The following is a 57,671-nucleotide window of genomic DNA, read 5'->3' on the forward strand; positions in this document are numbered from 1 at the left end:
ACCCGCGAGCATCATAAAGACAATCGCCCCTGGGTAACCGAAGCTCCAGTGCAGTTCCGGCATGAACTCAAAGTTCATCCCGTAGCTGGAAGCCACCAGCGTCGGCGGCAGGAACACCACAGAGACCACCGAGAAGATCTTGATGATGCGGTTCTGCTCGATATTGATAAAGCCCATCGCCGCCTGCATCAGGAAGTTAACTTTCTGGAACAGTGATTCGTTGTGCGGCAGCAGGGATTCGATATCGCGCAGAATCTCGCGCGCCTGTTCCAGCTGACTCCCCGGCAAACGCGCTTTACGCACCAGGAAGTTCAGTGCGCGCTGGGTATCCATCAGACACAGGCGAACCTTCCAGCCGATATCTTCCAGTTCCGCCAGCGTCGAAAGCGCTTCGTCATATTCATCACCCTGACGCCCTTCCATGATCACACGGCTGAGTTTTTCCAGGTCGCTGTAGATATTTTCGATCTCATCCGCCAACTGTTCAATTTTAGTTTCGAACAGGTCGAGCAGCAGCTCGTAAGCGTTGCCATCCACCATCGCCTGATTACGCGCACGCATGCGGTACAGGCGAAATGCCGGCAGCTCGCGCTCGCGCAGAGTAAACAGGCGACCTTCGCGAATGGTAAATGCGACGGTTGAGTTACCCGCGTGATCGTCGGCATCTTCATAGAAGAAGAAGGAGTGAATGTGCAGACCGTCTTCGTCTTCAAAAAAACGCGCAGATGCTTCGATGTCTTCCAGTTCAGGGCGCGTAGCCAGATTCTGGCCCAAGTCCTTTTGCACACGGTTTCGTTCTTCGTCATCCGGCTCGACTAAATCGACCCAAACCGAACTGGCCAGGTGCTCGATCTCGTCTGCCTCAAGGCGAGTTAAACGATTGTTTTCCAGTTGAAATGCGCTCAGCATGACCGGGACTCCCAATGCAAAAAATTATCGGACAGTTCGGAGGGCACACAGAAACAAATTGGGTTTCAGACCATTAAACAGCCTGACTCAGCGCGACGGGAAAAAACAGAAGGTCGCTGACAACCGCGAAGGCTATCAGCAAAAAGGGATAGCCTTAGGAGTTGATCCTGGATGACAGGATAATGAGCCAGTATCTACTGGGTGTGTCCAAGGCGAATGTCCTCTTAGCGTAATCGTGCGCGCATGTTACGCCAGCAAAATTTTGACGTCAACACGCAACAGATGGCGAAAAAGTAATAATTTCCCCTTATACAAAAAGGTTAGCAGAGGGGAATTATTTATCTATGATTTCAGAATATTAACCGACAGATAGCGGGATGGCGGCTTCGCCTTGTCCGGCCTGGAAATCAAAATGTTACCCGGTCTGTAGGCCGGATAAGACGCGCCAGCGTCGCCATCCGGCAAAGCCAAACCGATCAAACCGTTTCCAGTCTGGCGTAGGCTGCCACCAGCCATTTGATCCCTTGCCCCTGGAACGCGACCTGCAAACGACTGTGCTCACCGCTTCCTTCCAGATTGACGATGGTGCCCTCACCAAACTTAGCGTGGCGCACGCGCTGGCCGAGCTTGTAGCCGGTATCATTTTCCGCCATTGGCGTGCCCATCCGCTGATGGCTCACCGGACGACTAACCGTGGCGCGCAGGCGAACCTCTTCAACGCACGCTTCCGGCAGTTCGCCGATAAAGCGCGACGGACGGTGGTAAACCTCTTTGCCGTACAGACGACGCGTTTCGGCGTAGGTCAGCGTCAGCTTTTGCATCGCGCGAGTCACGCCTACGTAAGCCAGGCGGCGCTCTTCTTCGAGGCGCCCACCTTCGTCCAGCGACATCTGGCTGGGGAACATGCCTTCTTCCATACCCACGATAAATACCTGGGGGAACTCCAGACCTTTCGCCGAGTGCAGCGTCATCAGTTGTACCGCATCCTGCCAGGTATCCGCCTGCCCTTCGCCTGCTTCCAGCGCGGCGTGTGACAGGAACGCCTGTAGCGGCATTAAGTCTTCGTCTTCTTCGTTGTAGCTGAACTGGCGCGTTGCCGTCACCAGTTCGTCTAAGTTTTCGATACGCGTCTGACCCTTCTCGCCTTTTTCCTGCTCGTACATCATGCGCAGGCCGGAGTCTTTAATCACCCGGTCAGTCTGCACGTGCAGCGGCATATCGGCGGTCTCCTGCGCCAGCGCATCGATCAGCTCCATAAAGCGCTGTAAGGCGCTGGCGGCGCGACCCGCGAGGGCTTTTTCCTGCAATAGCTCACGACAGGCCTGCCACAACGTAAGCTGGCGGTCACGGGAGGTCTGACGCACGACATCTAATGTACGATCGCCAATCCCGCGGGTTGGCGTATTCACCACGCGTTCGAATGCAGCGTCGTCATTACGGTTAGCGATAAGGCGCAGGTAGGAGAGCGCATCTTTGATTTCCTGGCGTTCGAAGAAGCGCATCCCACCATAGATACGGTACGGCATGCTGGCTTGTAACAACGCCTCTTCCAGCACGCGCGACTGGGCGTTGCTGCGATACAGAATGGCACACTGTTCCAGCGCACCGCCGTTGTCCTGCCAGGTTTTGATACGATTGACCACAAAACGCGCTTCATCGAGTTCGTTGAACGCGCAGTACAGTGAAATTGGTTCGCCGTCGACGCCATCGGTCCACAGCTTTTTACCCAAACGCCCGTTGTTGTTTTCAATCAGGGCGTTGGCCGCGCTGAGGATGTTGTTGGTCGAGCGGTAGTTCTGCTCCAGGCGAATGGTTTCTGCGCCCGGGAAATCCGTGAGGAAGCGCTGGATGTTTTCCACCTGCGCCCCGCGCCAGCCGTAGATCGACTGGTCATCATCGCCAACGATCATCACTTTGCCGGTATCGCCCGCCAGCAGGCGGATCCAGGCGTACTGAATGTTGTTGGTATCCTGGAATTCGTCCACCAGGATATTGGTAAAGCGTTCGCGGTAGTGCTGCAGGATATGCGGCTTGTTGAGCCACAGTTCATGGGCGCGCAGCAACAGCTCGGCGAAATCCACCAGCCCCGCGCGGTCACACGCTTCCTGATAGGCCTGATACACCTTTTGCCAGGTTTGCTCAACCGGGTTGCCATAGCTCTGCAGATGGTGCGGGCGCAGCCCTTCGTCTTTCTGACTATTGATAAACCACATCGCCTGACGCGGCGGCCACTGCTTCTCATCAAGATTCATCGCCTTGATCAAACGCTTGAGCAAACGCAATTGGTCTTCGCTGTCGAGGATCTGGAAATCCTGCGGCAGGTTCGCATCCATATGGTGCGCGCGCAGCAGACGGTGCGCCAGGCCGTGGAATGTACCCACCCACATACCGCCCTGGCTGGTTCCCATGATCTGGCCAATACGGTGGCGCATTTCCGCCGCCGCTTTGTTGGTAAAGGTCACCGCCATAATGGAGTATGGCGAGTTGTTCTCTACCGTCAGTAACCAGGCGATACGGTGCACCAGCACGCGAGTTTTACCACTCCCCGCGCCGGCCAAAACCAGCATGTTGCTGCGTGGCGCGGCCACCGCTTCACGCTGTTTATCATTAAGGCTGTCGAGCAGGTAAGAAACGTCCATTGGCACCGCCGCGTAAAAGTAGGTAAGGCGGATAAGCGTAGCGCCATCCGCCAAAAAGCTGGGTATATATACAGAGTTCTGCTGGTGATTATATCAGCGAGGTCAGAGATGCCAACTGTGAAATTTCGATATGCGGCAGCAAACGGCTGTCTGCGGTTTGCATCAGGTCGGCATTTTCCGGTTTGATCCAGCAGGCCTGCATACCGCAACGGATGGCCCCCGCCACGTCTGTCGTCAGGTCATCGCCCACATGCAGAATCTCAGCCACGGGCATTTTCAGTTTATCTGCCGCCAGCGCGTACATGTCGCTGAACGGTTTTGATCGCCCGTCGGGACCGGCGCGCAGCACAAACTCAAAGTAATCGCCCAGGCCGAACAGTTCTGGCTGTGCGTTACCGTTGGTGATCGCCACCAGCGGCCATTTGCGGGCCAGCGCCTTCAGCGTGTCATGCGTCGCCTGCGGGACGTCAATGCGGCTACGCCATTTGGCGAAATTCATCATCGCCGCATTCGCCCCCATTCTGGCTTCTGCTTCTGACAATCCCGCCTCCAGCATAGCGCGCTCTACGGCGCGGTGACGCCATTGGGTAACGTCGTGGTAGATTTCCGGCTCGGCGTCGCGAACGGCCTGACGTAAGCGCTGTAGGTCGCTATTTTGCAGCGAATTCAACGCCGGATGGTAATTCTGTACAAACGCGAGCGCTTCCTGCTCGGTGCGTGTGATAACGGGACGGTTATCGTAAAGGGTGTCATCAAGGTCAAAGGTGAGCGCAGAAATGCGCCCCAGAGGCCGGTAAAAACGCATTATTTCCCCCGTTTGGCGCGTGGATGCGCCGCATCGTACACTGAAGCCAGGTGTTGAAAATCAAGATGGGTATAGATTTGGGTAGTGGAGAGATTAGCATGCCCCAATAACTCCTGTACCCCGCGCAGATCGCCGCTCGACTCCAGCATATGCGTCGCAAAAGAGTGGCGCAATTTGTGGGGATGTACGTGGCTATTCAGCCCCTGTTTGATCCCCCACTCCGCAAAGCGTTTTTGTACATTACGCGCAGAAATGCGTTTGCCCAGTTTTGACAGGAATAACGCATCGTCATCGCAGCCAAATAGCCCCCGCAGGTCCAGCCAGTGCTCAATCCACGCCACTGCATTGCGGCCAATTGGCAGGCGACGTTCTTTACTGCCCTTCCCCATCACCCATACTTCGCCGGTGTCGAGATCGAGATGTTTAATATCCAGCCCAACCAGTTCAGACAAACGCAGCCCTGCGCCGTACATCACTTCTAACATTGCCCGGTCGCGCACGGCGAGGGGATCGTTGAGGTCGATATCCAGCAGACGGTTAACATCGTCGACATCGATATTTTTAGGTAGATGACGCGGTGCTTTCGGTGCGGAAACACTTTTTGCCGGATTGGCTTTCAGCTCGCCCTGATTAACCAGCCAGTCAAAGAAACTGCGCAATGCGGAGAGACGCAGCGCCAGGCTCGCCGGCCCTAGCCCTTTACGACGGCTGCGCACGGCAAAACTGCGTACCATCGAAGCGTCACATTGTTGCCAGCTTTGCAGACCGGTCTCTCCGGCTAACGCAATGATGGCATCAAGCTGACGCTGATAATTCAGCAATGTGATCGGGCTAAGCTGGCGCTCAACGCCCAGATAGCGTAAAAAGCGCGCCACATCCTGAGAAAGGGGTGAATCGGTCATACGCGTTCAATCCAGCGCTCCAGCAGCTCCGGCAACATCAGCGAGATTTCCTGCAGTAATTGCGTACCTTGCCCCTGCTGGTAATGATTAACGTCGCGACTGCTGAACAGCATCACGCCCAGGGATCCATCTTGCCCCAACATCGACATCGCCACCGAGCCTATCGCTTTCGCTTCGGGCATCATGACCAGAAGTTCCGGGCCATTGAGCGGCCCAAGATAGTGCTGTGACTGGCCCAGACGCTGAATACGCAGCGGTTCAAAAGCCTGACGGCTTAATGCCAGATGAGTGAATTTTGATGGCGCACCAAGTCGCCAGCGATCCGGGAACAGACGAACCGTCGCCCCAGCCAGCCCTAACTCACGCGCCCAGCGATGAAATCGCATCAGCATGTCGTCAAGACTGCTGGCCGATACCAGCCGGGCTTGCAGATTTAACAGACGATAGAACAGGCTTTCATTGGCGTTGGCTTGTTCCATCAACAACGCCATATTCTCTTCCAGCACGTTAATATGATTACGTGCCCGCGCCATATGCCATTCCACTAAAGAGACCGTGCCCCGCACCGGGTGTGGAACACGCATCGCTTCAACTGCCTGGGCATTACGGATAAAAAACTCAGGATTACGTTGCAGGTAATCGACGACCGCCCGGTCGTCCAGCTCCATGAGCGTTTCCTGTAGTTCTTCCCCTGGTTGCTTCATAAGTGAATAAATCCGTCGTAGACATGTGCCGCCGGGCCAGTCATATACAGCGGATGACCCGGACCTTTCCAGGCGATATCAAGTCGACCGCCCGGTAATTCCACCCTCACTTCTTCTGCCAGCAGGCCCTGCTGGATACCAACCGCAACAGCGGCGCACGCACCGCTGCCGCAGGCCTGCGTTTCACCCGCGCCGCGCTCATAGACGCGCAGCCGGATATGCTCGCGCTTTACCACCTGCATAAATCCGATATTGGCGCGTTCAGGAAAGCGTTCGTGACTTTCCAGAACCGGCCCCAACGTTTCTACCGTGGCCGTATCAACATCATCAACCTGAATTACGCAGTGCGGGTTCCCCATTGAAACCACGCCGCACAATACTGTCTGTTCAGACACGCGCATAATATAGGTCTTCTCTGCTTTGTTGGCGCGAAACGGAACCTGCGCGGGTTCAAAATTGGGTTCACCCATATTCACCCGTACCAGCTCGTCGTCGGTTACGGTTAATACCATACGACCATTAGCGGTACTGACGCGAATATCACGCTTATTGGTCAGCCCTTTCAGGCGAACAAAGCGGGCAAAACAGCGGGCGCCATTGCCACACTGTGACACTTCACTACCGTCGGCATTAAAAATACGGTAGTGGAAATCCAGCTCCGGATCATACGGAGGTTCAACCACCAGCAGTTGATCAAATCCAACGCCGAGATGCCTGTCGGACAAGCGGCGGATCAGCTCTGGTGAGAAAAAGACATTCTGCGTTACCGCGTCGACGACCATAAAATCGTTGCCAAGGCCATGCATTTTAGAGAATTGCATCATTCACTCCGTTCACGCGGGTACAGAAATATACATCTATTCCTGCCGTCAGTAATTCACCTGGGAAGGCCCGTCACTAATCCCACGATCGTTTTTCTCTGGCGTGGTGGATTGCGATTGCGGCTGAACGCTCTTGGTCGGAGGCGGCGCGGTTTTATCTGCTGGCGGGAAATAGAGCGGGCCTTTTAGCCCACAGCCCGTCAGGCTGAACAGAGTAAAAATGACAGCGAGTGGCTTTAACACGTTTTTCATTATCGATTGCCTGTAAAGTTCATGCTTTCTGTTTTCTATCATCGCAGGAGAAGGCGTAAAAGCAAGAGTTAGCCTGTAATCTGCAACGCGTTTTGTTTCAGGTTATACTGCCGTCATCACGAAAAACAGGATAAGAAAATGAACGACAGTGAATTTCATCGCCTTGCTGACACCCTGTGGATGACCATTGAAGAGCGTCTGGATGACTGGGACGGCGACAGCGATATCGATTGTGAGATCAACGGCGGCGTGCTGACCATCAGCTTCGAAAACGGCAGCAAAATTATTATTAACCGTCAGGAGCCGCTGCATCAGGTGTGGCTGGCGACCAAACAGGGCGGCTACCACTTTGACCTGAAAGGCGACGAGTGGATCTGCGATCGTAGCGGCGAAACGTTCTGGGATCTGCTAGAACAGGCGGCAACACAGCAGGCGGGTGAAGAGGTGAGCTTCCGTTAAGTTTTATTGCCGGATACGCTTCGCTTATCCGGCATCATGCTCACGAGAAATACTGCTGCAACAGCGGAGTGTCGTTTTCCTGACTGACGGGCGGCACGGCGCTAATCGGCTGGGTACGGAACGGGATCACCTGCGCGCGCCCGTCGGTTTTCACAATCTGATAGAACTGCGGCAGGTTAAAGTTGATGAAGCTGGAGCCGTAGGTAAAGCGATCGTGCGACGACGAGTAGAAACGGCTGACATCGCGTACCAACTCCTCTTTGCTGCCTTCGCAGTGGTGATACACCTCAGCCCGATTACTCTCATCCAGAATGTAGATATTAAAGCCCTGCTCATCACCCGTTTCTTCGAAAAAGAACTGAATGATCCCTTCGCTGGCAAAACCGTCAACCACTGACGGAAGTTTCACATGATTGGTCTCAACCTGAACGGAAAGCCCGTGCAGTTTGTTATGTGAAATCGCGCCATAAAATTCAATCGCGTTTTCCAGCTTCTGTACCGAGACATTCAGGCGCTCGAAGAACAGACCCCACGTCTGACCAGAAACGCGCAGCGCTTTGAAGCGTCCGGTTTCCTGACGGGTACTGGAGAGGCGCAACTCGATGCACTCAGACACTAGTTGCTGCACGCGGGTGCGAATTAAACCGCGCAGATGCTGGCTATAGCAGAAGACCTCGACGCTATCCGGCGGCGCGGCATCCTGGTGCATTTTGCCGAGAATCGTTTTTAACGCTTCAATCATCGCCTGCTCACCGTTGAAGTGCAGCGTACGCACTTCATTCCACGAGTTGCGGTACAGCAGGTCGACGCTACCCACCAGGCAATTTTGTTCTTCACCAAAGCTGAAGACGTCCAGCTTACGGAAATCAAAATGTACCACCTGATTGCGAAATGCTGCCGTCGGGTCATATTCAAGGTTAACGATAATCGCCAGGTGGCGAATCTCGCACGGGCTATAGAGCGCCTTCGGCGTTGGCGCTGGCAATCGCAGCGGGAAGTGGTGCGACACGTCGGCGACCATTTCTTGCAGCTTCGGCAAATCAACAATGCCGTTGCCCTTAATAAATAAATGCGTACGCGAGGTCAGCAGGCCGTTGAACCAGGCCCACGCCACCAGTTTATTGAGGTAGCGGTTATATTCCAGCGGCTGATGGCTGATGATCGAGTCCATGTTAGGCGCGCGGTTATAGAGATACCAACCCGAACGGTTGGCACGGCCCGGCGGCACATGGATAAAGGTCAGATTCGGTTCCGAGAGATCCGGAGATATCTGCGGGTTCACCAGCGTTACTTTACCTGGCAATGCTTCAAACGCGGCATACAGCTTACGGGTCAGCACGCCGATATCCTGCGGGCTGGCGCTCACGCTGAGGTTATTTCGGCGGGCAAAACGGATCAGATTACGATAGCTCTGCATCATCGCATCGAGCAGTTCATTATGCGCTTCGCGTACCTGGTCAATCTTCCAGTTAGCGCGGTTATCCAGCATGGTCAGACGGGCGTCATCCCAGCCCCACTCTTTCACTAACTGACTTAATACTTCACGACGCCAGCCCACGCAGGCGCGCTCGCGGCTCAGTTTCTCACACACTTTTAAGTAGAAACATCGACGCACTAAATCCAGACGAGTCGGGTCTTCGATCGCCGTGAGGTACTCGGTAACGCGCTCCAGCATCATGCAGTAAGGGTCGAGACCAAAAGAGACGATCTCACCATCGTGCAGGCGCTGTTTAATATCTTTCGCCAACAGGCGTGGATTGGGGTATTCCCAGGAATAAGCTTCCAGCAGCAGCGTTTTCAATACCGCTTTGTACGGGGAGTCGATACTCTTGTACAACTGCCAGAGGCTGGCGCCAAAGTACTCTTCGGCGGAGAGCGAACTGAGTCCGCCGAGATCCAGCCATTCGTTTGGCGTTAACACACCCTGTGCGTAAAGCGTCATGACGTAATCGTCGTAATGCTCTTCTTCGTCGCCCGGCACCATATTCCACAGAATACGTTTACCCGCGAGACGCACAGCGGTGCGATAGAATTCATCAAGCAACAGGATATGCTGCGTCGAGCCACAGTCTTCACCACCCAAACTGCCGCTTTCATTGTGGCGGAAACGGTTTTCATCAATCAGGAAGAAGCTGACTTCCACGCCCAGCGAGGCGGCCCAGCTTTCCAGCAGGCTACATTTACGCTGCAGCAGCTGGCGCTCTTCGCTATCCAGCCAGGATTGATGGCAGACCCAAATATCAAGGTCAGAGGAACAGCTTTGCCCTACCGAAGAGGTGCTGCCCATTGAGTAAACGCCGGTGATAGGCAGTTCGCCCTTGGGAGGATCCTGCGGTGACATACCGCGGTACAGTTCCAGTTCGTTCAGGTAGTGGCGTTGGGTTTCATCAGGCGTGTAAAGGCATATGCCTTTGGGAACGTTACCATCAAGGTAACCCGGCATCAGCGGATGGTGGTAGTGCAATAATGTCGGCAGCAGACTGTATACCTGCTGGAAGGCAGGTCCCATGGCAGCAAGCGCGCGATCCACACGCAGTTGATTTATGGCATCCAGTCTCTGTTTCAGAGTCTCAATATAGAGGTACAAGACGTATCGCCTGATGTTGCTATCCGTCATGTTGTCGATTGCTGCGGCACAAGCGCTCACAATAATCGTCATCAATTCGGATAAACCGTATGTCAAAAATAACCGTTACCTGTTTTTTCGCCCATATTTTTTTATGCTGTACAGCCGAAAAAATGGTCTAAAACGTGATCAATTTAACACCTTGCTCATTGACCGTAAAGAAAGATGCGCTACATACAAGTGTAGCACCGTTCGTTACGTGTAAATTCCTTCATACGGTCGGGAGGTTTCTCGTCATTATTCACTGCCAGTGATGATGCAGCGCCTTTTCCTCTCACTCACGTTTGAGCGTAACGCTGACATCCCTTTGATAAGGATGTTAGGATGGTCAATGATTGATAATGACGGTAACAAGCATGTTAGACAATGTTTTGAGAATTGCCACACGCCAAAGCCCCCTTGCGCTCTGGCAGGCACATTATGTCAAAGACGCCTTAATGGCAAACCACCCCGGTCTGATCGTGGAACTGGTTCCGATGGTAACCCGTGGCGATGTGATCCTTGATACCCCGCTGGCGAAAGTCGGGGGGAAAGGGTTGTTTGTTAAAGAGCTGGAAGTCGCGCTGCTGGAAAAACGCGCCGATATCGCCGTGCATTCTATGAAGGATGTGCCGGTTGAATTCCCTGACGGTCTTGGACTGGTCACCATTTGCGAGCGAGAGGATCCGCGTGATGCTTTCGTCTCAAATAAGTACAACACGCTGGATGAACTCCCGGCAGGCAGTATCGTCGGGACATCCAGTTTGCGTCGCCAGTGCCAGTTGGCAAAGCGTCGCCCGGATCTCGTCATCCGTTCACTGCGCGGTAACGTAGGTACGCGTCTGAGCAAACTGGATAACGGCGATTATGACGCCATTATTCTGGCGGTCGCCGGATTAAAACGTTTAGGTCTTGAGTCGCGAGTCCGCACCGCTCTGCCGCCGGAAGTCTCCCTACCCGCTGTCGGGCAAGGCGCAGTTGGCATAGAATGTCGACTGGATGATATGCGCACTCAGGCGCTGTTAGCGCCGCTCAACCATGAAGAGACGGCGCTGCGCGTCAAAGCCGAACGCGCCATGAATACCCGCCTGGAAGGGGGATGTCAGGTCCCTATCGGCAGTTATGCAGAACTCATTAACGGTGAGATTTGGCTGCGGGCGCTGGTCGGCGCGCCTGACGGTTCGCAGATGGTATGCGGAGAACGTCGCGGCGCCGCGCAGGATGCTGAACAGATGGGCATCTCTCTGGCTGAAGAGCTGCTGGAGAACGGCGCGCGCGTCATTCTGGCTGAAGTTTACAACGGAGAAGCCCCCGCATGAGTATTCTGGTCACCCGCCCGTCTCCCGCAGGGGAAGAGTTAGTGAGCCGTCTGCGCACACTGGGGCAGGTGGCCTGGAGCTTTCCGCTCATCGAGTTTTCACCCGGTCGGGAACTGGCAACGCTTGCTTCCCGACTGTCGGCGCTGACGGAAAACGATCTGGTCTTCGCCCTCTCGCAGCACGCCGTCACCTTTGCAGATGCCGAGCTTCAGCAACAAGGGAAAAGCTGGCCCTCCCTTCCGCGTTATTTTGCCATTGGTCGCACAACGGCGCTGGCGCTGCATACCGTTAGCGGTTTCAATATTCACTACCCTCTGGATCGGGAAATTAGCGAAGTCTTGCTACAATTACCTGAATTACAAAATATTGCGGGAAAACGCGCGCTTATATTACGCGGCAATGGTGGCCGTGAGCTGATAGGTGAAACCCTGACAGCACGCGGAGCTGATGTCGATTTTTGTGAATGTTATCAACGCAGTGCAAAATATTACGATGGTGCAGAAGAAGCGATGCGCTGGCAATCTCGTGGTGTGACCACGGTGGTTGTCACCAGCGGAGAGATGCTACAACAGCTCTGGTCGCTCATTCCGCAGTGGTATCGTGAGCACTGGTTACTACGCTGTCGGCTGCTGGTCGTCAGTGAGCGTCTGGCGCACCTCGCCCGGGAACTGGGCTGGCAAGATATTAAGGTCGCTGATAACGCCGACAACGATGCGCTACTACGCGCATTACAATAACTCTCATAATGGGATGCCATAATGACGGAACAAGAAAAATCCTCCACCGTGGTTGAAGAGACCAGGGAGGCCGTGGAAACCACGTCACAGCCAGTCAATACTGAAAAAAAGAGTAAGAACAGCACTGCGCTGATTCTGAGCGCTGTGGCGATTGCTATTGCGCTGGCTGCAGGCGTTGGGCTGTACGGTTGGGGGAAACAGCAGGCAACAACGCAGACAGCAACCAGCGATGCGCTGGCGAACCAGCTTACAGCGTTGCAAAAAGCGCAAGAAAGCCAAAAAGCTGAGCTGGAAGACATTATTAAACAGCAGACAACGCAGCTGGATGAAGCCGCTCGCCAGCAAGCCGCGCTGGTCAAACAGCTTGACGAAGTCCAGCAAAAAGTCGCCACTATCTCCGGCAGCGATGCCGGGACGTGGCTGCTGGCGCAGGCTGATTTCTTGGTGAAACTGGCCGGTCGCAAATTATGGAGCGATCAGGACGTTACTACCGCTGCGGCGCTGCTGAAAAGCGCTGACGCCAGTCTGGCGGATATGAATGACCCAAGCCTGATTACCGCCCGTCGCGCGATTACCGACGATATCGCGAGCCTCTCTGCGGTGACTCAGGTCGACTATGACGGCATTATCCTGAAAGTGAATCAGCTCTCTAACCAGATTGATAACCTGCGTCTGGCCGACAACGACACCGACGATTCGCCGATGGATTCCGACAGCAGCGAGCTTTCCAGCTCGATCAGCGAATGGCGCGTCAATCTGCAAAAAAGCTGGCAGAACTTTATGGACAGCTTTATCACCGTTCGCCGTCGTGATGAAACCTCCGTCCCGCTGCTGGCACCGAACCAGGACGTTTACTTACGTGAAAATATCCGTTCTCGCCTGTTAGTGGCCGCCCAGGCCGTGCCGCGTCATCAGGAGGAAACATATCGCCAGGCGCTGGAAAACGTCTCCACCTGGGTGCGCGCCTACTACGACACCGACGATGCAGCCACCAAAGCTTTCCTTGAAGAGGTAGACCAACTGAGCCAACAAAGCATCAGCATGGACGTACCGGAAACGCTGCAGAGCCAGGCGCTTCTCGACAAGCTCATGCAGACCCGCGTACGTAATTTACTGGCACAGCCTGCCACAGCGCCGGTTGCAGCAGCTCCTGCGCCTTCAGCTGAAACTCCGGCAACTGCGCCGCAAGGAGAATAATGATGCTAAAAGTATTATTGCTCTTTGTGCTGTTAATCGCCGGGATCGTTGTCGGTCCAATGATTGCCGGTCATCAGGGCTACGTACTGATCCAGACGGATAATTACAATATCGAAACCAGCGTGACGGGTCTGGTGATCATTCTGATCGTCGCAATGGTCGTCCTGTTTGCGATTGAATGGCTGCTGCGCCGAATTTTCCGCACTGGCGCGCATACCCGCGGATGGTTTGTCGGTCGGAAGCGTCGTCGCGCCCGTAAGCAGACGGAGCAGGCGCTGCTCAAGCTGGCAGAAGGCGATTATCAGCAGGTTGAAAAGCTGATGTCGAAAAACGCCGATCATGCAGAACAGCCGGTAGTGAATTACCTGCTGGCGGCAGAAGCTGCTCAACAGCGCGGTGACGAAGCTCGTGCCAACCAACACCTTGAGCGTGCTGCCGAACTGGCCGGAAATGATACGATCCCGGTAGAAATCACTCGCGTTCGCCTGCAGCTGGCGCGTAATGAAAATCACGCCGCACGCCACAGCGTAGATAAACTGCTGGAAGTGACGCCACGTCATCCGGAAGTGCTGCGTCTGGCTGAACAGGCCTACATTCGTACCGGTGCATGGAGTTCGTTACTGGATATCATTCCATCCATGGCAAAAGCGCACGTGGGTGATGACGAGCACCGCGCGATGCTGGAACAACAGGCATGGGTTGGTCTGATGGATCAGGTTCGCGCCGATCAAGGCAGCGAGGGGCTACGTGCATGGTGGAAAAACCAGAACCGTAAAACCCGTCACCAGGTTGCCCTGCAGGTGGCAATGGCTGAACATCTGATTGAGTGTGACGATCACGATACGGCGCAGCAGGTCATCATTGATGGTCTTAAACGCCAGTATGACGACCGCCTGGTGCTGCCGATCCCGCGTCTGAAAACCAACAACCCGGAACAGATAGAAAAAGTGTTGCGCCAGCAGATTAAAGCCGTCGGCGATCGCCCATTACTGTGGAGCACGCTGGGCCAGTCGCTAATGAAGCACGGCGAATGGCAGGAAGCCACGTTCGCCTTCCGTGCCGCTCTTAAACAGCGTCCAGATGCCTATGACTACGCCTGGCTTGCTGACGCGCTGGACAGACTGCATCAGCCGGAAGAAGCCGCCACCATGCGTCGTGATGGCCTGATGTTGACGCTGCAGAACAACAATCCCCCGCAGTAATTCCTTCTTGCCCGGTGACGCTTCGCTTACCGGGCCTACCGTTATTTCATATACACCAAATCATTCGAGATGCTTCGAGGCGACTTGAAGGATGAGGTGTATATGCATAAAAAAACGCCCGCTCTTTTGGAGCAGGCGTTAAACAGGTCTGTATGACAACATAAATGGGTGCTTCACTCAACGTTATGTCCATGGTGTTTGATGAGGCCAGAGCGACATCTGTCTGTGGACGATAAGCACCGTAAACGGCTCTGCATCATTCCTGAGTTTATGAGGCCAGATGGCGAACATAAGAGATGGAATGAGCATCTACCCGTATATTATTGCACAAGGCATGCCACGATTGCACTGCAAAAACAATGGAACCGGACTTTTTAAGACATCAGGAAATTCGGGGAAATAAAGGCTGAGAAGGGAAAATTAGAAAACAAAAAACCCCGCCGAAGCGGGGTTCAAAATTGGTCGGCGAGAGAGGATTCGAACCTCCGACCCACTGGTCCCAAACCAGTTGCGCTACCAAGCTGCGCTACTCGCCGTTTTACTGCTTTTTGAATTTTTAGTTCAATTCTTTAAGTCGTGGTGCGAGGGGGGGGACTCGAACCCCCACATCCTAAGGACACTAACACCTGAAGCTAGCGCGTCTACCAATTCCGCCACCTTCGCATTTCACAACTTTAAATTAATGGGGTGGCTAATGGGATTCGAACCCACGACAACTGGAATCACAATCCAGGGCTCTACCAACTGAGCTATAGCCACCACTGCAAATCTTTTACGCGGTATTAAAACCACCGCAGCTCCGGCACCTTACTAAATGGTGCGCCCGACAGGATTCGAACCTGAGACCTCTGCCTCCGGAGGGCAGCGCTCTATCCAGCTGAGCTACGGGCGCTTAGCGCCGTTGCGGGGCTGGATATTACGGAGGTCTCGGTCTGCTGTCTAGTGCTTTTTTAAAATAAATTATCGTTTGGTCATGGTTTGTGCGTTTTGTCGCTTATTCCTGCAATTTTTGGGCTGTGCCATGACGATTCAGGCCAAAAACCTTATAAATGAGCGTCACGGCCAGTAAGAAGATAATGCCAACAAACAGCGACATTCGGGTATCTTCATTAAAGTACATGCCGATTAATACGCAAATCAGGAACGCCATCGTCAAATAGTTCGCCCACGGGAACAGAATCGAGCGGAAAGGATGACTGGCGATCGCCGCTTTATGCGCCTGACGGAAACGTATCTGGCTTATCAGAATAACAAACCACGGCACCATCCCCGGCAGCACGCTGGCGCTATAGACATAAACGAACACACGCTGCGGGTTGGGAATGATGTAGTTCAGGCACGAACCAACCAGCAGGATCGCGATAGAAATAGCCACGCCGGCAACCGGCACGCCCTGGCGCGAAACTTTTCCAACAGCGGCAGGTAGCTGGCGATTCTTTGCCAGCGCGTAAAGCATACGCCCACAGCTGTACATCCCACTGTTACAGCCCGACAGCGCCGCCGTCAGGACCACAAAGTTAATAATCCCTGCCGCGGCGGTAATACCAATCTTGGCAAAGGTGAGAACAAACGGGCTACCGTTACTGCCAATCTCATTCCACGGGAAAATAGTGACGATAACAAAAATCGCACCGACGTAGAAAATCAGAATACGCCACAGCACTTTCCCTACTGCACTACGCAGCGTGACCTGCGGATTCTTCGCTTCACCCGCAGTAATGCCGATCAGCTCCACGCCCTGGTAAGAAGCCACGACAATACACAATGCCGTCAGGAAGCCCTTCCAACCACCAGCAAAGAAGCCGCCGTGCTCAGTCAGGTTGCCAAAGCCGATCGCCTGACCGCCATTGCCAAAACCGAAGAAAATCACCCCTAATCCAATGACGATCATCACAATGATGGTGGTCACTTTAATCATGGCAAACCAGAACTCAATTTCACCATACAGACGAACCGCGGCGAGATTTGCCAACGCAACCAGTCCGACAGCAATCAGTGCGGGTATCCATTGTGCCATTTCCGGGAACCAGAACTGGACGTACACCCCGATGGCGGTAATCTCCGATATCCCCACCGCCATCCACATAAACCAGTATGACCAGGCGGTGAGATAACCAAAGAAGGGGCTCATATAACGATGGGCGTAAACAGCAAATGAACCGGCAACCGGCTCGAGGAATAACATCTCCCCCATAGAACGCATAATGAAAAAGACGAACAGCCCGGCGACAATGTATGCCAGCAGAACCGAAGGTCCCGCCCATTTCAGGGTACTAGCGGCCCCCATAAATAGCCCGACGCCAATTGTCCCCCCAAGGGCAATTAATTCGATGTGACGAGCCTCCAGCCCACGCTGTAGCTCAGGTTTGTTCTCGGCCATAAATCCTCTTGTTGTGTTTGCATACTGTCCGGTATTACCGGTTCTCGTTATGGGTACATCTTGTTATGCCATAACAGGCCATACGGCACCGACCGCTTAACGGTTGGCGTCAAAAACACCACGGCACTGCAATGATTGTTGCGAATGGTTTCCTAAAATCGCTTAAATGGCAATTAAAGCATTCAAAAAATAAATAGATTGTGCGAGAAAGCAGCGATTATGTTGTGAATAAGTAGCGTAATTAGCAGATCACGCTACTTATCAAAGGAGGGAGGGCGTCAGAGATTGCCGGTATAGTGCCAGCGGAGATAGCGTAATAAGCGAAGTTGACGAGTGATACGGCTTGGCTGCGACAATAAGCGATACAGCCACTCCAGCCCCAGACTCTGCCAGATTCGCGGCGCACGCTTAACGTGACCGGTAAAGACGTCGTAGGTACCACCGACGCCCATATACAGCGCTTCAGGGTGAATCTTCCGGCAGTCACGCATAAAGATCTCTTGTTTCGGCGAGCCCATCGCCACCGTTACAATCTGCGCACCGCTGGCGTGGATACGTTCAAACAACGCCTGACGCTGATCCGGGGTAAAATAACCGTCCTGACTGCCTACAATGTTCACGCGCCACTGGGCACGCAGTTTGGCTTCCGTTTGCGCCAGAACTTCAGGCTTGCCACCAATCAGGAAGACTGGCGTTCCTTCCTGCCCGGCTCGCGCCATAAGCGCTTCCCAAAGATCAGCCCCTGCCACGCGTGAAACCTGCGCCTGCGGGAATTTTTTGCGCACTGAGCGCACCACGCTAATCCCATCCGCATATTTGAAGTCAGCGGCGTTGATCAGATCCCGCACTTCAGGGTTATCTTCTGCCGTCAGCATCTTCTCAGCGTTGATTGCCACCAGCGTTCCTGACCTGAGATGTCCCTCGGCAAACAGGTAATTTAGCGCATGCTGCATATCGCGCCAGCCAATCAATTGTAGCCCGCGCAGCGAGTAGAGTGGCGCAGTTGTGTTATCTGTCATTACGATCCTTCAATCTGTGTCCGGGGCAGCGATTTGATTCGTTTATGGATGAGTCCCGCACTATCGAATAGCCAAAACAGCAGTTTTGCCACCAGCAGACACACGCCGAAAATCACGAGGAAAAAGACCACTCGCGAGACAAACGAATCCAGCCCTTCACGTGCCAACACGATCATATTGAAAATAGCGCCAAAACAGAAACTGTGCAGAATCGCCGCCTTGTAGCGATTGGTTTCGCGGTTGCCTAACTCATACAGCCAGTCAAACCACTTGATGATGAGTCCAACGACAATCGCGCCTAACGGGATAAACAGCGCCCCGCCCATCACCACCAGTGAACCAATTAACGTCGGCGAAATCGCCAGACCTGAGTGGTTGTTCAACACTTCCCAGGTAAAGTAGTTCGCTGAGTTGAGGACGATACTCGGCCGCCCAGGCCACAGCCAGGAGGGGATAAAGACGTAGAAGTCACGGACAATCGGCGCCAGCCCCTGAAACTCAATATTGTGGTAATTTTGCAGCAACAGCGCCAGATTCTCCCACGGCGAGAAGGTGTCGCGCGTGAGGTACAGGAAAGTATAAAACGCCTCGTCGCCGCTAACGTTCATCCCATAGCGCTTCAGCGCCAACCAGAACATCCCGACGATACCCAGCACGCCCGCGGCGGCCAGCATCCACAGCGAAATCCAGCCGCGAATGATGCCGATAAACAAGAAGATGGCAAACGCAATGATGATATTGGCGCGCGTCCCGCCAACAATCATATAGGTCAGCAAACCAAACGCGACGGTACTCACCAGGAAGAATAACCACGCTTTGCTGTCCTGACGCAGGAAATAGACCACCAGCATTGCCGGAATGAAGAAGTAGAAGAAACGCTTCAGAGCGACCCCAGAGACTTCACTGGAAAAAATTTGGCTGTAGGATTGCAGTCTGAACAGCAGGAATCCGTTGTGCATAAAGAAGACGCCCACGCTCACCAATGCAATCGCCATCAGGATAACCCAGGTCAAATGCGCTTCAACGCGATTGATGGTAAATAGCGGCCTGCGTGGCTTATCCTCGACTCGCTTGCGAAGGCGGGTTTTATACGTCACGTAGTAGACGGCATAGAAACAGGCGGCTGACAGCAAGGCCTGCAGCAGGATCTCCGGCGGAGCAACTGCCACATCAAAACGGAACACCAGTATGCTAGTCAACGGGAATCCGAAGAAGAACGTCAGCAAAAACAGCAGTGAGAAGAAAACATTGAAGTTAAAACGCACGCGGCGGAATTCAAACCAGGTCAGCGTGGCGATAAACAAGGTGGAGAGCAGCCATACCACCAGCAAACCGCTAAATTGCATCAGGCTCATATGGTTTCTCCTGAAGCAATGCGCAGCGCGTTGTGCCACGGCTGCAGATAATTCGGGCTAAAGAAGGTGATTGTATTTTTATCTACCGATGCCAACTGGCGCTGCGCTTCGCGTACGACGCCTTCATTGAGCTCATCAGTGGTAAATAACACCGGGAGATTCTGTTCCACCATATCCTGCCAGAAGGGATTTTCACGGTTGAGCACGCACGGGATACCGGCCTGAATCAGTAAACACAGGGTACCGATCCCCTGCTGACGGGCAAAAATAAAGTAACCCAAATCACACTGACGTAATAATGTCAGATAGGCATCAAATTCCAGCTTTTCACTTAAAATTTGCAGATTCTCAGCGCTAAACAATGCCAGGCCGGCCTGACGAACCTCGTCGATATAAGCCGCATTATCGGCGGGGTACCCCATCGGTACAATCACATTCACCGTGTCGCCGAACTGCTGATGGACGGCGCGTAGCGCGGCAATATGCTCATTGCTGCGATCGCCAGAGTTGCCAACCAGCACCGTCATCTTGCCGCTGCGCTGACACGCGTTGCTCATATTATTGAGCGAGGGATCCATCCGCGTTGGGAAATAGAGCAACTCGCCACGCACGCGCGGATGCTGTTCAGCGAAATAGCTCAAATCACCCCGCGTGGCAAATACGCAGCCCACGCGGTTCTGCGCCATACGGCGAATGGGGTAAAACAGGCGAAATTTCAGTCCACTGGAGACTTCATATAAATCCGCGCCCCAGATATGCCAGTAAAACTGCTCCGGTTTAATTCCCCCGCTCAGCAGCGCTAACCACAGGCTGGTGTTGAACTGACCGTGGAAGAAAAAACGCTGTTGGCGATCCGCTTTTGCTTTCGCGATAACCGCTTCAGCCAGCGCCTTTTTCCCACCATAGAAGCTTAGCGATAACGCCGGGCAGTTCTCTCTGAATCCGGCATCCTGACCTGCAACCATAAACGTGCGCGCGTGCTCGCTCATCGCGGCCAGCGAGTCGTTGAAAAACCGCAGCACGGTTTGGTTATGGTGAGGGATATCCGATCCCAGAACGTGAATCAGTACAGTCATACCCGCCTACGCCAGAGTAAAAACACGCCACAACAAAGAGAAAAATAGACAATGTACGTTGCCATGTAAGCCTGTGCCGCGCCCAGCGCACCATGTGCAGGGATCAGCCAATGTGCAAACGCCGTCAATAACATGAACTGGCTAATTTCTGCCAAGATATAAAACCGCAGCGACGCTTTCGCGATCACCAGATAACCGAAAACATAGGCGCCGACTTTCAGCACATCACCGACCAGTTGCCAGGCGAACAGGTCGCGCATGGCGGTGAATTTAGCGGAGAAAAGCAGCCAGATAGCAAAATCGCGCAGTAGCCAGACGGTAAAGCTTGCGGCAGCAACCGCCGGCAGCACGAATTTCAACGACTTGATCACTTCGCGTGTAATGTCGCGCTTTTCAGTCAAACGCGACAACGTCGGCAGCAAGTAAACGCTGAATGAGGCGGTGATAAATTGCAGATAAGCATCGGAGATACTGCTCACCCCCTGCCAGATCCCCACATCATCCCAGCTGTACTGCGCCGCCAACAGGTTTCGCATCATCACGTATGCCACTGGCAGCGTTACGGAGGTAATCAGCGCCATCAGCGTAAACTTGCTTAACTGCCCTGCCAGACCGTTATCCCACGAGGGTTTCAGGTAATGCAGGGGGATAGTCCCACGCTTAATCAGCATTATAGCGGCAGGGATTACGACCAGCGCAGGTACCAGCGCCAGGCCCAGCAAGGCGCCTTCATACCCTCCCAGGCGATAACAGCCATAATAAGCCGCTACACCCACCAGGCTCCCCACAATCAACGACAGCGCGTTACCCGCCGCATCGCGGAAGCCCTTCATCAGCGCCAGCAGCAGGTTCGCCCAGGCAATGCCCATCTGCACCAGCGCAACCAGTCGAACCAGCCCCTGATAATAAGTATGACCAAATAATCCCTGACTGATAGGTGCGGCCGCCAGCAAAAAAATCACCGCCATCAGCGTAGAGAATCCCAGCACCATCGCGGAAGATGTACCGACCACCTTACGGAGCCGGGCCGGATCGTCATGATGCTGCGCAACGTATTTCGTGACGCCATTGAAAATGCCGGCCCCCGCCAACACGCCAAGCACAGTGACCATCTGGCGGAAGTTACCCGCCTGCCCCACGCCTGCCGGTCCAAACGACACCGCCAGCAACTTCACAACCAGCAAACCTGCACCAATTTTTACCAGCGTACTGGCCGCCGTCCATAAGGACGCTTTTGCAAGCGACATATCAGGCGAAGTAGTTGAGTAAGGTCGTAATGACTGTTCGCTGGTTCACCGGCGACAGATTGTAGAACAGCGGTAAACGCAGCAGGCGTTCGCTCTCTTTGGTTGTGTAACGATCAACACCGGCAAACACGCCGAATTTATCGCCAGCCGGGCAATCATGCAGCGGGATATAGTGGAACACCGCCATAATTTCAGCTTCTTTCAGGAAGTTAATCAACGCCGTGCGATCGTCGATATCGCGCAGCTTGATGTAAAACATATGGGCATTCTGTACGCAACCCTCCGGTATCGAAGGCAGCTCAATACGCCCGGCACGCGCCAGCGGTTCCAGGGCATCGTAATACTTTTGCCACAGCGCCAGACGCTGCTGGTTAATACGATCAGCCGCTTCCAACTGCGCCCACAGATAAGCCGCCTGCAGATCGGACATCAAATAACTGGAACCGATATCACGCCAGGTATACTTATCTACCTGGCCGCGGAAAAACTGACTACGGTTAGTCCCTTTTTCACGGATGATTTCTGCACGCTCGACTAATTTTTTATCATTAATCAGCGTCGCTCCACCTTCCCCGCCTGCGGTATAGTTTTTGGTCTCATGGAAGCTAAAGCAGCCGATGTGACCAATCGTACCCAGCGCACGCCCCTTGTAGGTCGACATGACGCCCTGGGCGGCATCTTCCACCACATACAGGTTATGTTTAGTGGCCAGCCCCATGATGGTATCCATTTCGCAGGCCACGCCCGCGTAATGTACCGGCACAATAGCGCGGGTTTTATCGGTGATCGCCGCTTCAATCAGCGTTTCGTCAATGTTCATGGTATCCGGGCGAATATCAACAAAGACGATTTTCGCGCCGCGCAACACGAAGGCATTGGCCGTAGAGACAAACGTGTAGCTCGGCATAATGACTTCATCGCCAGGCTGGATGTCCAGCAGCAATGCCGCCATCTCAAGCGATGCGGTGCAGGAGGGCGTCAGCAGCACTTTCTCACTGCCAAAATGCTGCTCCAGCCACTGCTGACAGCGACGGGTAAAGCCACCGTCACCACACAGTTTGCCGCTATTCATCGCAGACTGCATGTAATCGAGTTCAGTTCCCACCACCGGCGGTGCATTAAATGGAATCATCGTGTCACCTGTATAACCAATACGCGGTGCTTTCCACATTCGCACCACTGTGTATATAACGTTTAAGCGCGGCGGTGTTGCCCATTTGGGTCGCCACGCGCAATGTTGTTTTACCGCGGGCCTGTGCCCAACAAAGCGCGGCCTGCATCAGTTCTGCACCCGCACCACGCCCGGCCAGCAGGCCAATTCTCGCTTCGGTCGCATTCAGTTCACGCAGCGAGACATAGCCACGAATCTCACCAGTCGGTTTACGAAAAACGAGGCACTGATGATCAAACGTCCCCAGCACCGCGTTTTCAATCCACTGTGCGTAGAAACGCGCGCTGGCATCTTCGGCATACCACGGGGCGCGAAAACGACTTTGCGCAAATGCCTTTCCTGCCAGATGGCGTAATACCGGGATATCCGTAGGTTGCGCGACCTGCGCACCGGGGTCGCCGCTGGCACACGTCACCGGCAGTACAAAATCGACTTCACCTTCTACCAGTGAGAAACCCAAATGCTGCAGAGCATCTAATTCATGGCTATTTGCGGCAAGTATTTTTGCTTGTACACGCGACCAGGGCAGCAACGCATCCGCAGTTAGAACCGGCGCGCGTTGGTCAAAACGGACAATGGCGCTATTCACGCCAAAGAACGTATTTTCCCAGCTAAGCGGCTCAATACTGGCGCGGACGAGCACGGAGCAGCTCCAGCAGGTATTGACCATAACCCGTTTTGGCCAGTGAACTGGCGGCACGCTTCACGCCTTCGTCATCCAGCCAACCGTTACGCCAGGCGATTTCTTCCAGACAGGCTATTTTAAAGCCCTGGCGTTTCTCCACCGTCTGCACAAAAGTGCTCGCTTCGATCAAACTGTCATGCGTACCGGTATCCAGCCAGGCAAAGCCACGCCCAAGCAATTCAACCGTCAGATGTCCGTCATCAAGATACATCTGGTTGATAGACGTAATCTCCAGCTCCCCACGCTCAGAAGGTTTCACGCGTTTCGCGTATTCCACCACTTTGCTGTCATAAAAATAGAGCCCTGTCACCGCCCAATTAGATTTCGGCGCTTTCGGCTTCTCTTCCAGAGAGACTGCGCGAAAATTATCATCAAACTCAACAACACCAAAACGTTCAGGGTCCATGACCTGATAGCCAAACACCGTCGCGCCTTGCGTTCTGGCGGCCACATGACGCAGTTTTGGACTGAATCCTTGACCAAAGAAGATGTTGTCCCCTAACACCAGGCACGATGGTTCACCGTTAAGAAACGTTTCACCGATAATAAAAGCCTGCGCTAATCCATCCGGGCTCGGTTGCTCAGCATAGTGCAGTTCAATGCCGAACTCAGATCCATCGCCCAGCAAACGCTGGAAATAGCCTTTATCTTCCGGAGTGGTGATAATCAGGATTTCGCGAATTCCCGCCAGCATCAGTACCGATAGCGGGTAGTAAATCATCGGCTTATCGTAAATGGGCAATAGTTGCTTCGATACGCCCCGCGTAATGGGATACAGGCGAGTACCTGAGCCACCCGCCAGAATGATACCTTTCATGCGTTGTCTCCTCCGCAAAACCAGGCTGTTAGCCCTTCAGACCTAAACGTTCGCCCTGGTAACTGCCGTCCTGCACGGGTTTCCACCATGCCTGATTATCCAGATACCACTGCACGGTTTTGCGCATTCCACTTTCAAACGTTTCCTGCGGCATCCACCCGAGTTCACGCGCAATTTTTGAAGCGTCAATGGCGTAACGCAAATCATGGCCTGGGCGATCGTCCACAAAAGCGATCAAGTCGCGGTACTGCGCGATGCCCTGCGGTTTATGCGGAGCCAGCTCTTCCAACAGGCTGCAAACCGTTTCGACAACATCCAGGTTTTTACGCTCGTTATGGCCACCAATATTATAGGTTTCCCCAACCGTGCCCGTCGTCGCCACGCAATAGAGCGCCCTGGCGTGATCTTCTACATACAACCAGTCACGGATCTGTTGACCATTGCCGTATACCGGCAACGGTTTGCCCGCCAGTGCGTTGAGGATCATCAGCGGAATCAGTTTTTCCGGGAAATGGTACGGACCATAGTTATTGGAACAGTTGGTAATCAGCGTTGGCAGGCCGTAGGTACGCAGCCAGGCGCGAACCAGATGATCGCTGCTGGCTTTCGACGCGGAATAAGGGCTGCTCGGCGCATACGGCGTGGTTTCGGTGAAGAAATCATCTGTGGAATGGAGATCGCCATACACCTCGTCAGTCGAGATATGGTGGAAACGAAACGCCAATTTTTCCTCGCTGGCTAATGTACTCCAGTAAGCGCGCGCTGCTTCCAACAGCGTGTAGGTTCCCACAATGTTGGTTTCGATAAAGGCGGCGGGACCATCAATTGAACGATCGACATGGCTTTCTGCAGCCAGATGCATCACGCAGTCCGGCTGATATTGTTGAAACACCCTGTCGAGCGATGCCCGATCGCAAATATCCACTTTCTCAAAGGCAAAACGGGAATTCTGCGCAACCGGCTCCAGTGACATCAGGTTTCCGGCGTAGGTCAGCTTATCGACCACAACCACCGCATCCTCGGTATCATGAATGATATGTCGCACAACCGCCGAGCCGATAAATCCCGCTCCGCCGGTAACCAGAATTCGTTTCATTAGCGCCAGACCCCTTTGGTATCAACGATGTACTGCTGTTGAACCGCATCGCCTTTGATGGCTTTAAATTCATTATGGTCAACCAGCATGACCAACACATCAGCACGTGCCAGAGCATCGTCCAGCGTCGCCAGTTGGCAAAGACCATCCAGTTTTTTCGGCAGTTGATGGATGTTCGGTTCCACCACCAGCACTTCGCCTTTGTGCCATTGCGCAATATTCTGCGCAATTCCCATCGCCGGGCTTTCACGCAAATCGTCAATATTGGGTTTGAATGCCAGACCAAAACAGGCAATTTTTACTTCGCTAGCCCGTTTGTTGGTATCCGCCAGACAGTCGGCTACGGCAGCCTTTACCCGATCGACCACCCAATGCGGTTTACCATCGTTTACTTCACGTGCAGTACGGATCAATTTCGCCTGCTGCGGGTTCTGCGCCACGATAAACCACGGATCGACCGCGATACAGTGTCCACCTACGCCAGGGCCGGGCTGCAAAATATTCACGCGTGGATGCCGGTTTGCCAGGCGAATCAGTTCCCAGACGTTGATCCCCTGATCGGCGCAAATCAGCGACAGTTCATTGGCGAAGGCGATATTGACATCGCGAAAGCTATTTTCCGTCAGCTTACACATTTCTGCGGTGCGGGCGTTGGTTACCACACATTCGCCTTCGAGAAAGATGTTGTACAGCTCGCTGGCGCGCGCGGAACAGACGGAGGTCATTCCTCCAATCACCCGATCGTTTTTAATCAGTTCGACCATTACCTGACCCGGCAGTACGCGCTCTGGGCAATAAGCAATGTTAACGTCCGCCTGTTCACCGACCTGCTGCGGGAAAGTCAGGTCAGCCCGCATTTCTGCAAGCCATGCGGCCATCTGTTCAGTTGCCCCGACAGGTGAAGTGGATTCCAGAATCACCAATGCGCCTTTTTTCAAAACTGGCGCAATAGATTTCGCCGCGGCTTCTACGTAGACCATATCGGGTTCATGATCTCCCTTAAAGGGGGTAGGCACCGCAATCAGATACGCATCAGCATCTACGGGTGTCGCGCTCGCACGTAAAAAACCATTTTCGACCGCCGTTTTCACCACCGCACCCAGATCGGGCTCAACGATGTGAATTTCGCCGCGATTAATGGTATCCACCGCATGTTGATTTATATCTACGCCAATTACGTGTTTTTGACGGGAAGCAAAGGCAGCCGCCGTTGGCAGTCCGATATAACCCAACCCAATGACAGAAATGGTCGTAAAACTCATAGCGATATCCGATTATTTTTTAATGCATCTAAAATGCGGTCACATGCCAGCCCGTCTCCATACGGATTATGGGCGCGGCTCATGATCTGATATTCATTGTCGTCATGCAGCAAACGCGTGACTTCTTCAACAATCCGCTGTGGGTCTGTACCTACCAGGCGTACAGTCCCTGCGGTAATAGCTTCCGGGCGCTCCGTTGTTTCACGCATCACCAGCACAGGTTTCCCCAGAGACGGCGCTTCTTCCTGAATCCCGCCGGAATCAGTAAGGATCAGCCAGGCGTGATTCATCAGCCATACGAATGGCAGGTAGTCCTGCGGTTCAATCAACACCACGTTTTCAACGTGACCCAGGATGCGATTGACCGGCTCACTGACGTTAGGGTTCAGGTGTACCGGATAGACAATCTGCACATTTTGGTTAGACGCGGCTATTTCCGCCAGGGCGTGACAGATTTGCTCAAAACCGCGACCGAAGCTTTCCCGACGATGACCGGTCACCAGGATCATCTTTTTATCAGCATCCAGGAAAGGATAACGTTCGGCCAGATCCGCACGCAGCGTCTCATTTCCCAGTACGCGATCCCGAACCCAGATCAACGCGTCAATAACCGTATTACCCGTGACGAAAATACGATCATCAGGGATAGCTTCTCGTAACAGATTTTGGCGCGAGTTTTCTGTTGGGGCAAAATGATACATTGCCAGACGCCCGGTCAGCGTACGATTAGCCTCTTCCGGCCATGGTGAATAGAGATCGCCTGTACGTAAACCAGCCTCTACATGCCCCACCGGGATGCGCTGATAGAACGCGGCCAGACTGGTAGCAATCGTGGTTGTGGTATCACCATGAACCAACACCACATCGGGTTTGAATTCAGCCAAAATAGGCTTTAACCCTTCCAGGATGCGGCAGGTTATTTCTGTTAGTCCCTGACCTGGCTGCATAATATTGAGATCGTAGTCAGGTACAATGGAAAAAAGATTCAACACCTGATCGAGCATCTCCCGATGCTGCGCCGTAACGCAAACTTTCGCCTCAAAATCAGGATCTTTTTCCAGCGCATGAACCAGAGGAGCCATCTTAATGGCCTCCGGTCGCGTACCAAATACAGTCAGTACTTTCACATCGATTCTCTTCGGATTGGCAGTGAGGGCCCAGCCCCTCACTGCAACGGCATTGCTAAATCGTACGGCGACGGGTTAACGCGACACCAGCACCGATCAGAGCCCCAACGATACCCCACATAATCATCAGGAAGGCGCGACGAGGGCTGTCACGTTTTACCGGCTCTTCCGGCGTTCTCAAATAACGATAGGTCTGAAAACGCGGATCTAAAGTTGGTCCAACGTTCAGGGTGTTCAGCATTGCCCTGTTCTGGAAATAGTCCAGATCGAAATCCGGACCAATTGACTGCAGATTCTCGAGTCGCGCCTGCAACATAGGACGTCCGAGTAAGAACAATTCTGAATCCGGCAATTCATCAGCTGGAACATCTGTGGAAGTACGCGAAATATTATGTTGTTCGGCAATTTTAAGCGCTTGTTCAATGCTGTGGACGCGGCGAGAGAAAATGGATTTTGCCACTTCTTCCTGACGTTTGACCTGCGCTTTCATCTGCACAGTGCGTGCAGCCCATGCGCCTTTTAACTCATCGTTCAGATGACGTGCCGCGCGTTGGCTGGCAAACGCGACGTACTGGCGCAGCAAATTGTTGGCATCAGGAGCCGTCTCGGCAATCAACTTCACGCTGTCATTGGTATTACGTAGCGCATCGCCAGGTAAAAACTGAATGTTATTGATCAGTTCATCCAGCATCGCCGCATCGGCTTTGCTATTACCGACCATACGCTGCTTATAGTAATCAGTCTGCTGCCAGAATTCTCGGCGTGTATCCCAGGAGGCAAGCTGCATAATGAATTCTTTATAGGCCTCATCCATTACTGACGGTTGGTCCGTGGACGCAAGACTGGCCTTAATATCCAGGTTGCGTAAAAACTGTTGTTGAGAGTAAAAGCCACCCAACATATTGACCGTTGGCCTGTCAGTAATCGCCGTGGCGCTCCACTCCTGACGCGCAAAAAACGTATAGGCGAGGGCCGCTATCGCGAAGGCGAGAGCCATACCGACGATCCACACCTTCCCTGACCACAAGGTACGAAACAACCCACGGATATCCAGTTCATTTTCAGCGCTCACGGCGTCTTCCCCCGGTAATGGTTGTCTCATCGCATCCTCAATTTACTTGGTTAAGTTTGGTTTGCCTTCACGAATTCTTCGCAATCTGCGCTTCACTCGCTTGATAAATCTCGCTACCTTCCAGGCACGCTTGATACAGTAACCGTAGAGGCCAAAGGCCAGTAAAAAAAGCAACAACATGGCCCATTCAGGGACTAAGCGAAAATATTCAGCCAACACGCCGATAGACGCCAGTACCGCCGCAGCCAGCGTAATCAGAACAAATGCTTGTCGGGAAGTAAACCCTGCCCGCATCACCAAATGATGTATGTGTTGACGATCCGCGGAGAAAGGGCTCATGCCTTTTCGCAAACGTCGGTACATGATTGCCACCATATCCATCAATGGAATGGCAATAATCCACAGTGCAGTTACCGGGCTAATGGGGTGAGTTTTGCCCTGCGTAGTCTCCAGCAGGATCCAAATAATGGTGAAGCCAATCAGTGTACTGCCCGCGTCACCCATAAAAACTTTATAGCGACGTCCAAGGATGCCCAGATTTAGCAGGATATAAGGCAGAATGGCGGCGATCATGGCAAAACACCAGATAGCCAGACTCGTCTGACCATCAAACCACAAAATGAATCCCATCGCCGCAAATGAAACGCTGGACAACCCACCTAGCAGACCATCAATCCCATCCACCATATTGAAGGCGTTTATTGCCGCCCAGACGGCAAACAGCGTGAGTAAATAGCCGAACGGACCGAGCACCATCTCCCAGGGGCCAAAAATATACCCAAGGCTAAGAAGATAGAGTTTGCCAACCGACATCATAATAATGCCGATCGCGGCCTGGATAATCGCACGGATTTTTACACTGATATCAAAGCGATCGTCTAACGCGCCGACCAAAACTAATACACCAGCACAGGCCAGAAAGAGAGAAGCATGCGGGATGTAGTAGTCAGCAATGGCAAACGTAAAACATACACCTGCGTAAGCCGAAATCCCTCCAACCAACGGAATCAATCCCTGATGCCGTTTACGGAAGTTGGGTTTATCCACTAAACCAATCTTTTTTGCGACCTTGCGGGCAAAGAAAAGAAACAGTGTTGTGAATAAGAAAATACTGATGAGATCAGTGCTTACTGTCAGTAAATTCACAATGCATGCTCTCAGAGAATATTAATAGCAGAAGTATAACCACGAAGACCTATATTCAGAAGGGAAACCCGACTTCATACCCAATGGTTTTGTATAATTATCAACCACAAGAAACAGATTACGAATCTTTTTCTACTTGTTGGTACTTCATACCGTATTATCGTTATTGTGTCGTTAAGATTACAGCCACAAAAGCAAAACGCCACGTAAAAACGTGGCGTTTTCGGATGAGACCTGAATTACGAACGCTTCATCATGTCGAAGAAGTCGTCATTAGTCTTGGTCATCGCCAGCTTGTTAATGAGGAATTCCATGGCATCAATTTCACCCATCGGATGGATGATTTTGCGCAGGATCCACATTTTCTGCAGCTCTTCCTGGGTGGTGAGCAGCTCTTCTTTACGGGTACCGGAACGGTTGTAGTCGATAGCCGGGAAGACGCGTTTTTCAGCAATCTTACGAGAGAGATGCAGTTCCATGTTGCCGGTACCTTTAAACTCTTCGTAGATAACTTCATCCATTTTAGAGCCAGTATCGATCAGCGCAGTCGCGATGATAGTCAGGCTACCGCCCTCTTCCACGTTACGCGCCGCACCGAAGAAACGCTTCGGACGATGCAAGGCGTTGGCATCAACACCACCGGTCAAAACTTTACCGGAAGCCGGAACCACGGTGTTGTAAGCACGCGCCAGACGGGTGATGGAATCGAGCAGAATGATAACGTCTTTCTTGTGTTCAACCAGACGTTTCGCCTTCTCGATAACCATTTCCGCAACCTGAACGTGGCGGGAGGCTGGTTCGTCAAAGGTAGACGCAACCACTTCACCTTTCACCAGACGCTGCATCTCGGTAACTTCTTCCGGACGTTCGTCAATCAGCAGCACCATCAGCACGCAGTCCGGATGGTTGTAAGCAATGCTCTGCGCGATGTTCTGCAGCAGCATGGTTTTACCTGCTTTCGGCGGAGCAACAATCAGACCACGTTGGCCACGACCGATCGGTGATGCCAGATCCAGTACACGCGCCGTTAAGTCTTCAGTAGAACCGTTACCACGTTCCATACGCAGACGAGAGTTTGCGTGCAGCGGTGTTAAGTTCTCAAAGAGGATTTTGTTACGGGCGTTTTCTGGTTTGTCGTAGTTAACTTCGTTAACTTTCAACAGCGCAAAGTAGCGTTCACCTTCTTTCGGCGGGCGAATCTTACCAGAGATGGTATCACCAGTGCGGAGGTTGAAACGGCGGATTTGGCTGGGAGAAACGTAGATGTCATCAGGACCGGCGAGGTAGGAGCTGTCTGCAGAGCGGAGGAAACCAAATCCATCCTGCAATATCTCCAGCACACCGTCACCAAAGATATCTTCGCCACTCTTTGCGTGCTGCTTCAGGATGGCAAAAATAATGTCCTGCTTGCGCATACGAGCCAGGTTTTCAAGGCCCATATTTTCGCCGAGAGTGATCAGCTCAGAAACCGGCGTATTCTTTAATTCGGTAAGATTCATAATGGTGTGAGTTCTTAAACTTGGGGTAAATCTCGAACTTAATGTTGTGAATGGTATGGCAGGGTCATCCATGCCTGTTTACGGCCATCAACTCATGTCTGTTCGCTGTCTGGTCACAGGAAAGTACGCAGAACTGAAACGACAAGACGGATTGAGTGACAAGCCAGGAATCTGTCCACTTCTCGCGCGAGAAACAACGGGAAGTATTGGATATAACTAGATTCAAACTTAATAAGGTATGTTTAATACGAAGTCAACACTAACTTAGCACGACTCAAGTCGGGCGTCCAGTCATCCGAATCATTTCGAAGTATGGTCGCCCGATCATGAGACTTCCTTACGCTAAATTAGCGTCGAGGAATTCTTTCAACTGACCTTTGGATAGTGCGCCGACTTTAGTCGCCGCAACTTCGCCGTTTTTAAACAGCAGCAGGGTCGGGATGCCACGGATACCATACTTCGGCGCGGTGCCTGGGTTTTGGTCAATGTTCAGTTTAGCAACCGTCAACTTGCCCTGATATTCGTCAGCGATTTCATCCAGAATTGGAGCGATCATTTTGCACGGACCGCACCACTCTGCCCAGAAATCAACGAGGATAGCTCCGTCCGCTTTGAGTACATCCGTGTCAAAACTGTCGTCAGTCAGGTGAATAATTTTATCGCTCATATTAACTCCACAGGAATAAGCCTGGTGCGTTGGTGTACTCTTAATCAACGACGTGTTGATGTAGCATTAACCAACTAAAGGTTGACTTTATTTCACCGGATACGCTTTCGTAAAGCAATAGTAAGCTGATATTCTACCACACTATGAGCAAAACACATTTAACAGAACAGAAGTTTTCCGACTTCGCCCTGCACCCAAAGGTGATAGAAGCCCTTGAAAATAAAGGCTTTCATAACTGCACGCCCATTCAGGCCCTCGCGCTGCCGCTAACGCTGGCAGGTCGTGATGTTGCAGGGCAGGCGCAAACCGGTACCGGAAAAACGATGGCGTTCCTGACGTCAACGTTTCATTATCTTCTCTCTCATCCCGCGATTGCCGATCGCAAGGTGAACCAACCGCGTGCGTTAATTATGGCGCCAACGCGTGAGTTAGCCGTGCAAATCCACGCTGACGCCGAGCCGCTGGCACAGACCACCGGTTTGAAATTAGGCCTGGCTTATGGCGGCGACGGTTATGACAAACAGCTGAAAGTGCTGGAAAGCGGCGTCGATATTCTTATCGGCACGACCGGTCGTCTCATCGACTATGCAAAACAGAACCACATTAACCTGGGCGCGATTCAGGTCGTGGTGCTGGATGAAGCCGATCGTATGTACGATCTGGGCTTTATCAAAGATATCCGTTGGCTGTTCCGTCGTATGCCGCCAACCACCCAACGTCTGAACATGCTGTTTTCTGCAACCCTCTCTTACCGCGTTCGCGAACTGGCGTTCGAACAGATGAATAACGCCGAGTACGTTGAAGTCGAACCGGAACAGAAGACAGGTCACCGTATTAAAGAAGAGCTCTTCTATCCTTCCAACGAAGAGAAAATGCGTTTACTGCAAACGCTGATTGAAGAAGAGTGGCCAGATCGCGCCATCGTCTTTGCTAACACCAAGCATCGTTGTGAAGATATCTGGGGTAGCCTTGCCGCTGACGGTCATCGCGTCGGTCTGTTGACCGGTGACGTGGCGCAGAAAAAACGTCTGCGTATCCTTGATGAGTTCACCCGTGGCGATCTCGACATTCTCGTTGCGACGGATGTCGCCGCGCGTGGTCTGCATATCCCAGCCGTAACGCACGTATTTAACTATGACCTGCCGGATGACTGTGAAGATTACGTTCACCGTATCGGTCGTACCGGTCGCGCCGGAGCAAGCGGTCACTCTATCAGCCTAGCGTGTGAAGAATATGCGCTGAATTTACCAGCAATCGAGACCTATATCGGTCACTCGATCCCGGTCAGCAAGTACAACCCGGATGCACTGATGACCGATCTGCCGAAGCCGTTACGCTTAACGCGTCCGCGCACAGGCAATGGCCCACGCCGTACCGGTGGTGCTCCGCGTAATCGTCGTCGTTCAGGTTAACGTTAGATATGCTCACAACCACTTCGCTGTACGCCGCAATTGATTTAGGCTCGAATAGTTTTCATATGCTGGTTGTACGCGAGGTGGCGGGAAGCATTCAGACGCTCACGCGTATTAAACGCAAGGTGCGTCTGGCCGCTGGCCTCAACAGCGACAACGTTCTTTCCGCTGAAGCTATGGAGCGCGGCTGGCAATGCCTGCGCCTGTTTGCTGAACGCCTGCAGGATATCCCTCAGTCGCAAATCCGCGTGGTCGCCACGGCAACATTACGCATCGCGGTAAACGCCGATGAGTTTATCGCCAAAGCGCAAGAGATCCTCGGCTGCCCTGTCCAGGTCATCAGCGGTGAAGAAGAAGCGCGGCTGATTTATCAAGGTGTTGCCCACACCACCGGCGGCGCCGATCAGCGTCTGGTCGTTGATATTGGCGGAGCCAGCACTGAACTGGTTACCGGCTCCGGCGCGCAAACCACCTCTCTGTTCAGCCTGTCAATGGGCTGCGTCACCTGGCTCGAAAGGTATTTCACCAATCGTAATCTGGCACAGGAAAACTTTGACGAAGCAGAGAAAGCGGCCCGCGAAGTTCTGCGCCCGGTCGCCGACAAACTGCGTTTTCATGGCTGGAAAGTTTGCGTTGGTGCCTCTGGCACCGTCCAGGCGTTACAGGAAATCATGATGGCGCAAGGCATGGATGAGCGCATTACGTTGGCCAAGCTTCAGCAGCTTAAACAGCGCGCCATTCATTGTGGTCGTCTGGAAGAACTGGAAATAGAAGGGTTAACGCTCGAACGCGCACTGGTTTTTCCCAGCGGACTGGCCATTCTGATCGCCATTTTCACCGAACTGAATATTCAATGCATGACACTGGCCGGCGGCGCACTACGCGAAGGTCTGGTCTACGGCATGCTGCACTTGCCGGTTGATCAGGACATTCGCAGCCGTACGCTGCGTAATATTCAGCGTCGATTTATGGTCGACACCGATCAGGCGAATCGCGTCACGCAATTGGCTGTACATTTACTCGAACAGGTGAAAGATGAGTGGCATCTTGAAGCCATTAGTCGTGAACTGCTGCAAAGTGCCTGTCAGTTGCATGAAATAGGACTGAGCGTAGAGTATAAGCAGGCGCCGCTGCATGCCGCCTGGCTGGTACGTAATCTCGATCTCCCGGGCTTTACTCCCGCGCAGAAAAAACTGTTAGCCACGCTGTTGCTCAACCAAACTAATCCGGTCGATCTCTCTTCACTCCACCAGCAAAACGCTGTGCCACCACGCATCGCAGAGCACCTTTGCCGTTTGCTACGCCTGGCGATCATTTTCGCCGCTCGCCGTCGCGACGATTTAGTGCCACATATCACCCTGCAAGCTCAGGATGAGAATCTGACGTTAACGCTACCGGAAGGCTGGCTGGAACATCATCCATTAGGTACAGAGTTAATCGATCAGGAAATACAGTGGCAAAGCTATGTCCACTGGCCGCTGGAAGTGCATTAGATGCTGGCTGCCGGATAGCGCTTACGCTTATCCGGCCTACAAAAGACCTATTTCTCTTTGGCTTTCGCCATCATTGCCCGAATGTTAGCAATGCTGGCCTGCCCTTTTTGCATCCGCTCCTCGGCACTCACCACTTTACGTTCCTGTTCCCAGATAACGTCATCTTGTGGTAGTTCCAACAGGAAACGGCTCGGTTCCGGTCGAACCAGTTCACCGTACTGGCGGCGCTCTTTACACAGCGTGAAGATAAGTTCTTTCTGCGCACGCGTAATCCCGACGTAAGCCAGACGACGCTCTTCGTCGATGTTATCTTCATCAATGCTGCTCTGGTGCGGCAAAAATCCTTCTTCCATTCCCACCATAAATACGTAAGGGAACTCCAGTCCTTTTGAAGCATGCAGCGTCATCAACTGCACCTGATCCAACTCCTCTTCGCTCTCTCCGCGCTCCATCATGTCGCGCAGGGTAAAGCGGGTAACGACCTGAGTCAGGGTCATTGGCTCTTCCAGCTCACTACCTTCCAGCATCTCCGTCATCCAACTGAACAGCGTGTTGACGTTTTTCATACGCATTTCGGCCGCTTTCGGGCTCGGCGAGGTTTCATACAGCCAGGATTCGTAATCAATGCCGTGGATCAGATCGCGTACGGCGGCAACCGGCTCGCGCTCCGCCAGACGTTGAATTTCACCCAGCCAGTGCGTAAAGCGGGTCAGAGAATCATATCCGCGCCCGGTTAGCGTCTGGCTAAGTCCCATATCAAAGCTAGCGGTAAACAGGCTTTTATTACGCGTCATCGCCCATTCCCCCAGCTTTTGCAGCGTGGCCGGACCGATTTCACGCTTAGGGGTGTTTACGATGCGCAAAAATGCACTGTCATCATCCGGGTTGCTGAGCACGCGCAGATAGGCCAGCAAATCTTTAATCTCCGGACGCGAGAAGAACGACGTCCCGCCGGAAATTTTGTACGGGATGCGGTTCTGCATCAGAAACTTTTCGAACACTCGCGACTGATGATTACCGCGATACAGGATGGCGTAGTCTTTATACTGCGTCTTGTTCACAAAGTGATGGGCTATCAGTTCCCCGGTCACGCGTTCTGCTTCGTGCTCTTCATTATTCGCACTCAAAACCTTCAGCTCAGCGCCGTAGCCCAGCTCAGAAAAGAGCCGTTTTTCAAAGACGTGTGGGTTGTTAGCAATAAGGATGTTCGCCGCCTTCAGGATACGCCCTGATGAGCGATAGTTTTGCTCCAGCTTCACCACCTGCAGCGCCGGAAAATCTTTGCTTAACAGTACCAGGTTCTGCGGACGTGCACCGCGCCAGGAGTAGATCGACTGATCGTCATCACCCACGACGGTAAAGCGCGCGCGTTTCCCCACCAGCAACTTCACCAACTCGTACTGGCTGGTGTTGGTATCCTGATATTCATCCACCAGCAGGTAGCGGATTCGATTTTGCCAACGCTCACGTACTTCTTCATTGCGCTGCAACAGCAGCGTGGGGAGCAGGATCAGATCGTCAAAATCAAGGACGTTACACGCCTTCATATGCGCGTCATACAGACCATAGCAGTGGGCAAAAATACGATCGCGTTCACCCTTTGCACTGGCTGCCGCCTGCGCTGGGGTCATCAGATCGTTTTTCCAGTTGGAGATCGTTGAAATCAATTGTTGAAGGATAAGCTTATCGTCTTCAATTAGCCCTTCGGTCAATTCCTTAAGCAGGGCCACCTGGTCAGTATCATCAAACAACGAGAAGTTCGACTTCATCCCCAGCGCGGCGTATTCACGCTTAATGACATCCAGTCCCAGAGTGTGGAAAGTAGAGATCATCAACCCGCGCGCTTCTTTACGACCCAACGTTTGCGCCACACGCTCTTTCATCTCGCGCGCAGCCTTATTGGTAAAGGTTACTGCCGCAATATGTCGTGCCTGATAGCCACATTCACGGATCAGATGTGCGATTTTGTTAGTGATAACACGCGTCTTACCGGAACCCGCTCCCGCCAGCACCAGGCAAGGTCCGGTGACGAATTCGACGGCTTGTTGTTGTCCGGGGTTCAAACGCATAGAGGATTGCTCAATCTGTAAACACGGGGATGTGGATTGTAGCAGAAAGTGACGCCAGGGGGATCGGTCATAGCCCATCGTCGAAGACCATGGATTACATGCTACTATTGCGCCCTGATTTATCACTCAACTCAGAGCACAAACCATGGCAAAAACAGCATCAGCAGTGCATATCCTTGTTAAAGAAGAGAAACTGGCTCTCGATCTTCTGGAACAAATCAAAAATGGCGCCGATTTTGGTAAACTGGCGAAGAAACACTCTATCTGCCCGTCGGGCAAACGCGGCGGCGATTTAGGCGAATTCCGCCAGGGCCAGATGGTTCCGGCGTTTGATAAAGTGGTGTTCTCCTGCCCGGTGCTGGAGCCAACCGGCCCACTGCACACTCAGTTCGGTTATCACATCATTAAAGTGCTGTACCGTAACTAATAAAAAGCCCGGTGTGTTCAACCACCGGGCTTTTTTTGCCGAATGGCAGCCTCTTAGCCAGCTACAGCAATGAGTTTCATATCAGTCATATAGCCACGCAGTTTCTGGCCCACTTTCTCGATAGCATGGCTGCGAATAGCATCGTTCACGTCGCGCAGCTGCGCGTTGTCTACCGCACCTTCGGCAATGGCTTTGCCCAGATCTCCGGTTTGCAGGGTGGTCATGAACTCTTTCAGCAGCGGTACGCACGCGTAAGAGAACAGGTAGTTACCGTATTCTGCGGTATCGGAAATGACTACGTTCATTTCGTACAGACGCTTACGGGCGATGGTGTTCGCGATCAGCGGCAGTTCGTGCAGTGATTCGTAGTAAGCAGACTCTTCGATGATGCCGGAATCCACCATGGTTTCAAACGCCAGCTCAACGCCAGCTTTCACCATCGCGATCATCAGCACGCCTTTATCGAAGTACTCCTGCTCGCCAATTTTACCTTCAAACTGCGGCGCGGTTTCGAACGCGGTTTTGCCGGTCTCTTCACGCCAGGTCAGCAGTTTCTTATCGTCGTTGGCCCAGTCAGCCATCATGCCTGAAGAGAATTCGCCGGAGATAATGTCATCCATGTGTTTCTGGAACAGCGGCGCCATGATCTCTTTCAGCTGTTCGGACAGCGCATAAGCACGCAGTTTCGCTGGGTTAGACAGACGATCCATCATCAGGGTGATACCGCCCTGCTTCAGCGCTTCGGTGATGGTTTCCCAGCCGAACTGAATCAGTTTTTCGGCGTAAGCCGGGTCAGTACCTTCTTCCACCAGCTTGTCGAAGCACAGCAGAGAGCCTGCCTGCAGCATACCGCACAGAATTGTCTGCTCGCCCATCAGGTCAGATTTCACTTCCGCAACGAAGGACGATTCCAGCACGCCCGCACGGTGACCGCCAGTGGCCGCAGCCCATGCTTTGGCAATCGCCATGCCTTCGCCTTTCGGATCGTTTTCCGGGTGAACGGCGATCAGGGTTGGAACACCAAAACCACGTTTGTACTCTTCACGCACTTCGGTACCCGGACACTTCGGCGCAACCATCACCACAGTGATATCTTTACGGATCTGCTCGCCCACTTCGACGATGTTGAAACCGTGGGAGTAGCCCAGCGCCGCGCCATCTTTCATCAGCGGCTGTACGGAACGTACAACGTCGGAGTGCTGTTTGTCCGGGGTCAGGTTAACCACCAGATCTGCCTGCGGGATCAGCTCTTCGTAGGTACCTACTTTGAAGCCATTTTCGGTCGCTTTGCGCCAGGAAGCGCGCTTCTCAGCAATCGCTTCTTTACGCAGGGCGTAGGAGATATCCAAACCGGAGTCGCGCATGTTCAGGCCTTGGTTAAGCCCCTGAGCACCGCACCCGACGATGACCACTTTTTTACCCTGAAGGTAGCTTGCGCCATCGGCGAATTCGTCGCGCCCCATAAAGCGACATTTGCCCAGCTGCGCCAGCTGCTGGCGCAGGTTCAGTGTATTAAAGTAGTTAGCCATGGTGATACCTCGTGATGTTGTACTGTCTTATTGTTCGGTTCGCGTTTCAGCGAGAATGAACCCACATTACAACAGGAAATTTATTGCGGAAATTGATATATTCACAACATCACATTGCAATATCTGCAACGTAGAAAATCGGAGGCTCGTCCGTGGATTTACGCGATCTGAAAATGTTCCTGCATCTGGCGGAAAGCCGCCACTTTGGCCGCAGTGCGCGGGCAATGCACGTCAGCCCCTCCACACTCTCACGCCAGATCCAACGGCTGGAAGAAGATCTCGGCCAGGCGCTGTTTGTGCGCGATAACCGTACGGTCACGCTGACCGAAGCAGGCGAAGAGCTGCGAGTGTTTGCCCAGCAGACGCTGTTGCAGTATCAACAATTGCGCCACACCCTCGATCAACAGGGACCGTCGCTGTCGGGTGAGCTGCATATCTTCTGCTCGGTTACCGCCGCCTACAGCCACCTGCCGCCAATTCTCGACCGCTTTCGCGCCGAGCACCCCTCGGTTGAAATTAAGCTCACCACCGGCGATGCCGCTGACGCAATGGACAAAGTGGTCACCGGAGAGGCCGATCTGGCAATAGCGGGTAAGCCGGAGACGCTGCCCGGCGCAGTAGCATTCTCGATGCTGGAGAATTTAACGGTAGTGTTGATCGCACCAGCATTGCCTTGCCCGGTACGGAATCAGGTTTCGGTCGATAAACCAGACTGGTCGACGGTGCCGTTTATTATGGCCGACCAGGGGCCGGTACGCCGCCGCATCGAGTTGTGGTTCCGCCGTCACAAAATCAGCAACCCATCGATTTACGCCACCGTGGGGGGGCACGAAGCGATGGTCTCGATGGTGGCGCTGGGTTGCGGCGTGGCGCTGCTGCCGGAAGTGGTGCTGGAAAACAGCCCGGAGCCGGTACGGAATCGCGTGATGATTTTAGAACGCAGCGACGAAAAAACGCCGTTCGAGCTGGGCGTCTGCGCGCCGAAAAAACGGCTGCATGAGCCGCTCATAGACGCGTTCTGGAAGATTGTTCTGGAGCGTAAATCCGCCGAGTAGCGCCAGCATCAGGCCTAAAATCAGTGGTAGATTCAGTATTGGCACTCCTTTTCTGTATAATGTCCCGTGCCATAATAGATGTGGGGGGCTTGTTAACCATCACGTTTAGCAAGCCAGAACAGACGGTGTCATTGCGCACTTGACAGCGAAAATACAAACTTAATTAGCCATCATTATGATAATCAAACCAAAAATTCGTGGATTCATCTGTACAACGACCCATCCGACTGGCTGCAAAGTCAATGTGGAAAAACAGATCGATTATGTGAAGAAAAACGGGAAAATCGCTAACGGCCCTTCCCGCGTGCTGGTCATCGGTTCTTCCACCGGTTACGGTCTTGCTTCCAGAATTTCCGCCGCGTTTGGCAGCGGAGCCGCCACTATCGGCGTATTTTTCGAAAAACCAGGCACGGAAACCAAGCCAGGTTCCGCGGGCTGGTATAACTCTGCAGCCTTCGATGAGGCCGCAAAACGTGAAGGTCTGTATTCCAAAAGCATCAACGGCGACGCGTTCTCCGACGAGTGTCGCGACGAAGTTATCAAACTGATCAAAGAAGACCTGGGTCAGATTGACCTGGTGGTTTACTCACTGGCATCTCCGGTACGTAAAATGCCGAAAACCGGTGAAATCGTCCGTTCTGCGCTGAAGCCAATCGGTGAGGTTTATACCTCTAAAGCGATCGATACCAACAAAGATCAGATCATAACCGCCAGCATTGAGCCGGCAACCGAAGAAGAAGTTCAGAACACCGTCACCGTCATGGGCGGCGAAGACTGGGAACTGTGGATGGGCGCGCTGAGCGAAGCAGGCGTGCTGGCTGACGGCGTGAAAACCGTTGCCTACTCCTACATCGGTACCGACCTGACCTGGCCAATCTACTGGCACGGCGCGCTGGGCAAAGCAAAAGAAGATCTCGACCGCGCGGCAGGCGCGCTGCGTAATCAACTGGCTCCGCTGAACGGTTCCGCTAACGTTGCTGTACTGAAATCCGTTATCACGCAGGCCTCTTCTGCTATTCCGGTGATGCCGCTGTACATCTCCATGGTCTTCAAGCTGATGAAAGAACAAGGCATTCATGAAGGCTGCATCGAGCAGATCAACCGTCTGATGACCACCAGCCTGTACGGCGATAAAGTGGTGCTTGATGACAACCAGCGTATCCGTATGGATGACTGGGAACTGCGTGAAGACATTCAGCAGGCATGCCGCGATCTGTGGCCGCTGATCACCACCGAAAACCTGGCGCAAAAAACGGACTATGCAGGATATAAGCAGGAATTCCTGAATCTGTTCGGTTTTGGTCTCGACGAAGTGGATTACGATGCGGATGTAAACACCGAAGTCGAATTCGAAGTCATCACGCTGTAATCTGCTGATACCGTTGCAAAAAGGGTTCATGTCTTTACATGAACCCTTTTTTAATGGCTACCGCTAACCCGCCAGGAAGAACCTGAACGACGGGTTATGCGTTTCATCATGACAGTCATAACCCAGTTCGTTCAGTCGCGTTTCGAAATCAGGTTCGTGCTCACCCAACTCAAACGCCGCCAGTACGCGACCATAATCGGTTCCGTGACTACGATAGTGGAACAACGAAATATTCCAGTGCGTCCCCAGGGTATGCAGGAATTTGAGCAACGCCCCCGGAGATTCCGGGAATTCGAAGCTGTACAGCCGCTCCTGCAAGGGTTTCGACGGGCGCCCACCGACCATGTAGCGCACGTGCAGCTTCGCCATTTCGTCGTCGGACAAATCCACCACGCTGTAGCCGCCCTCGTTAAGCAACTGGAGGATTTCCTTACGCTCTTCCAGCCCACGGCTCAGACGGACGCCAACAAAAATACAGGCGTCTTTCGCATCAGCAAATCGGTAGTTAAACTCGGTAACCGAGCGTCCTCCCAACAGCTGGCAAAACTTCAGGAAGCTGCCCTTTTCTTCCGGAATAGTTACTGCCAGCAACGCTTCGCGCTGTTCGCCCAGCTCGCAACGTTCGGAAACATAACGTAGGCCATGGAAGTTAACGTTAGCGCCGGAAAGGATATGCGCCAGACGTTCGCCGCGAATGTTGTGCTGGGCAATGTACTTTTTCATCCCCGCCAGCGCCAGCGCACCGGATGGTTCCGCCACCGCGCGCACATCCTCGAACAGATCTTTCATTGCCGCGCAGATAGCGTCGCTATCGACAGTGATGATGTCGTCGAGATACTCCTGGCACAAACGGAAGGTTTCGTCGCCGATACGTTTCACCGCCACGCCTTCAGCAAAGAGGCCAACACGCGGAAGATCGACCGGTTGACCGGCATCCAGCGCCGCTTTCAGGCAAGCAGAGTCTTCAGCTTCAACGGCAATCACTTTGATCTGCGGCATCAACTGCTTGATCAGCACCGCCACGCCTGCCGCTAATCCGCCACCGCCCACCGGCACGAATACACGATCAAGGTGGGCATCCTGCTGCAATAACTCCAGTGCCAGCGTGCCCTGCCCGGCAATCACCATCGGATGGTCGAACGGAGGAACCCAGGTAAAACCCTGCTGCTGCGACAGCTCAATCGCTTTGGCTTTGGCTTCATCAAAATTCGCGCCGTGTAGCAGTACTTCACCACCGAAACCGCGAACGGCATCGACTTTGATATCGGCGGTAGCCGTAGGCATGACAATCAGCGCCTTCACGCCTAATCGCGCAGAAGAGAAAGCTACACCCTGAGCATGATTACCCGCCGATGCGGTGATTACGCCATGCGCTTTTTGCTCTTCGGTCAGACCGGCCATCATGGCATAGGCACCGCGCAGCTTGAAGCTGTGAACGGGTTGACGGTCTTCGCGCTTCACCAGGATCACGTTATCGAGGCGCGAAGAGAGTTTTTCCATTTTTTGTAGCGGTGTGACCTGCGCCGCTTCGTATACCGGCGCACGCAGCACTGCTCTGAGATACTCGGCGCCTTCTGGAGCGCCGGACAGGGGTTGAGAATCCGCCATGGTCATTATCCCCCTAGTTTCGACTTATCGCGCACCGCACCTTTGTCGGCGCTGGTTGCCAGGCTGGCGTAAGCGCGCAGCGCAAAGGAGACCTGACGCTGACGATCTTTTGGCGTCCAGGCTTTGTCACCACGAGCTTCTTGCGCTTCACGGCGCGCAGCGATTTCCGCATCGCTCAGTTGCAGTTGAATGCCACGATTCGGGATATCGATAGCAATCATGTCGCCATCTTCGATAATTGCGATATTACCGCCGCTGGCCGCTTCAGGAGAAACGTGACCAATGGAAAGCCCCGAAGTACCGCCAGAGAAACGACCGTCGGTAATCAGCGCGCAGGCCTTACCGAGACCCATCGATTTCAGGAAGGTGGTTGGGTAGAGCATTTCCTGCATGCCTGGCCCGCCCTTCGGCCCTTCGTAGCGAATCACCACCACGTCGCCGGCAACCACTTTACCGCCGAGGATAGCTTCAACCGCATCGTCCTGGCTTTCATACACTTTGGCCGGGCCGGTGAATTTCAGGATGCTGTCATCCACACCAGCGGTTTTTACGATACAGCCGTTTTCCGCGAAGTTACCATACAGGACTGCCAGGCCGCCGTCTTTGCTGTAAGCATGTTCCAACGAGCGAATGCAACCTTCTGCGCGGTCATCATCCAAGGTGTCCCAACGACAATCCTGCGAGAACGCCTGGGTGGTACGGATGCCAGCCGGACCTGCGCGGAACATTTTTTTCACCGCGTCGTCTTTGGTCAGCATAACGTCATAACTATCGAGCGTTTGCGGCAGAGTCAGCCCCAACACGTTTTTCACGTCGCGGTTCAGAAGCCCGGCGCGATCCAGCTCGCCTAAAATGCCCAGTACGCCGCCCGCGCGGTGCACGTCTTCCATATGGTATTTCTGCGTACTCGGCGCAACTTTACACAGCTGCGGGACTTTGCGGGACAACTTATCAATATCACTCATGGTGAAGTCGATTTCCGCTTCCTGCGCGGCCGCCAGCAGGTGCAGAACGGTGTTGGTGGAACCGCCCATCGCGATATCCAGCGTCATGGCGTTCTCAAACGCCGCCTTGCTGGCAATGTTGCGCGGCAGGGCTGAAGCGTCATCCTGCTCGTAGTAGCGTTTGGTCAGCTCAACGATGCGTTTACCTGCGTTGAGAAACAGCTCTTTACGGTCGGCGTGAGTCGCCAACAGCGAACCGTTACCCGGCTGCGACAGACCCAGCGCTTCGGTCAGACAGTTCATCGAGTTGGCGGTGAACATCCCGGAGCACGAGCCGCAGGTCGGACAGGCCGAACGTTCAACCTGCTCGCTCTGCGAGTCGGAGACTTTCGGGTCTGCGCCCTGAATCATCGCATCAACCAGATCAAGCTTGATGATTTGGTCAGAGAGCTTGGTTTTCCCGGCTTCCATTGGGCCGCCGGAAACAAAGATCACCGGAATATTCAGCCGCAGAGAGGCCATTAACATCCCGGGGGTGATTTTATCGCAGTTAGAGATGCAGACCATCGCATCGGCGCAGTGGGCGTTAACCATATATTCCACTGAATCGGCGATCAGCTCACGCGACGGCAGTGAATAAAGCATGCCGCCATGACCCATGGCGATACCATCATCTACGGCGATGGTGTTGAACTCTTTCGCCACGCCGCCTGAGGCTTCGATTTGTTCGGCAACCAGCTTACCGAGATCGCGCAGGTGGACGTGGCCCGGCACAAACTGGGTAAAGGAGTTCACCACAGCGATAATCGGTTTACCGAAGTCATCATCGGTCATCCCGGTGGCGCGCCACAGTGCGCGGGCACCCGCCATATTGCGGCCGTGGGTGGTGGTGGCAGAACGATACTTAGGCATGCTTGATTAACTCCCGTCTGTCTTTCCCCTGCATATTTCACGCCGCAGGTGCGTTGGCTGCCTCGCTCCCCCCAGTCACCTACTAAAGTAAGCTCCTGGGGACTCGCTGCGTTGCCGTCTTCCTGCAACGTGAACTATTTTGGGGAAATATTAATTTTGTTATTGGTTTACTGAATCCAACCAGCCGTATTTATCTTCCGTTTCACCGGTGAAGAGGCCAAAGAAGGCCTGCTGGATGCGTTTGGTGACCGGACCGCAGCGGCCTTCGCCCACCTGAATACCATCGACGCTGCGTACTGGGGTGATTTCGGCCGCGGTACCGGACATGAACACTTCGTCGGCCAGGTACAGCGATTCACGAGACAGCACCTGCTCACGCACTTCGATATCGAGATCTTTCGCCAGCTTAATGATCGCGTCACGGGTGATACCCGGCAGCGCGGAAGAGGTAAATGGCGGGGTAAACAGAATGCCGTCTTTTACTTCAAACAGGTTTTCGCCCGCGCCTTCGGAGATGTAGCCATTCACATCCAGCGCAATGCCTTCCTGGTAGCCATGACGACGCGCTTCACTACCCACCAGCAGCGAAGACAGATAGTTACCACCTGCTTTAGCAGCGGTAGGAATCGTGTTCGGCGCAACGCGGTTCCAGGAAGAAACCATCGCGTCGATCCCCTGCTCCAGCGCTTCAGCACCGAGGTAAGCCCCCCATGGGAACGCGGCGATTATCACATCAGTGGTGTATCCCGCAGGCGGGTTAACGCCCATCCCTACGTCGCCAACAAACACCAGCGGACGGATATAGGCGCTGGTCAGGTTGTTTTTACGAATCACCTCACGGCAAGCTTCCATCAGCTCATCAACGCTCTGAGAAACGGGAAAACGATAGATCTTGGCTGAATCACGCAGACGCTGCATATGTTCGCGATGACGGAACACTACCGGCCCTTTGTGAGAATCGTAGCAACGGATCCCTTCAAATACAGAAGTACCGTAGTGCAGCGCGTGGGACATCACGTGGACCTTCGCGTCTTCCCAACGAATCATCTCGCCATTAGACCAAATGTAATCAGCTTTTTTCGTCGTCATTTTTCTTCCTTTTGCGCTCAGGCGCGGATTTGTTGTGATGTGGTTGTGCTCTGGCAGATAGCAACATGTGCAACATCTACCAGTTTACTTAACTGACTAAACAGTAAGTCGACCGACCGGGGACTGGCAACGGTCAATTCGATATTTATATTCTGCGCATCGCTGGCGGCTTCCATATTCATGGAGCACACCTGAAAACCACGATGGCGTACCACGCGTAAAACACGTTCTAACGTTTCCGGATTGAAACGAGCCTCAACGGCGACCTGATGTTGCATCATGATAATTTCTCCAGCATTTCTGAGTTACTGGCGCCAGGTGGCACCAGAGGCCAGACATTCTCAAGTTCGTCGATTGAGACATGAAGCAAGTATGGCCCCTCGCTGTTCAGCATGGTGTCGAGTGCCGCTTCAACCTGGTCTTTACGGGTGATGTGTTGACCAGGAATGCCGAAGGCTCTGGCCAACATGAGGAAATCGGGGTTATCGGTAAGGGTGGTTTCGCTATAACGTTCCTGGAAAAACAGCTGCTGCCATTGTCGCACCATGCCTAACCGCTGGTTGTCGAGTAAAACTATCTTCAGCGGCAACTGCTTGCGTTTTACGGTGCCCAATTCCTGTACATTCATCATGAAGGAACCGTCACCGGAGATACAGATTACCGTATCATTCGGGCGAGCAACCTGCGCGCCAACCGCTGCTGGCAGGCCAAAGCCCATCGTCCCCAGACCGCTCGACGTGATGAAGTTTTCAGGGCGAGTGTAGGTCATATGCTGTGCCGACCACATCTGATGCTGGCCAACATCCGTTGTCACTACGCTATCCGCAGGTTTGCGATCGGATAACTGCTTTAACAACAGTGGCGCATAGATAGCTTCCCCCGGATGGTCGTAGCGCCAGGTATGTTCTGCGCGCAGTTCAGCGCTGTGCTGACGCCATTCGTCAATCTTCATCAATTGCTGTAATGCTGGCAGCAGAGAATTTAAATCCCCCTGCAGCGCCACGTGGGCCTGGCGCAGTTTGTTCATTTCCGCTGGATCGATGTCCATGTGGATTACGCTGGCGTTCGGTGCGAAGGTATTCAGCTTACCAGTCACCCGGTCATCAAAACGTGCGCCAACCGCAATCAGTAAATCGCACTCTTGCACCGCGAAATTCGCGGCTTTAGTACCGTGCATTCCCAACATCCCCAAATAGTACGGGTAGTCAGCATCTACTGCGCCCAGACCTTTCAGCGTGCAGGCGACCGGCATTTGGGTTATCGCGATAAATTCACGCAGGGCCGGGACCGCCTGCGCCATACCTACGCCACCACCTACGTACAGGATGGGCTTTTGCGCCTGCGCCAGCATTTTACGTGCCTGCTCAACGTCAGCGTGCGGAAACGTCTCTACGTTTTCGACGGTCGTAAAATATGGCTCCAGCGTACCGCTGGCTAATTGGATGTCTTTCGGGATATCAACCAGAACCGGACCCGGACGACCGGAATTCGCCACGGCGAAAGCCTCAGCCATGATACGCGGCAACTCTTCGAGTGACTGTACCAGGAAGCTGTGTTTGGTGCAGGACAGAGACATCCCCAGCACGTCCACTTCCTGGAACGCATCCGTTCCGATGAAAGGTGATGCCACCTGACCGGTGATCGCCACCACTGGAACAGAATCTAACAGCGCATCGGCAAGGCCCGTGATCAGGTTAGTTGCGCCAGGGCCGGAGGTAGCGATACAAACGCCGGTTTTACCGGTCGCACGGGCATAGCCAATCGCCGCCATTGCCGCACCCTGCTCGTGTCGGCACAACAGGTGCTCTACGCCGCCGTCATACAACGCATCGTAAACCGGCATAATTGCGCCACCAGGATAACCAAAGACGGTTTGAACCCCTTGTGCACGCAACGCATGTACCACCCACTGTGCCCCATTCATAGTTACATCCCCGCCGTAAATCTTGAGAAACAGAATTTTATGCTACCGTTCACTTTCTGCTCCTCGTGTATGTTTTTAAGGTCAAAAAAAACCCCCGGACCTTTCGGTGCGGGGGTCTTAGTTCGTTAAGGCTTGTTTTCTAAGCCTTTCCTCGTCCAAGTGCAGCCCCGCACGGTGGGATAATAATCACCACCACGCTAATCACGACCAGGCTAATCACTCGTAGAAGGGCTGTCATTTTTGTATTTTCTTGCATCTTGTTCGAAGGAATACCTAAAGAGTTACCATAGAATTTGCAAATGACACAAGATATTTTTTTATTCGTTTTTCTGACGTCGTTAACGGTTTAGATAAATACCGTTGTTTTTTATACAAAAAAATCAAAAATGAAAATATTTCACGCTTCAGGCGATCATCGGTAACCCGATCCCCAATACAAACACCATTCAAAAGCATTTGCGGGCGTCATTCCAGGCTTAATGCAAGCAATTATACGTTGCGCAAAAATACGGGAATCAGCATCTAAAAACCGTAATTATGCGAAATCTTGCCGCGATGTATTACGACATAATACTTTTATCAGGAGGGATTATGTCACTATCGATTGTTCACACACGCGCCGCGCTAGGCGTGAATGCGCCAGCCATTACCATCGAGGTACATATCAGCAACGGCCTGCCTGGTTTAACCATGGTGGGGCTGCCCGAAACGACGGTGAAAGAGGCTCGCGATCGGGTACGCAGTGCGATTATTAATAGCGGTTATGAATTCCCGGCAAAGAAAATAACTATAAACCTCGCTCCGGCCGATCTCCCGAAAGAAGGGGGGCGATATGATTTACCTATCGCTGTTGCGCTTCTGGCCGCTTCTGAGCAGCTTACACCCCACAATCTCGACACCTACGAGCTGGTAGGTGAATTAGCGCTTACAGGCGCGCTACGCGGCGTTCCCGGCGCGATATCAAGCGCAACCGAGGCCATTCGTGCAGGCAGGCGAATTATTGTCGCAAAAGAGAATGCCGCTGAAGTTGGACTGATACACGGCGAAGGGTGCCTGATCGCCGATCACCTGCAGACCGTATGCGCATTTCTCGAAGGTAAGCATGATTTAGACAGGCCATCATCCGCAGATTTTACGCCTAACGCATTAGCTGATGATCTGAGTGATGTTATCGGCCAGGAACAGGGTAAACGCGGGCTGGAGCTTACCGCAGCAGGCGGCCACAACCTCTTGCTCATCGGCCCGCCGGGTACGGGAAAGACTATGCTAGCCAGTCGACTCAGAGGGCTACTCCCTCCACTTAGCAACGATGAAGCGCTGGAAAGTGCCGCGATACTCAGTCTGATCCATTCCGACACGATACAAAAACAGTGGAAGCAGCGCCCTTTTCGCTCGCCACATCACAGTGCTTCATTAACCGCCATGGTCGGTGGAGGCTCTATTCCTGCGCCAGGAGAGATCTCTTTGGCACACAACGGCATACTGTTTCTGGATGAACTACCCGAGTTTGAGCGGCGCACGCTGGATGCACTGCGCGAACCCATCGAGTCCGGGCAGATCCATCTATCCCGCACCAGAGCAAAAATAACCTATCCCGCACGCTTTCAACTCATAGCTGCGATGAATCCGAGCCCGACGGGCCATTATCAGGGGAACCATAACCGCTGTACCCCAGAACAGACGCTGCGCTACCTAAATCGATTGTCAGGTCCATTTCTTGACCGCTTCGACCTCTCCCTCGAAATTCCCTTACCGCCGCCCGGTATACTCAGCCAGAGCGCGATGAAAGGGGAAAATAGCGCAACGGTGAAGCAACGTGTTATGGCAGCGCGAGAGCGTCAGTATCAGCGGCAAAATAAGTTAAACGCACATCTGGACAGTCAGGATATCCATAAATACTGCCTACTGCGTAGCGACGATGCACAGTGGCTTGAAGAAACGCTCGCGCATCTCGGATTGTCTATCCGCGCCTGGCTGCGCCTGATTAAGGTCGCTCGAACGATTGCGGATATCGAACAATGTGATCACATCTCTCGCCAGCATTTACAGGAGGCCGTTGGGTACCGAGCGATAGACAGGTTACTCATTCATCTGCAGAAACTACTGACATAAAAAAAGGGCTTTCGCCCTTTTTTTATTAATCATCAGATTCGGTGTAGTCTTCTGCGCCTTCCACCTGAGGTTTCCCACCCGATAAGGTGTGGAAGCGTTTTGGACGCTTAATACGCGTCATGTATTTAGACCACACACGTTCAGCTTCGGTAACCGGCTCACGTTCACCACGGCATACCGCAACAAACAGTTTTTCTTCTTCAGTTACCGGCTCACGCTTGCCCAGATCCAGCTCGTTGAAAGCATAACCGTGACGCTCAAGCAGTTGTGCTTCTTTAATGGTGAAATCACCATGACGGGAGAATCCGCGGGGATAATATTTATTATCGAAATATCGATTAGTCGTCGTAAAGCTTTCCGCCATCCTGCACGCTCCTAATTCTTTGGCCGAGCTATTTATGGCGCGGAGTATTAGTTACGCTTGACAGAGCGTCAAACAAAAGATTTAAATCATAACGACAAATAATTTTATGGAGCGAGTTGTGGATACGGAATTGTTAAAAACTTTCCTGGAAGTTAGCCGGACACGCCACTTTGGCAGGGCTGCTGAAGCGCTCTACCTGACCCAATCAGCGGTTAGTTTTCGGATCAGACAACTGGAAAATCAATTGGGTGTAAACCTGTTCACCCGACACAGAAACAATATCCGTTTAACCGCTGCAGGTGAAAAATTATTGCCTTACGCCGAAACGTTGATGAATACGTGGCAGGCAGCACGTAAGGAAGTCGCGAATACCTCGCGGCATAACGAGTTTTCTATCGGTGCCAGCGCATCTCTCTGGGAGTGCATGCTTAATGACTGGTTGAAGCGTTTGTATCAATCTCAGGAGCCACAATCCAGCCTGCAGTTTGAAGCGAGGATCGCTCAACGCCAATCGTTAGTAAAACAGCTTCATGAACGACAGCTTGATCTACTGATTACTACCGAAACACCCAAAATGGACGAATTTAGCAGCCAACTGTTGGGATATTTCACGCTGGCGCTCTATTGCAGCTCTCCTTCGCAAACCAAAGATGAGCTGAATTATTTACGCCTGGAATGGGGACCCGATTTTCAACAACACGAAGCGGGACTAATAGCGGGAGATGAAGTGCCGGTACTCACCACCAGTTCGGCAGAATTGGCCAGGCAGCAACTTTCAGTGATTAAGGGCTTTAGCTGGCTTCCCGTCAACTGGGCCAAAACCAAAAGCGATCTCCATACTGTTACCGACAGTACAACGCTTTCACGTCCTTTATATGCAGTTTGGCTGCAAAACAGCGATAAAAATGGACTAATTTGCGATCTGCTGAGAACAGATATTCTGGAAAATTAAAGAAAATATAGGCAAGGATGCCGGGAGTAAAACAGCAGGAAGGCATAATTCAAATTGCAGGTAAAAAAAAATCCTTAGCAAAAATGCTAAGGATTATTTCTGGCAGGGGCGGAGAGACTCGAACTCGCGACACCCGGTTTTGGAGACCGGTGCTCTACCAACTGAGCTACGCCCCTAAATTTTCTTATCATTAAGCCTGCTTGGTAGCAGGCTTAATTTTCTAATAAGTGGCGGAACGGACGGGACTCGAACCCGCGACCCCCTGCGTGACAGGCAGGTATTCTAACCAACTGAACTACCGCTCCACCGAATTTCTTTGTCACTACCCGGATTATTCATCCCGGTTTACTGCAATTTGATGCCTGGCAGTTCCCTACTCTCGCATGGGGAGACCCCACACTACCATCGGCGCTACGGCGTTTCACTTCTGAGTTCGGCATGGGGTCAGGTGGGACCACCGCGCTACAGCCGCCAGGCAAATTCTGTTTATCAACACGCTTTTCACATGTCGATGTCATCTGTAATCAAGCTGAATTTCGATGTCTCATCCGCCAAAACATCTTCGGCGTTGTAAGGTTAAGCCTCACGGTTCATTAGTATCGGTTAGCTCAACGTATCGCTACGCTTACACACCCGACCTATCAACGTCGTCGTCTTCAACGTTCCTTCAGGACCCTTAAAGGGTCAGGGAGAACTCATCTCGGGGCAAGTTTCGTGCTTAGATGCTTTCAGCACTTATCTCTTCCGCATTTAGCTACCGGGCAATGCCATTGGCATGACAACCCGAACACCAGTGATGCGTCCACTCCGGTCCTCTCGTACTAGGAGCAGCCCCCCTCAATTCTCCAGCGCCCACGGCAGATAGGGACCGAACTGTCTCACGACGTTCTAAACCCAGCTCGCGTACCACTTTAAATGGCGAACAGCCATACCCTTGGGACCTACTTCAGCCCCAGGATGTGATGAGCCGACATCGAGGTGCCAAACACCGCCGTCGATATGAACTCTTGGGCGGTATCAGCCTGTTATCCCCGGAGTACCTTTTATCCGTTGAGCGATGGCCCTTCCATTCAGAACCACCGGATCACTAAGACCTGCTTTCGCACCTGCTCGAGCCGTCACTCTCGCAGTCAAGCTAGCTTATGCCTTTGCACTAACCTCCTGATGTCCGACCAGGATTAGCTAACCTTCGTGCTCCTCCGTTACTCTTTAGGAGGAGACCGCCCCAGTCAAACTACCCACCAGACACTGTCCGCAACCCGGATCACGGGTCTACGTTAGAACACCAGCCATTAAAGGGTGGTATTTCAAGGTTGGCTCCATGCAGACTGGCGTCCACACTTCAAAGCCTCCCACCTATCCTACACATCAAGGACCAGTGTTCAGTGTCAAGCTATAGTAAAGGTTCACGGGGTCTTTCCGTCTTGCCGCGGGTACACTGCATCTTCACAGCGAGTTCAATTTCACTGAGTCTCGGGTGGAGACAGCCTGGCCATCATTACGCCATTCGTGCAGGTCGGAACTTACCCGACAAGGAATTTCGCTACCTTAGGACCGTTATAGTTACGGCCGCCGTTTACCGGGGCTTCGATCAAGAGCTTCTCCTTACGGATAACCCCATCAATTAACCTTCCGGCACCGGGCAGGCGTCACACCGTATACGTCCACTTTCGTGTTTGCACAGTGCTGTGTTTTTAATAAACAGTTGCAGCCAGCTGGTATCTTCGACTGATTTCAGCTCCATGAGTAAATCACTTCACCTACATATCAGCGTGCCTTCTCCCGAAGTTACGGCACCATTTTGCCTAGTTCCTTCACCCGAGTTCTCTCAAGCGCCTTGGTATTCTCTACCTGACCACCTGTGTCGGTTTGGGGTACGATTTTGTGTTACCTGATGCTTAGAGGCTTTTCCTGGAAGCAGGGCATTTGTTACTTCAGCACCGTAGTGCCTCGTCATCACACCTCAGCGTTAACAAGACTCCGGATTTACCTGGAATCTCCGCCTACATGCTTAAACCGGGACAACCGTCGCCCGGCTAACATAGCCTTCTCCGTCCCCCCTTCGCAGTAACACCAAGTACAGGAATATTAACCTGTTTCCCATCGACTACGCCTTTCGGCCTCGCCTTAGGGGTCGACTCACCCTGCCCCGATTAACGTTGGACAGGAACCCTTGGTCTTCCGGCGTGCGGGTTTTTCACCCGCATTATCGTTACTTATGTCAGCATTCGCACTTCTGATACCTCCAGCATGCCTCACAGCACACCTTCAACGGCTTACAGAACGCTCCCCTACCCAACAACACATAGTGTCGCTGCCGCAGCTTCGGTGCATGGTTTAGCCCCGTTACATCTTCCGCGCAGGCCGACTCGACCAGTGAGCTATTACGCTTTCTTTAAATGATGGCTGCTTCTAAGCCAACATCCTGGCTGTCTGTGCCTTCCCACATCGTTTCCCACTTAACCATGACTTTGGGACCTTAGCTGGCGGTCTGGGTTGTTTCCCTCTTCACGACGGACGTTAGCACCCGCCGTGTGTCTCCCGTGATAACATTCTTCGGTATTCGCAGTTTGCATCGGGTTGGTAAGTCGGGATGACCCCCTAGCCGAAACAGTGCTCTACCCCCGAAGATGAGTTCACGAGGCGCTACCTAAATAGCTTTCGGGGAGAACCAGCTATCTCCCGGTTTGATTGGCCTTTCACCCCCAGCCACAAGTCATCCGCTAATTTTTCAACATTAGTCGGTTCGGTCCTCCAGTTAGTGTTACCCAACCTTCAACCTGCCCATGGCTAGATCACCGGGTTTCGGGTCTATACCCTGCAACTTAACGCCCAGTTAAGACTCGGTTTCCCTTCGGCTCCCCTATTCGGTTAACCTTGCTACAGAATATAAGTCGCTGACCCATTATACAAAAGGTACGCAGTCACCCCATAAAGAGGCTCCCACTGCTTGTACGTACACGGTTTCAGGTTCTTTTTCACTCCCCTCGCCGGGGTTCTTTTCGCCTTTCCCTCACGGTACTGGTTCACTATCGGTCAGTCAGGAGTATTTAGCCTTGGAGGATGGTCCCCCCATATTCAGACAGGATACCACGTGTCCCGCCCTACTCTTCGAGTTCACAACACATGCACTTTTGTGTACGGGGCTGTCACCCTGTATCGCCGGACTTTCCAGACCGTTCCACTACCACACATGCTGATTCAGACTCTGGGCTGCTCCCCGTTCGCTCGCCGCTACTGGGGGAATCTCGGTTGATTTCTTTTCCTCGGGGTACTTAGATGTTTCAGTTCCCCCGGTTCGCTTCATTACGCTATGTATTCACGTAATGATAGTGTGACGAATCACACTGGGTTTCCCCATTCGGAAATCGCCGGTTATAACGGTTCATATCACCTTACCGACGCTTATCGCAGATTAGCACGTCCTTCATCGCCTCTGACTGCCAGGGCATCCACCGTGTACGCTTAGTCGCTTAACCTCACAACCCGAAGATGTTTCGTAAAACACTTCAGTGTTGCGAAAATTTGAGAGACTCGGACACACCGCTTTTCATTTCTTGTTTACGGAGAAATGAAACAGTGTTTCGTTTCAATTTTCAGCTTGATCCAGATTTTTAAAGAGCAAATATCTCAAACGAGACTCGAAAGTCTGTTTTGAGATACTTCGGTCGGCGACTTTCACTCACACATACCAGCAAGTGGCGTCCCCTAGGGGATTCGAACCCCTGTTACCGCCGTGAAAGGGCGGTGTCCTGGGCCTCTAGACGAAGGGGACACTGAAGTCTCAATCGCAAGACGCCTTGCTATTTACTTTTCATCAGACAATCTGTGTGAGCACTACAAAGAACGTTTCTTTAAGGTAAGGAGGTGATCCAACCGCAGGTTCCCCTACGGTTACCTTGTTACGACTTCACCCCAGTCATGAATCACAAAGTGGTAAGCGCCCTCCCGAAGGTTAAGCTACCTACTTCTTTTGCAACCCACTCCCATGGTGTGACGGGCGGTGTGTACAAGGCCCGGGAACGTATTCACCGTGGCATTCTGATCCACGATTACTAGCGATTCCGACTTCATGGAGTCGAGTTGCAGACTCCAATCCGGACTACGACATACTTTATGAGGTCCGCTTGCTCTCGCGAGGTCGCTTCTCTTTGTATATGCCATTGTAGCACGTGTGTAGCCCTACTCGTAAGGGCCATGATGACTTGACGTCATCCCCACCTTCCTCCAGTTTATCACTGGCAGTCTCCTTTGAGTTCCCGGCCGGACCGCTGGCAACAAAGGATAAGGGTTGCGCTCGTTGCGGGACTTAACCCAACATTTCACAACACGAGCTGACGACAGCCATGCAGCACCTGTCTCAGAGTTCCCGAAGGCACGTTCGCATCTCTGCAAACTTCTCTGGATGTCAAGAGTAGGTAAGGTTCTTCGCGTTGCATCGAATTAAACCACATGCTCCACCGCTTGTGCGGGCCCCCGTCAATTCATTTGAGTTTTAACCTTGCGGCCGTACTCCCCAGGCGGTCGACTTAACGCGTTAGCTCCGGAAGCCACGCCTCAAGGGCACAACCTCCAAGTCGACATCGTTTACGGCGTGGACTACCAGGGTATCTAATCCTGTTTGCTCCCCACGCTTTCGCACCTGAGCGTCAGTCTTTGTCCAGGGGGCCGCCTTCGCCACCGGTATTCCTCCAGATCTCTACGCATTTCACCGCTACACCTGGAATTCTACCCCCCTCTACAAGACTCTAGCCTGCCAGTTTCGGATGCAGTTCCCAGGTTGAGCCCGGGGATTTCACATCCGACTTGACAGACCGCCTGCGTGCGCTTTACGCCCAGTAATTCCGATTAACGCTTGCACCCTCCGTATTACCGCGGCTGCTGGCACGGAGTTAGCCGGTGCTTCTTCTGCGAGTAACGTCAATTGCTGCGGTTATTAACCTCAACACCTTCCTCCTCGCTGAAAGTACTTTACAACCCGAAGGCCTTCTTCATACACGCGGCATGGCTGCATCAGGCTTGCGCCCATTGTGCAATATTCCCCACTGCTGCCTCCCGTAGGAGTCTGGACCGTGTCTCAGTTCCAGTGTGGCTGGTCATCCTCTCAGACCAGCTAGGGATCGTCGCCTAGGTGAGCCGTTACCCCACCTACTAGCTAATCCCATCTGGGCACATCCGATGGCAAGAGGCCCGAAGGTCCCCCTCTTTGGTCTTGCGACGTTATGCGGTATTAGCTACCGTTTCCAGTAGTTATCCCCCTCCATCGGGCAGTTTCCCAGACATTACTCACCCGTCCGCCACTCGTCACCCAAGGAGCAAGCTCCTCTGTGCTACCGTTCGACTTGCATGTGTTAGGCCTGCCGCCAGCGTTCAATCTGAGCCATGATCAAACTCTTCAATTTAAGTTTGATGCTCGTGAATTAAACTTCGTAATGAATTACGTGTTCACTCAGAGACTTGGTATTCATTTTTCGTCTTGCGACGTTAAGAATCCGTATCTTCGAGTGCCCACACAGATTGTCTGATAAATTGTTAAAGAGCAGTGCCGCTTCGCTTTTTCTCAGCGGCGCGGGGTGTGCATATTACGCCATCCCGCTGGAGAGTCAAGCGTTTATTTTCGCTTTTCTCCGCTGACCCGGCGGTTTGTAATCCGTTGTTCCGTGTCAGTGGAGGCGCATTATAGGGAGTTATTTCAGGCTGACAAGGGGAAATTTAAAATAACTTTCCGAGTGCGTGTTTTTTCAGCAAAACCACCATTAACATGCCATAAAATAAGCAAATTGCCGCTTTTGCAGCCGCAATAACGCTTCCAGGTGGCATACTAATGAATAGGAAATAAAGTAAGGAAAACCATTCATGCCGTTAAATGCCCAACAGCTAGCCGCACAGAAAAACCTGTCCTACGTTCTGGCCGAAAAGCTGGCTCAGCGAATATTAAAAGGTGAATACGCACCGGGCGCTATATTGCCTGGCGAAATAGAGCTGGGCGATCAGTTTGGCGTGAGTCGTACCGCGGTAAGAGAAGCGGTAAAGACGTTAACGGCAAAAGGTATGGTATTACCGCGCCCGCGTATTGGTACACGCGTCATGCCGCAGGCAAACTGGAACTTCCTCGACCAGGAGCTGCTCACCTGGTGGATGACAGAAGATAATTTCTCTCAGGTCATTAAACATTTTCTGGTGATGCGTATCAGCCTGGAGCCTCAGGCGTGTTTACTAGCGGCGACTATAGGTACGGCAGA

The 57,671-nt window shown here is 53.0% G+C and carries 47 protein-coding genes, 7 tRNA genes and 3 rRNA genes (2 of these 57 only partly in view); 13 read left to right on the forward strand and 44 right to left on the reverse strand.

What is annotated here, in order from left to right; genetic code table 11:
* The 8 genes from corA to HV037_RS23870 all read right to left on the reverse strand — a co-directional run.
* Window positions 1-909, reverse strand: partial view of a magnesium/cobalt transporter CorA gene (gene corA, locus HV037_RS23840; protein ID WP_003017920.1) — the 5' portion only. The gene continues 42 nt to the left of window position 1, outside the view; only the first 909 of its 951 coding nucleotides appear in the window; its start codon is at window positions 907-909; its stop codon lies beyond the left edge, outside the window.
* A 154-nt stretch (window positions 910-1,063) separates the two neighbouring features.
* Window positions 1,064-1,120: a YsgD/CorL family protein gene (ysgD, locus tag HV037_RS24470; protein WP_212723238.1), complete on the reverse strand. Its 57-nt coding sequence runs from the start codon at window positions 1,118-1,120 to the stop codon at window positions 1,064-1,066.
* Between the two features lie 265 nt (window positions 1,121-1,385).
* The gene (gene uvrD, locus HV037_RS23845) at window positions 1,386-3,548 is read right to left on the reverse strand and encodes a DNA helicase II (RefSeq protein WP_003828957.1); all 2,163 of its coding nucleotides are present in this window, start codon (window positions 3,546-3,548) and stop codon (window positions 1,386-1,388) included.
* An 88-nt stretch (window positions 3,549-3,636) separates the two neighbouring features.
* A complete protein-coding gene (gene yigB, locus HV037_RS23850; protein ID WP_016155129.1) occupies window positions 3,637-4,353 on the reverse strand; it encodes a 5-amino-6-(5-phospho-D-ribitylamino)uracil phosphatase YigB in 717 nt (238 codons plus the stop codon).
* Window positions 4,353-5,255 (reverse strand): tyrosine recombinase XerC, encoded by a 903-nt coding sequence (xerC, locus tag HV037_RS23855; RefSeq protein WP_049040600.1) that lies wholly within the window; start codon window positions 5,253-5,255, stop codon window positions 4,353-4,355. Before xerC ends, yigB begins: the two co-directional genes overlap by 1 nt.
* Window positions 5,252-5,959 carry a DUF484 domain-containing protein gene (locus HV037_RS23860; protein ID WP_103284402.1) on the reverse strand — a complete coding sequence of 236 codons (708 nt, stop codon included), beginning with the start codon at window positions 5,957-5,959 and terminating at the stop codon, window positions 5,252-5,254. Before HV037_RS23860 ends, xerC begins: the two co-directional genes overlap by 4 nt.
* A complete protein-coding gene (gene dapF, locus HV037_RS23865; protein WP_080860390.1) occupies window positions 5,956-6,780 on the reverse strand; it encodes a diaminopimelate epimerase in 825 nt (274 codons plus the stop codon). The genes HV037_RS23860 and dapF overlap by 4 nt, the downstream gene beginning before the upstream one ends.
* 48 nt (window positions 6,781-6,828) lie before the next feature.
* Entirely contained in the window at window positions 6,829-7,032 is a 204-nt protein-coding gene (locus tag HV037_RS23870; RefSeq protein WP_003017937.1) for a lipoprotein, read from the reverse strand.
* A 138-nt stretch (window positions 7,033-7,170) separates the two neighbouring features.
* Between HV037_RS23870 and cyaY the strand changes: the two genes are divergently transcribed.
* Window positions 7,171-7,491 (forward strand): iron donor protein CyaY, encoded by a 321-nt coding sequence (cyaY, locus tag HV037_RS23875; protein WP_003828967.1) that lies wholly within the window; start codon window positions 7,171-7,173, stop codon window positions 7,489-7,491.
* 40 nt (window positions 7,492-7,531) lie between these two features.
* Here the strand turns inward: cyaY and cyaA are convergent, their stop codons facing one another.
* Entirely contained in the window at window positions 7,532-10,078 is a 2,547-nt protein-coding gene (cyaA, locus tag HV037_RS23880; protein ID WP_019078435.1) for a class I adenylate cyclase, read from the reverse strand.
* A gap of 395 nt (window positions 10,079-10,473) precedes the next feature.
* Here cyaA and hemC point away from each other — a divergent pair, with 395 nt between their 5' ends.
* Genes hemC through hemY form a run of 4 tightly spaced genes read left to right on the forward strand, consistent with a single transcriptional unit; the run spans window position 10,474 to window position 14,551 of the window.
* Window positions 10,474-11,415, forward strand: coding sequence for a hydroxymethylbilane synthase (gene hemC / locus HV037_RS23885; RefSeq protein WP_049040601.1), 942 nt, complete (start codon window positions 10,474-10,476; stop codon window positions 11,413-11,415).
* Window positions 11,412-12,152, forward strand: coding sequence for a uroporphyrinogen-III synthase (gene hemD, locus HV037_RS23890; RefSeq protein WP_016155122.1), 741 nt, complete (start codon window positions 11,412-11,414; stop codon window positions 12,150-12,152). Before hemC ends, hemD begins: the two co-directional genes overlap by 4 nt.
* A gap of 21 nt (window positions 12,153-12,173) precedes the next feature.
* A complete protein-coding gene (gene hemX, locus HV037_RS23895) occupies window positions 12,174-13,349 on the forward strand; it encodes a uroporphyrinogen-III C-methyltransferase (protein ID WP_103284404.1) in 1,176 nt (391 codons plus the stop codon).
* A 2-nt stretch (window positions 13,350-13,351) separates the two neighbouring features.
* Window positions 13,352-14,551 carry a protoheme IX biogenesis protein HemY gene (gene hemY, locus HV037_RS23900; protein WP_016155120.1) on the forward strand — a complete coding sequence of 400 codons (1,200 nt, stop codon included), beginning with the start codon at window positions 13,352-13,354 and terminating at the stop codon, window positions 14,549-14,551.
* A gap of 459 nt (window positions 14,552-15,010) precedes the next feature.
* Here the strand turns inward: hemY and HV037_RS23905 are convergent.
* The 20 genes from HV037_RS23905 to trxA all read right to left on the reverse strand — a co-directional run bounded on the left by HV037_RS23905 (window position 15,011) and on the right by trxA (window position 32,170).
* Window positions 15,011-15,087, reverse strand: a tRNA-Pro gene (locus HV037_RS23905).
* 41 nt (window positions 15,088-15,128) lie between these two features.
* A tRNA-Leu gene (locus HV037_RS23910) sits at window positions 15,129-15,214 on the reverse strand.
* A gap of 20 nt (window positions 15,215-15,234) precedes the next feature.
* Window positions 15,235-15,310: transfer RNA gene (locus HV037_RS23915), tRNA-His, on the reverse strand.
* A 56-nt stretch (window positions 15,311-15,366) separates the two neighbouring features.
* Window positions 15,367-15,443 (reverse strand) — tRNA-Arg (locus tag HV037_RS23920).
* Between the two features lie 102 nt (window positions 15,444-15,545).
* Complete coding sequence (locus HV037_RS23925; RefSeq protein WP_016155119.1) at window positions 15,546-16,931, reverse strand: amino acid permease; 1,386 nt, start codon at window positions 16,929-16,931, stop codon at window positions 15,546-15,548.
* Between the two features lie 278 nt (window positions 16,932-17,209).
* Window positions 17,210-17,950 carry a lipopolysaccharide N-acetylmannosaminouronosyltransferase gene (gene wecG, locus HV037_RS23930; protein WP_049043212.1) on the reverse strand — a complete coding sequence of 247 codons (741 nt, stop codon included), beginning with the start codon at window positions 17,948-17,950 and terminating at the stop codon, window positions 17,210-17,212.
* Window positions 17,950-19,305, reverse strand: a complete 1,356-nt coding sequence (gene wzyE, locus HV037_RS23935; RefSeq protein WP_016155117.1) for an ECA oligosaccharide polymerase — start codon at window positions 19,303-19,305, stop codon at window positions 17,950-17,952. The genes wecG and wzyE overlap by 1 nt, the downstream gene beginning before the upstream one ends.
* On the reverse strand, window positions 19,302-20,381 hold the full coding sequence (locus HV037_RS23940; protein WP_103284405.1) for a TDP-N-acetylfucosamine:lipid II N-acetylfucosaminyltransferase: 1,080 nt from the start codon (window positions 20,379-20,381) through the stop codon (window positions 19,302-19,304). The genes wzyE and HV037_RS23940 overlap by 4 nt, the downstream gene beginning before the upstream one ends.
* On the reverse strand, window positions 20,378-21,628 hold the full coding sequence (wzxE, locus tag HV037_RS23945; protein WP_103284406.1) for a lipid III flippase WzxE: 1,251 nt from the start codon (window positions 21,626-21,628) through the stop codon (window positions 20,378-20,380). Before wzxE ends, HV037_RS23940 begins: the two co-directional genes overlap by 4 nt.
* A 1-nt stretch (window position 21,629) precedes the next feature.
* A complete protein-coding gene (rffA, locus tag HV037_RS23950; protein ID WP_016155114.1) occupies window positions 21,630-22,760 on the reverse strand; it encodes a dTDP-4-amino-4,6-dideoxygalactose transaminase in 1,131 nt (376 codons plus the stop codon).
* A gap of 4 nt (window positions 22,761-22,764) precedes the next feature.
* Entirely contained in the window at window positions 22,765-23,442 is a 678-nt protein-coding gene (gene rffC, locus HV037_RS23955) for a dTDP-4-amino-4,6-dideoxy-D-galactose acyltransferase (RefSeq protein WP_019078444.1), read from the reverse strand.
* The gene (gene rfbA, locus HV037_RS23960; protein WP_016155112.1) at window positions 23,420-24,301 is read right to left on the reverse strand and encodes a glucose-1-phosphate thymidylyltransferase RfbA; all 882 of its coding nucleotides are present in this window, start codon (window positions 24,299-24,301) and stop codon (window positions 23,420-23,422) included. The genes rffC and rfbA overlap by 23 nt, the downstream gene beginning before the upstream one ends.
* A gap of 28 nt (window positions 24,302-24,329) precedes the next feature.
* Complete coding sequence (gene rffG, locus HV037_RS23965) at window positions 24,330-25,397, reverse strand: dTDP-glucose 4,6-dehydratase (RefSeq protein ID WP_046274882.1); 1,068 nt, start codon at window positions 25,395-25,397, stop codon at window positions 24,330-24,332.
* Window positions 25,397-26,659, reverse strand: a complete 1,263-nt coding sequence (gene wecC / locus HV037_RS23970; protein ID WP_047416514.1) for a UDP-N-acetyl-D-mannosamine dehydrogenase — start codon at window positions 26,657-26,659, stop codon at window positions 25,397-25,399. The genes rffG and wecC overlap by 1 nt, the downstream gene beginning before the upstream one ends.
* Window positions 26,656-27,786 carry a UDP-N-acetylglucosamine 2-epimerase (non-hydrolyzing) gene (wecB, locus tag HV037_RS23975; protein ID WP_029139774.1) on the reverse strand — a complete coding sequence of 377 codons (1,131 nt, stop codon included), beginning with the start codon at window positions 27,784-27,786 and terminating at the stop codon, window positions 26,656-26,658. Before wecB ends, wecC begins: the two co-directional genes overlap by 4 nt.
* Before the next feature lie 55 nt (window positions 27,787-27,841).
* Window positions 27,842-28,888 (reverse strand): ECA polysaccharide chain length modulation protein, encoded by a 1,047-nt coding sequence (gene wzzE / locus HV037_RS23980; RefSeq protein WP_016155108.1) that lies wholly within the window; start codon window positions 28,886-28,888, stop codon window positions 27,842-27,844.
* A gap of 12 nt (window positions 28,889-28,900) precedes the next feature.
* Window positions 28,901-30,004 (reverse strand): UDP-N-acetylglucosamine--undecaprenyl-phosphate N-acetylglucosaminephosphotransferase, encoded by a 1,104-nt coding sequence (gene wecA, locus HV037_RS23985; RefSeq protein WP_016155107.1) that lies wholly within the window; start codon window positions 30,002-30,004, stop codon window positions 28,901-28,903.
* A gap of 239 nt (window positions 30,005-30,243) precedes the next feature.
* Window positions 30,244-31,503 (reverse strand): transcription termination factor Rho, encoded by a 1,260-nt coding sequence (gene rho / locus HV037_RS23990; protein WP_002437993.1) that lies wholly within the window; start codon window positions 31,501-31,503, stop codon window positions 30,244-30,246.
* An 87-nt stretch (window positions 31,504-31,590) separates the two neighbouring features.
* Window positions 31,591-31,710 carry a rho operon leader peptide gene (locus HV037_RS23995; RefSeq protein ID WP_049259789.1) on the reverse strand — a complete coding sequence of 40 codons (120 nt, stop codon included), beginning with the start codon at window positions 31,708-31,710 and terminating at the stop codon, window positions 31,591-31,593.
* 130 nt (window positions 31,711-31,840) lie between these two features.
* Window positions 31,841-32,170 (reverse strand): thioredoxin TrxA, encoded by a 330-nt coding sequence (trxA, locus tag HV037_RS24000; RefSeq protein WP_001280776.1) that lies wholly within the window; start codon window positions 32,168-32,170, stop codon window positions 31,841-31,843.
* Window positions 32,171-32,313: 143 nt separating this feature from the next.
* On the opposite strand from trxA, the gene rhlB reads away from it, so the two are divergent.
* Both rhlB and gppA read left to right on the forward strand, forming a co-directional pair.
* Window positions 32,314-33,582: an ATP-dependent RNA helicase RhlB gene (gene rhlB, locus HV037_RS24005; protein ID WP_003829013.1), complete on the forward strand. Its 1,269-nt coding sequence runs from the start codon at window positions 32,314-32,316 to the stop codon at window positions 33,580-33,582.
* Between the two features lie 8 nt (window positions 33,583-33,590).
* Window positions 33,591-35,075, forward strand: coding sequence for a guanosine-5'-triphosphate,3'-diphosphate diphosphatase (gppA, locus tag HV037_RS24010; RefSeq protein WP_049270481.1), 1,485 nt, complete (start codon window positions 33,591-33,593; stop codon window positions 35,073-35,075).
* Window positions 35,076-35,122: 47 nt separating this feature from the next.
* On the opposite strand, the gene rep is transcribed toward gppA, so the two are convergent.
* Entirely contained in the window at window positions 35,123-37,144 is a 2,022-nt protein-coding gene (gene rep, locus HV037_RS24015) for a DNA helicase Rep (protein WP_016157836.1), read from the reverse strand.
* 145 nt (window positions 37,145-37,289) lie between these two features.
* On the opposite strand from rep, the gene ppiC reads away from it, so the two are divergent.
* Window positions 37,290-37,571, forward strand: a complete 282-nt coding sequence (ppiC, locus tag HV037_RS24020) for a peptidylprolyl isomerase PpiC (RefSeq protein ID WP_016155104.1) — start codon at window positions 37,290-37,292, stop codon at window positions 37,569-37,571.
* A 53-nt stretch (window positions 37,572-37,624) separates the two neighbouring features.
* Here the strand turns inward: ppiC and ilvC are convergent, their stop codons facing one another.
* Window positions 37,625-39,100: a ketol-acid reductoisomerase gene (gene ilvC, locus HV037_RS24025; protein WP_103284407.1), complete on the reverse strand. Its 1,476-nt coding sequence runs from the start codon at window positions 39,098-39,100 to the stop codon at window positions 37,625-37,627.
* A 152-nt stretch (window positions 39,101-39,252) separates the two neighbouring features.
* Between ilvC and ilvY the strand changes: the two genes are divergently transcribed.
* Both ilvY and fabV read left to right on the forward strand, forming a co-directional pair.
* Window positions 39,253-40,155 (forward strand): HTH-type transcriptional activator IlvY, encoded by a 903-nt coding sequence (ilvY, locus tag HV037_RS24030; RefSeq protein WP_016155102.1) that lies wholly within the window; start codon window positions 39,253-39,255, stop codon window positions 40,153-40,155.
* Between the two features lie 175 nt (window positions 40,156-40,330).
* Window positions 40,331-41,524: an enoyl-ACP reductase FabV gene (gene fabV, locus HV037_RS24035; RefSeq protein WP_103284408.1), complete on the forward strand. Its 1,194-nt coding sequence runs from the start codon at window positions 40,331-40,333 to the stop codon at window positions 41,522-41,524.
* A gap of 63 nt (window positions 41,525-41,587) precedes the next feature.
* On the opposite strand, the gene ilvA is transcribed toward fabV, so the two are convergent.
* The 6 genes from ilvA to ilvL form a co-directional block, all read right to left on the reverse strand.
* Window positions 41,588-43,132 carry a threonine ammonia-lyase, biosynthetic gene (ilvA, locus tag HV037_RS24040; protein WP_049270491.1) on the reverse strand — a complete coding sequence of 515 codons (1,545 nt, stop codon included), beginning with the start codon at window positions 43,130-43,132 and terminating at the stop codon, window positions 41,588-41,590.
* Window positions 43,133-43,137: 5 nt separating this feature from the next.
* Window positions 43,138-44,988: a dihydroxy-acid dehydratase gene (ilvD, locus tag HV037_RS24045; protein ID WP_016157832.1), complete on the reverse strand. Its 1,851-nt coding sequence runs from the start codon at window positions 44,986-44,988 to the stop codon at window positions 43,138-43,140.
* Window positions 44,989-45,147: 159 nt separating this feature from the next.
* Window positions 45,148-46,077 (reverse strand): branched-chain amino acid transaminase, encoded by a 930-nt coding sequence (locus HV037_RS24050; protein ID WP_003829030.1) that lies wholly within the window; start codon window positions 46,075-46,077, stop codon window positions 45,148-45,150.
* 17 nt (window positions 46,078-46,094) lie between these two features.
* Complete coding sequence (gene ilvM / locus HV037_RS24055; RefSeq protein WP_003018017.1) at window positions 46,095-46,358, reverse strand: acetolactate synthase 2 small subunit; 264 nt, start codon at window positions 46,356-46,358, stop codon at window positions 46,095-46,097.
* Window positions 46,355-48,001 (reverse strand): acetolactate synthase 2 catalytic subunit, encoded by a 1,647-nt coding sequence (ilvG, locus tag HV037_RS24060; protein ID WP_016157831.1) that lies wholly within the window; start codon window positions 47,999-48,001, stop codon window positions 46,355-46,357. The genes ilvM and ilvG overlap by 4 nt, the downstream gene beginning before the upstream one ends.
* Window positions 48,002-48,140: 139 nt before the next feature.
* The gene (ilvL, locus tag HV037_RS24065) at window positions 48,141-48,239 is read right to left on the reverse strand and encodes an ilv operon leader peptide (protein ID WP_001311244.1); all 99 of its coding nucleotides are present in this window, start codon (window positions 48,237-48,239) and stop codon (window positions 48,141-48,143) included.
* Between the two features lie 353 nt (window positions 48,240-48,592).
* Between ilvL and HV037_RS24070 the strand changes: the two genes are divergently transcribed.
* Window positions 48,593-50,113, forward strand: a complete 1,521-nt coding sequence (locus tag HV037_RS24070) for a YifB family Mg chelatase-like AAA ATPase (protein WP_046274875.1) — start codon at window positions 48,593-48,595, stop codon at window positions 50,111-50,113.
* A gap of 25 nt (window positions 50,114-50,138) precedes the next feature.
* Here HV037_RS24070 and maoP read toward each other — a convergent pair whose 3' ends face one another.
* Entirely contained in the window at window positions 50,139-50,477 is a 339-nt protein-coding gene (maoP, locus tag HV037_RS24075) for a macrodomain Ori organization protein MaoP (protein WP_003018025.1), read from the reverse strand.
* Between the two features lie 106 nt (window positions 50,478-50,583).
* On the opposite strand from maoP, the gene hdfR reads away from it, so the two are divergent.
* Window positions 50,584-51,429 carry an HTH-type transcriptional regulator HdfR gene (hdfR, locus tag HV037_RS24080; RefSeq protein WP_087121878.1) on the forward strand — a complete coding sequence of 282 codons (846 nt, stop codon included), beginning with the start codon at window positions 50,584-50,586 and terminating at the stop codon, window positions 51,427-51,429.
* Window positions 51,430-51,529: 100 nt separating this feature from the next.
* Here hdfR and HV037_RS24085 read toward each other — a convergent pair.
* The 6 genes from HV037_RS24085 to HV037_RS24110 all read right to left on the reverse strand — a co-directional run bounded on the left by HV037_RS24085 (window position 51,530) and on the right by HV037_RS24110 (window position 56,831).
* A tRNA-Trp gene (locus HV037_RS24085) sits at window positions 51,530-51,605 on the reverse strand.
* A gap of 52 nt (window positions 51,606-51,657) precedes the next feature.
* Window positions 51,658-51,734 (reverse strand) — tRNA-Asp (locus tag HV037_RS24090).
* A gap of 55 nt (window positions 51,735-51,789) precedes the next feature.
* Window positions 51,790-51,905, reverse strand: a 5S ribosomal RNA gene (gene rrf / locus HV037_RS24095).
* A 96-nt stretch (window positions 51,906-52,001) separates the two neighbouring features.
* Window positions 52,002-54,908: ribosomal RNA gene (locus HV037_RS24100) — 23S ribosomal RNA — on the reverse strand.
* 220 nt (window positions 54,909-55,128) lie between these two features.
* Window positions 55,129-55,204: transfer RNA gene (locus HV037_RS24105), tRNA-Glu, on the reverse strand.
* A gap of 85 nt (window positions 55,205-55,289) precedes the next feature.
* Window positions 55,290-56,831: ribosomal RNA gene (locus HV037_RS24110) — 16S ribosomal RNA — on the reverse strand.
* The 16S, 23S and 5S rRNA genes sit together here with 3 tRNA genes alongside, the layout of an rRNA operon.
* 454 nt (window positions 56,832-57,285) lie before the next feature.
* Here HV037_RS24110 and HV037_RS24115 point away from each other — a divergent pair.
* Window positions 57,286-57,671: the 5' portion of a FadR/GntR family transcriptional regulator gene (locus HV037_RS24115; RefSeq protein ID WP_016157828.1), read on the forward strand. The gene runs 319 nt beyond the window's last position; 386 of the gene's 705 nt are visible here — the first part of the coding sequence; it begins with the start codon at window positions 57,286-57,288; its stop codon lies off the right edge, out of view.

Source organism: Citrobacter sp. RHBSTW-00017, assembly GCF_013797615.1.
GTDB classification, from domain to species: domain Bacteria; phylum Pseudomonadota; class Gammaproteobacteria; order Enterobacterales; family Enterobacteriaceae; genus Citrobacter; species Citrobacter braakii.

What these genes read in the sequence shown, in the direction of transcription:
- HV037_RS23860 (WP_103284402.1), bottom strand. Translation starts at nt 5,959, where the DNA reads ATGAAGCAACCAGGGGAAGAACTACAGGAAACGCTCATGGAGCTGGAC.
- fabV (WP_103284408.1), top strand. Translation starts at nt 40,331, where the DNA reads ATGATAATCAAACCAAAAATTCGTGGATTCATCTGTACAACGACCCAT.
- hemY (WP_016155120.1), top strand. Translation starts at nt 13,352, where the DNA reads ATGCTAAAAGTATTATTGCTCTTTGTGCTGTTAATCGCCGGGATCGTT.
- rfbA (WP_016155112.1), bottom strand. Translation starts at nt 24,301, where the DNA reads ATGAAAGGTATCATTCTGGCGGGTGGCTCAGGTACTCGCCTGTATCCC.
- ilvL (WP_001311244.1), bottom strand. Translation starts at nt 48,239, where the DNA reads ATGACAGCCCTTCTACGAGTGATTAGCCTGGTCGTGATTAGCGTGGTG.
- rffG (WP_046274882.1), bottom strand. Translation starts at nt 25,397, where the DNA reads ATGAAACGAATTCTGGTTACCGGCGGAGCGGGATTTATCGGCTCGGCG.
- HV037_RS24050 (WP_003829030.1), bottom strand. Translation starts at nt 46,077, where the DNA reads ATGACGACGAAAAAAGCTGATTACATTTGGTCTAATGGCGAGATGATT.
- ilvG (WP_016157831.1), bottom strand. Translation starts at nt 48,001, where the DNA reads ATGAATGGGGCACAGTGGGTGGTACATGCGTTGCGTGCACAAGGGGTT.
- gppA (WP_049270481.1), top strand. Translation starts at nt 33,591, where the DNA reads ATGCTCACAACCACTTCGCTGTACGCCGCAATTGATTTAGGCTCGAAT.
- trxA (WP_001280776.1), bottom strand. Translation starts at nt 32,170, where the DNA reads ATGAGCGATAAAATTATTCACCTGACTGACGACAGTTTTGACACGGAT.
- rffA (WP_016155114.1), bottom strand. Translation starts at nt 22,760, where the DNA reads ATGATTCCATTTAATGCACCGCCGGTGGTGGGAACTGAACTCGATTAC.
- ilvC (WP_103284407.1), bottom strand. Translation starts at nt 39,100, where the DNA reads ATGGCTAACTACTTTAATACACTGAACCTGCGCCAGCAGCTGGCGCAG.
- rho (WP_002437993.1), bottom strand. Translation starts at nt 31,503, where the DNA reads ATGAATCTTACCGAATTAAAGAATACGCCGGTTTCTGAGCTGATCACT.
- wzxE (WP_103284406.1), bottom strand. Translation starts at nt 21,628, where the DNA reads ATGTCGCTTGCAAAAGCGTCCTTATGGACGGCGGCCAGTACGCTGGTA.
- maoP (WP_003018025.1), bottom strand. Translation starts at nt 50,477, where the DNA reads ATGGCGGAAAGCTTTACGACGACTAATCGATATTTCGATAATAAATAT.
- ilvM (WP_003018017.1), bottom strand. Translation starts at nt 46,358, where the DNA reads ATGATGCAACATCAGGTCGCCGTTGAGGCTCGTTTCAATCCGGAAACG.
- wzzE (WP_016155108.1), bottom strand. Translation starts at nt 28,888, where the DNA reads ATGAGACAACCATTACCGGGGGAAGACGCCGTGAGCGCTGAAAATGAA.
- HV037_RS23925 (WP_016155119.1), bottom strand. Translation starts at nt 16,931, where the DNA reads ATGGCCGAGAACAAACCTGAGCTACAGCGTGGGCTGGAGGCTCGTCAC.
- HV037_RS24070 (WP_046274875.1), top strand. Translation starts at nt 48,593, where the DNA reads ATGTCACTATCGATTGTTCACACACGCGCCGCGCTAGGCGTGAATGCG.
- ilvD (WP_016157832.1), bottom strand. Translation starts at nt 44,988, where the DNA reads ATGCCTAAGTATCGTTCTGCCACCACCACCCACGGCCGCAATATGGCG.
- HV037_RS23940 (WP_103284405.1), bottom strand. Translation starts at nt 20,381, where the DNA reads ATGACTGTACTGATTCACGTTCTGGGATCGGATATCCCTCACCATAAC.
- ilvA (WP_049270491.1), bottom strand. Translation starts at nt 43,132, where the DNA reads ATGGCGGATTCTCAACCCCTGTCCGGCGCTCCAGAAGGCGCCGAGTAT.
- hemX (WP_103284404.1), top strand. Translation starts at nt 12,174, where the DNA reads ATGACGGAACAAGAAAAATCCTCCACCGTGGTTGAAGAGACCAGGGAG.
- rhlB (WP_003829013.1), top strand. Translation starts at nt 32,314, where the DNA reads ATGAGCAAAACACATTTAACAGAACAGAAGTTTTCCGACTTCGCCCTG.
- yigB (WP_016155129.1), bottom strand. Translation starts at nt 4,353, where the DNA reads ATGCGTTTTTACCGGCCTCTGGGGCGCATTTCTGCGCTCACCTTTGAC.
- wecC (WP_047416514.1), bottom strand. Translation starts at nt 26,659, where the DNA reads ATGAGTTTTACGACCATTTCTGTCATTGGGTTGGGTTATATCGGACTG.
- wzyE (WP_016155117.1), bottom strand. Translation starts at nt 19,305, where the DNA reads ATGAGCCTGATGCAATTTAGCGGTTTGCTGGTGGTATGGCTGCTCTCC.
- uvrD (WP_003828957.1), bottom strand. Translation starts at nt 3,548, where the DNA reads ATGGACGTTTCTTACCTGCTCGACAGCCTTAATGATAAACAGCGTGAA.
- cyaY (WP_003828967.1), top strand. Translation starts at nt 7,171, where the DNA reads ATGAACGACAGTGAATTTCATCGCCTTGCTGACACCCTGTGGATGACC.
- dapF (WP_080860390.1), bottom strand. Translation starts at nt 6,780, where the DNA reads ATGCAATTCTCTAAAATGCATGGCCTTGGCAACGATTTTATGGTCGTC.
- HV037_RS23870 (WP_003017937.1), bottom strand. Translation starts at nt 7,032, where the DNA reads ATGAAAAACGTGTTAAAGCCACTCGCTGTCATTTTTACTCTGTTCAGC.
- hdfR (WP_087121878.1), top strand. Translation starts at nt 50,584, where the DNA reads ATGGAGCGAGTTGTGGATACGGAATTGTTAAAAACTTTCCTGGAAGTT.
- xerC (WP_049040600.1), bottom strand. Translation starts at nt 5,255, where the DNA reads ATGACCGATTCACCCCTTTCTCAGGATGTGGCGCGCTTTTTACGCTAT.
- ppiC (WP_016155104.1), top strand. Translation starts at nt 37,290, where the DNA reads ATGGCAAAAACAGCATCAGCAGTGCATATCCTTGTTAAAGAAGAGAAA.
- wecG (WP_049043212.1), bottom strand. Translation starts at nt 17,950, where the DNA reads ATGACAGATAACACAACTGCGCCACTCTACTCGCTGCGCGGGCTACAA.
- hemC (WP_049040601.1), top strand. Translation starts at nt 10,474, where the DNA reads ATGTTAGACAATGTTTTGAGAATTGCCACACGCCAAAGCCCCCTTGCG.
- rep (WP_016157836.1), bottom strand. Translation starts at nt 37,144, where the DNA reads ATGCGTTTGAACCCCGGACAACAACAAGCCGTCGAATTCGTCACCGGA.
- hemD (WP_016155122.1), top strand. Translation starts at nt 11,412, where the DNA reads ATGAGTATTCTGGTCACCCGCCCGTCTCCCGCAGGGGAAGAGTTAGTG.